Annotated in this window: 38 protein-coding genes and 8 pseudogenes; 7 read left to right on the top strand and 39 right to left on the bottom strand. The window is 45.6% G+C overall.

All coding sequences use genetic code 11. From position 1 onward, the window contains the following. Positions 1-117: 117 nt before the first annotated feature. The 19 genes and pseudogenes from UA76_RS14620 to pilM form a co-directional block, all read right to left on the bottom strand. Positions 118-1,338: an aspartate aminotransferase family protein gene (locus UA76_RS14620; protein ID WP_047047549.1), complete on the bottom strand. Its 1,221-nt coding sequence runs from the start codon at positions 1,336-1,338 to the stop codon at positions 118-120. Between the two features lie 640 nt (positions 1,339-1,978). Further along, positions 1,979-2,476: a response regulator gene (locus UA76_RS22560; RefSeq protein WP_052772061.1), complete on the bottom strand. Its 498-nt coding sequence runs from the start codon at positions 2,474-2,476 to the stop codon at positions 1,979-1,981. Beyond that, the gene (locus UA76_RS22555) at positions 2,467-4,140 is read right to left on the bottom strand and encodes a PAS domain-containing sensor histidine kinase (protein ID WP_157617647.1); all 1,674 of its coding nucleotides are present in this window, start codon (positions 4,138-4,140) and stop codon (positions 2,467-2,469) included. Before UA76_RS22555 ends, UA76_RS22560 begins: the two co-directional genes overlap by 10 nt. 8 nt (positions 4,141-4,148) lie before the next feature. Continuing rightward, entirely contained in the window at positions 4,149-4,400 is a 252-nt protein-coding gene (locus UA76_RS14610) for a hypothetical protein (protein WP_047047546.1), read from the bottom strand. A 5-nt stretch (positions 4,401-4,405) separates the two neighbouring features. Further along, positions 4,406-5,008, bottom strand: coding sequence for a type 1 periplasmic-binding domain-containing protein (locus tag UA76_RS24795; protein WP_238322314.1), 603 nt, complete (start codon positions 5,006-5,008; stop codon positions 4,406-4,408). 67 nt (positions 5,009-5,075) lie between these two features. Further along, complete coding sequence (locus UA76_RS24790; protein ID WP_238322313.1) at positions 5,076-5,627, bottom strand: ABC transporter substrate-binding protein; 552 nt, start codon at positions 5,625-5,627, stop codon at positions 5,076-5,078. A 134-nt stretch (positions 5,628-5,761) separates the two neighbouring features. Then, positions 5,762-6,340: an aminodeoxychorismate/anthranilate synthase component II gene (locus UA76_RS14600; RefSeq protein WP_047047542.1), complete on the bottom strand. Its 579-nt coding sequence runs from the start codon at positions 6,338-6,340 to the stop codon at positions 5,762-5,764. A gap of 192 nt (positions 6,341-6,532) precedes the next feature. Beyond that, the gene (gene trpS, locus UA76_RS14595) at positions 6,533-7,570 is read right to left on the bottom strand and encodes a tryptophan--tRNA ligase (RefSeq protein WP_047047560.1); all 1,038 of its coding nucleotides are present in this window, start codon (positions 7,568-7,570) and stop codon (positions 6,533-6,535) included. Between the two features lie 132 nt (positions 7,571-7,702). Then, positions 7,703-8,397 (bottom strand): annotated as a pseudogene (locus UA76_RS14590) (phosphoglycolate phosphatase). Between the two features lie 58 nt (positions 8,398-8,455). Further along, positions 8,456-9,127, bottom strand: coding sequence for a ribulose-phosphate 3-epimerase (gene rpe, locus UA76_RS14585; RefSeq protein ID WP_047047538.1), 672 nt, complete (start codon positions 9,125-9,127; stop codon positions 8,456-8,458). A 141-nt stretch (positions 9,128-9,268) separates the two neighbouring features. Then, a complete protein-coding gene (locus UA76_RS14580) occupies positions 9,269-10,093 on the bottom strand; it encodes a Dam family site-specific DNA-(adenine-N6)-methyltransferase (protein WP_047047535.1) in 825 nt (274 codons plus the stop codon). A gap of 89 nt (positions 10,094-10,182) precedes the next feature. Then, positions 10,183-11,715: an SPOR domain-containing protein gene (locus UA76_RS14575; RefSeq protein WP_047047531.1), complete on the bottom strand. Its 1,533-nt coding sequence runs from the start codon at positions 11,713-11,715 to the stop codon at positions 10,183-10,185. A gap of 53 nt (positions 11,716-11,768) precedes the next feature. Further along, positions 11,769-12,875 carry a 3-dehydroquinate synthase gene (gene aroB, locus UA76_RS14570; protein ID WP_047047529.1) on the bottom strand — a complete coding sequence of 369 codons (1,107 nt, stop codon included), beginning with the start codon at positions 12,873-12,875 and terminating at the stop codon, positions 11,769-11,771. Between the two features lie 26 nt (positions 12,876-12,901). Continuing rightward, positions 12,902-13,420, bottom strand: coding sequence for a shikimate kinase AroK (gene aroK, locus UA76_RS14565; RefSeq protein WP_047047526.1), 519 nt, complete (start codon positions 13,418-13,420; stop codon positions 12,902-12,904). Positions 13,421-13,711: 291 nt separating this feature from the next. Next, positions 13,712-15,382: pseudogene (locus tag UA76_RS22550) on the bottom strand (type IV pilus secretin PilQ). A gap of 77 nt (positions 15,383-15,459) precedes the next feature. Further along, positions 15,460-15,978, bottom strand: coding sequence for a pilus assembly protein PilP (locus tag UA76_RS14550; protein ID WP_047047523.1), 519 nt, complete (start codon positions 15,976-15,978; stop codon positions 15,460-15,462). After that, positions 15,965-16,573 (bottom strand): type IV pilus inner membrane component PilO, encoded by a 609-nt coding sequence (locus UA76_RS14545; RefSeq protein ID WP_047047520.1) that lies wholly within the window; start codon positions 16,571-16,573, stop codon positions 15,965-15,967. The genes UA76_RS14550 and UA76_RS14545 overlap by 14 nt, the downstream gene beginning before the upstream one ends. After that, a pseudogene (locus UA76_RS14540) lies at positions 16,566-17,145 on the bottom strand (PilN domain-containing protein). The gene UA76_RS14545 and the pseudogene UA76_RS14540 overlap by 8 nt, the downstream one beginning before the upstream one ends. Further along, the gene (pilM, locus tag UA76_RS14535; RefSeq protein ID WP_047047517.1) at positions 17,135-18,130 is read right to left on the bottom strand and encodes a type IV pilus assembly protein PilM; all 996 of its coding nucleotides are present in this window, start codon (positions 18,128-18,130) and stop codon (positions 17,135-17,137) included. The pseudogene UA76_RS14540 and the gene pilM overlap by 11 nt, the downstream one beginning before the upstream one ends. Positions 18,131-18,268: 138 nt before the next feature. Here pilM and UA76_RS14530 point away from each other — a divergent pair. Then, positions 18,269-20,834: pseudogene (locus UA76_RS14530) on the top strand (penicillin-binding protein 1A). A 63-nt stretch (positions 20,835-20,897) separates the two neighbouring features. On the opposite strand, the gene oxyR reads toward UA76_RS14530, so the two are convergent. After that, the gene (oxyR, locus tag UA76_RS14525) at positions 20,898-21,788 is read right to left on the bottom strand and encodes a DNA-binding transcriptional regulator OxyR (RefSeq protein WP_047047514.1); all 891 of its coding nucleotides are present in this window, start codon (positions 21,786-21,788) and stop codon (positions 20,898-20,900) included. A 194-nt stretch (positions 21,789-21,982) separates the two neighbouring features. Between oxyR and UA76_RS14520 the strand changes: the two genes are divergently transcribed. Both UA76_RS14520 and UA76_RS14515 read left to right on the top strand, forming a co-directional pair. Next, positions 21,983-22,717: a glutathione peroxidase gene (locus tag UA76_RS14520; RefSeq protein ID WP_047047511.1), complete on the top strand. Its 735-nt coding sequence runs from the start codon at positions 21,983-21,985 to the stop codon at positions 22,715-22,717. A gap of 214 nt (positions 22,718-22,931) precedes the next feature. Continuing rightward, positions 22,932-24,403, top strand: a pseudogene (locus tag UA76_RS14515) (dihydrolipoyl dehydrogenase). Positions 24,404-24,540: 137 nt separating this feature from the next. Here the strand turns inward: UA76_RS14515 and UA76_RS14510 are convergent. Beyond that, positions 24,541-24,888 carry a RidA family protein gene (locus UA76_RS14510; protein ID WP_047047508.1) on the bottom strand — a complete coding sequence of 116 codons (348 nt, stop codon included), beginning with the start codon at positions 24,886-24,888 and terminating at the stop codon, positions 24,541-24,543. A 65-nt stretch (positions 24,889-24,953) separates the two neighbouring features. Here UA76_RS14510 and UA76_RS14505 point away from each other — a divergent pair, with 65 nt between their 5' ends. Continuing rightward, complete coding sequence (locus UA76_RS14505; protein ID WP_047047507.1) at positions 24,954-25,202, top strand: DUF3624 domain-containing protein; 249 nt, start codon at positions 24,954-24,956, stop codon at positions 25,200-25,202. Positions 25,203-25,446: 244 nt separating this feature from the next. On the opposite strand, the gene argH is transcribed toward UA76_RS14505, so the two are convergent. The 4 genes from argH to argC form a co-directional block, all read right to left on the bottom strand. Then, positions 25,447-27,321, bottom strand: coding sequence for an argininosuccinate lyase (gene argH / locus UA76_RS14500; protein WP_047047505.1), 1,875 nt, complete (start codon positions 27,319-27,321; stop codon positions 25,447-25,449). A 319-nt stretch (positions 27,322-27,640) separates the two neighbouring features. Then, positions 27,641-28,870 carry an argininosuccinate synthase gene (locus tag UA76_RS14495; RefSeq protein ID WP_047047502.1) on the bottom strand — a complete coding sequence of 410 codons (1,230 nt, stop codon included), beginning with the start codon at positions 28,868-28,870 and terminating at the stop codon, positions 27,641-27,643. A 123-nt stretch (positions 28,871-28,993) separates the two neighbouring features. Further along, the gene (gene argB, locus UA76_RS14490) at positions 28,994-29,785 is read right to left on the bottom strand and encodes an acetylglutamate kinase (RefSeq protein ID WP_047047499.1); all 792 of its coding nucleotides are present in this window, start codon (positions 29,783-29,785) and stop codon (positions 28,994-28,996) included. A gap of 26 nt (positions 29,786-29,811) precedes the next feature. Then, positions 29,812-30,816 carry an N-acetyl-gamma-glutamyl-phosphate reductase gene (argC, locus tag UA76_RS14485; RefSeq protein ID WP_047047556.1) on the bottom strand — a complete coding sequence of 335 codons (1,005 nt, stop codon included), beginning with the start codon at positions 30,814-30,816 and terminating at the stop codon, positions 29,812-29,814. A 179-nt stretch (positions 30,817-30,995) separates the two neighbouring features. Between argC and argE the strand changes: the two genes are divergently transcribed. The 3 genes and pseudogenes from argE to UA76_RS14470 all read left to right on the top strand — a co-directional run bounded on the left by argE (position 30,996) and on the right by UA76_RS14470 (position 36,060). After that, positions 30,996-32,135, top strand: coding sequence for an acetylornithine deacetylase (gene argE / locus UA76_RS14480; protein ID WP_047047495.1), 1,140 nt, complete (start codon positions 30,996-30,998; stop codon positions 32,133-32,135). Between the two features lie 237 nt (positions 32,136-32,372). Continuing rightward, positions 32,373-35,005 (top strand): annotated as a pseudogene (ppc, locus tag UA76_RS14475) (phosphoenolpyruvate carboxylase). A gap of 488 nt (positions 35,006-35,493) precedes the next feature. Continuing rightward, complete coding sequence (locus UA76_RS14470) at positions 35,494-36,060, top strand: PadR family transcriptional regulator (protein ID WP_047047492.1); 567 nt, start codon at positions 35,494-35,496, stop codon at positions 36,058-36,060. 127 nt (positions 36,061-36,187) lie between these two features. On the opposite strand, the gene cysE is transcribed toward UA76_RS14470, so the two are convergent. The 14 genes and pseudogenes from cysE to UA76_RS14410 form a co-directional block, all read right to left on the bottom strand. Next, on the bottom strand, positions 36,188-37,009 hold the full coding sequence (gene cysE / locus UA76_RS14465) for a serine O-acetyltransferase (protein WP_047047491.1): 822 nt from the start codon (positions 37,007-37,009) through the stop codon (positions 36,188-36,190). 78 nt (positions 37,010-37,087) lie between these two features. Beyond that, on the bottom strand, positions 37,088-38,119 hold the full coding sequence (gene gpsA / locus UA76_RS14460) for an NAD(P)H-dependent glycerol-3-phosphate dehydrogenase (RefSeq protein ID WP_047047487.1): 1,032 nt from the start codon (positions 38,117-38,119) through the stop codon (positions 37,088-37,090). A 186-nt stretch (positions 38,120-38,305) separates the two neighbouring features. After that, entirely contained in the window at positions 38,306-38,776 is a 471-nt protein-coding gene (gene secB, locus UA76_RS14455) for a protein-export chaperone SecB (protein ID WP_047047484.1), read from the bottom strand. A gap of 157 nt (positions 38,777-38,933) precedes the next feature. Next, on the bottom strand, positions 38,934-39,368 hold the full coding sequence (locus UA76_RS14450; RefSeq protein WP_047047481.1) for a rhodanese-like domain-containing protein: 435 nt from the start codon (positions 39,366-39,368) through the stop codon (positions 38,934-38,936). A 170-nt stretch (positions 39,369-39,538) separates the two neighbouring features. After that, on the bottom strand, positions 39,539-39,904 hold the full coding sequence (locus UA76_RS23470) for a hypothetical protein (RefSeq protein ID WP_052772059.1): 366 nt from the start codon (positions 39,902-39,904) through the stop codon (positions 39,539-39,541). Further along, positions 39,892-40,272, bottom strand: a complete 381-nt coding sequence (locus UA76_RS23465) for a hypothetical protein (protein WP_052772058.1) — start codon at positions 40,270-40,272, stop codon at positions 39,892-39,894. The genes UA76_RS23470 and UA76_RS23465 overlap by 13 nt, the downstream gene beginning before the upstream one ends. Continuing rightward, complete coding sequence (locus UA76_RS24120; RefSeq protein WP_202906952.1) at positions 40,272-40,457, bottom strand: hypothetical protein; 186 nt, start codon at positions 40,455-40,457, stop codon at positions 40,272-40,274. The genes UA76_RS23465 and UA76_RS24120 overlap by 1 nt, the downstream gene beginning before the upstream one ends. A 27-nt stretch (positions 40,458-40,484) precedes the next feature. After that, positions 40,485-41,441, bottom strand: coding sequence for a BamA/TamA family outer membrane protein (locus UA76_RS14440; protein WP_202906951.1), 957 nt, complete (start codon positions 41,439-41,441; stop codon positions 40,485-40,487). Positions 41,442-41,523: 82 nt separating this feature from the next. After that, entirely contained in the window at positions 41,524-42,594 is a 1,071-nt protein-coding gene (gene wecA, locus UA76_RS14435; RefSeq protein WP_047047478.1) for a UDP-N-acetylglucosamine--undecaprenyl-phosphate N-acetylglucosaminephosphotransferase, read from the bottom strand. Positions 42,595-42,700: 106 nt separating this feature from the next. Next, positions 42,701-44,112: pseudogene (cysN, locus tag UA76_RS14430) on the bottom strand (sulfate adenylyltransferase subunit CysN). Positions 44,113-44,185: 73 nt separating this feature from the next. Beyond that, positions 44,186-45,146: pseudogene (locus UA76_RS14425) on the bottom strand (DHH family phosphoesterase). Next, positions 45,136-45,792 (bottom strand): adenylyl-sulfate kinase, encoded by a 657-nt coding sequence (gene cysC / locus UA76_RS14420; RefSeq protein WP_047047476.1) that lies wholly within the window; start codon positions 45,790-45,792, stop codon positions 45,136-45,138. Before cysC ends, UA76_RS14425 begins: the two are co-directional and overlap by 11 nt. Then, a complete protein-coding gene (gene cysD / locus UA76_RS14415; RefSeq protein ID WP_047047552.1) occupies positions 45,792-46,700 on the bottom strand; it encodes a sulfate adenylyltransferase subunit CysD in 909 nt (302 codons plus the stop codon). Before cysD ends, cysC begins: the two co-directional genes overlap by 1 nt. Positions 46,701-46,852: 152 nt before the next feature. Next, positions 46,853-48,585 (bottom strand): SLC13 family permease (locus UA76_RS14410; RefSeq protein ID WP_047047474.1); only part of this gene is annotated, 1,733 nt, incomplete at its 5' end.

Genomic DNA, 48,585 nt, shown 5'->3' with positions numbered 1-48,585 from the left:
GATTCATTTCTACTGCGTTATCGGCTTCTCATGTAGAATAACTACACATCAAAGCCTTTGCCTTGTAGAAATTTCCCACAAAGCGCTGCAAAAATCAGCTCGAAAGCTCAACAGACCCTAATCCTTAGAGACAAGGCCCTCTAGCGCTTTATCTAAACGAGCAAACCCTTGCTCAATTTCTTCTTCAGTTATTACGAGTGAAGGCGTAAAGCGAACCACGCTTGCACCCGCGACAAGGATCATTAATCCTTGCTCACCTGCCGCAACGAGTACGTCGCGAGCACGACCTTGCCACTCATCGTTAAGCGCAGCACCGAGCAGTAGCCCTTTACCACGGATCTCACTGAAGATTTGGTACTTATCATTAAGTTTAGTCAATGCCTGACGAAATAGCGTTTCACGGTGTTTAACGCCTTCCAAGGTTTCTTGACTGCTCACCACATCAATGACCGCTTCAGCAACCGCACATGCGAGTGGGTTACCACCGTATGTAGAGCCGTGAGTACCCACTTTCAGGTGTTGAGCTAATTCAGTCGTCGTTAGAATCGCACCAATTGGGAAACCGCCACCGAGTGATTTTGCTGTACTTAGAATGTCTGGCGTCACACCAAGACCTTGATAAGCGTAGAAATCACCAGTACGGCCGTTACCCGTTTGTACTTCATCAAAAATCAATAGAGCGTTGTGTTTGTCACACAGTTCACGTACCGTTTGTGCAAACTCATCCGTTGGAGAAACAATGCCGCCTTCGCCTTGCAGAGGCTCCATCATGATGGCGCAAGTGCGATCTGAGATGTGCGCTTTTAGCGCTTCGATATCATTGTACGGTAGGTGAGTGACATCGCCCGGTTTTGGACCAAAACCGTCGGAGTAAGCCGCTTGGCCGCCCACTGTCACCGTAAAGAAAGTACGACCATGGAAGCCTTGTTTGAACGCGATAATTTCTGACTTTTCAGGGCCATGTACATCGGCAGCCCAGCGGCGTGCCAATTTCAGTGCAGCTTCGTTCGCTTCTGCGCCCGAGTTGGCGAAAAACACTTTCTCACCAAAGCTTACTTCCGTTAGCTTTTTCGCCAAACGCAGTGCTGGCTCATTGGTCATCACGTTACTAAGGTGCCAAATTTTATTGCCTTGCTCGTTAAGCGCGTTAACCATTGCTGGGTGACAATGCCCCAAACAGCTAACCGCAATACCACCAGCAAAGTCGATGTATTCGTTATTATCTTGATCCCAAACGCGCGAACCTTCCCCTCTTACTGGGATCATTTCCATTGGGTTATAACAAGGTACCATCACCTCATTAAACAGTTCACGTTCTACTTTATTATCCATCGCCATAGCTCACTCCCTTTCCTACATCCTAGGGTCTGATAATCTTTCGCGGTTAATTTTTGTTCGAGATAGAATCGTTTTAGGCGCGGCAAGAAGTATGTAGCTTAGTAATTCTAAGCAAGTACTTCTTAACAAAGCATAAAACGATTCTAGACGACCCCTTCGGGCAGCCTTTGTGGTTCATTTCTACTGCGTTATCGGCTTTTTATGTAGCTGACTACACTTCAAAGCCTCTGCCTTGTATAAATTTTCCACAAAGGGCTGCAAAAATCATCTCGAAAGATAAACAGACCCTATATACAACGCTGCATGCAAGCAGAGAAACCAGAAAAATGACTGGCATATATTGTTTTGCATTTCAGTTGATGCAGCATTGTATTTACATTTAATTAACCAATTCAATAGTGAAATATTCTTTTCACATTAAAACCCAAGTGCTATTAATCGCACTGGATGACTATTTATGCACTAAGTCTCACCATTTATGAAGCAATTTATGCTTATAGCTTGGATAAGCCTAGGTTAACCATTTGGTGACAAGGCTTTAGTAAAAGAAAGTGAATTGTTGTGGGAATAGTTTTGCAGTGGGACTAATAACTAAAACTAATGAAACAAATGTTAAAAATAGTGATCAGTATCGGTTTATCTAAGACGCTTCTTCCGAAGTTCGAATGTGATTCACCTTCATCGCAAACTCATCTTTATCAATAGGTTTGTATACCACATCTTGTGCGCCTACCGACAAATACTCCTGACGCGTGTCTTTGCTCATATCTGCGGTATAGCCAAGAATCGGGGTACTAATCTTCAGCTCTTGGCGGATCTTCTGACATGTTTCAATGCCATCCATTCCCGGCATGTGCTTGTCCATTAAGATCAAATCGTAACTATGATTCTGAAGATCTTTTATCGCTTTAAAACCATCATTGACATAGGTTGACTGATAGCCTAGCTGTTTACACATCGACTGAGCCACAATTGCATTGAGTCGGTTATCATCAACGATGAGAACTTGAAAGTGCATCGGTGAGTCGTGCTCATTCTTTGATAAGTTCGGCAATGGCTCATGTAGCACTTCCGGTTCGGCTTCTACAGCCTCACTTTCAAGTGGGATGATAAGCTTAAATGTTGTCCCTATATCCACTGTGGACTCAACTGTGATTTCTCCCCCATTGCTTCCATGATTTGCCGTACAATCGCAAGCCCCAATCCACTACCACCAAAGTTACGCGTTGTGGAGATATCCTCCTGCTCAAAAGCGTTAAAGATGTAGTCAATTCGCTCTGGTTTAATTCCGACTCCAGAATCCATAACATGAATTTCAACGCCAACAACAACCTCAGATTCGACGTGCGGGCAGATAGTCACCTTTACCCAACCTTCATGCGTAAACTTAAGCGCATTACTGACAAGGTTGAGCATCACCTGCTTTAATTTGGCTGGGTCACCATAGAAATGCAGCCCTTCAACTTCTGACGTATCAACCTCTAACACAATTCCTTTTTCATCAGCCACCGACGAGTAGGTTTGTAGAATTACAAGCTTGATTTCATCAAGACTCAAGATGACCCGTTCAAGCTCAAGCTTGCCAGATTCATACTTAGAGTAATCGAGAATTTCATTGATAATGGTGAGCAAGTGCTGCCCTGAGTCGATGATCATCTTCACCATCTCTTTGTCATCATTTTCTAGCTTATGATGAAGCACTTGAGCTATCCCTAATACGCCGTTCATTGGAGTACGTATTTCATGACTCATTGTGGCAAGAAAAGCCGTTTTAGCCTCACTGGCGTATTCTGCTTGTTGCAAGGCCACTCTCAGTGACTCTTCCATCTTGCGTTCTTCTGAGATATCACGCTCAATAGCGATAAAACCCGCCACTTCACCCTGCTTATTTTTCACTGGCGAGATATTGATATCGATCCAGTACTCTCGCCCTGATTTTGAATAGTTGTAAAGTTGCTCTCGAGCCGTTCGTCCTTGCTTCACGTTCTCTCGTATACGGGCAATTGTTTCCTTGTCTGTTTTTGGGCCCTGCAGAAAACTGCCCGGGGTTTTACCCAACACTTCATCGAACTCATATTCGGTCATTTCAGTAAAAGGCTGATTAACCCAAGTGATCTTTCCTTCTACATTGGTGATCACTACGATGTCATGAGCATACTTAGCAACGGTTGCGAGCAATCGAGATTCTTGGGTTTTCTCTTCAAGCTGCTTACGCGACTCCAACAGCATTTGGTGAGGACGGACAATCACATACTGACCAATGATAAAAACAGCCACTAAGCTCACCAACAAACCTATGAGCAATGCGATCAGCATAGAGACTAAGAGTTTATTGCGCGCATCGTCAATTAGGCTTCTATCGACAATATATCGAAGGCCTAACCCGTATTGAGGAAACTGAGCGGTATAGATGATTTTTGTATCTGTTAATGTTTGAGCTTGATCCTCAGCTGACTGATACGGGAAGAACTGAAAAGTACTCAGATCATTACGACGATAAAGCGAGAAAAGATCGTTCTCATCAATTTCAAATGCAGCGACTAGCACACCTTCGACAGAACCTGCATACACAATTGGAAGATAGACATTCACCTGTTTGATGTTCTCGTACTCAACTACCTCGTACATAGGTGCTTTAGGCGACTCAAAGGCTGACTCGATATATCTCGTATTCGCAGGAACCACCCCTCGTCTATCAACATGAATGACCGGATCCATGAAGACATCTAACACTTGAAGTTGATTAACGAACTCAAGCATATTCAGTTCGGTAAGTTGATCTATCGCGGTTTGCCTAGACACTTCGTTACCTAAAGCAGCCCCAACGAACAAAGGAGCTCCGCTAACTGTTCGAAACTTCTGGTACGACTGTTGAAATACTCAAACACCAACTTTTCTGCAGTGATCAGCTCTTCTCTAGCAGAGTTATCGCTGACTTCCATCACCGACCGCTCACTTTGCACCCAGACCATACTGCCTAATACCGCCGCAAGAATTCCACCTGTCAGAAGCAGGAATAAGGAAAACAGTTGAACGGAAGACCAGTTTCGAATGCTTGTCACTGCGGCTACTCTCCTTGCTGCACAATTCGCATCACATTGCTTTGGTCATACTGACCAATGCAATAGTCATCAATCTCGAGTGCTTCATGAGCTCGCATGTTGTCTGAGGTAAATTCACTAAACGGTGATGAGTATGTCTTGATCAATCCTTCTACTGATGGCTCGAGACTCTCAAGTGCTAACTTCAGGTTCCTTCGGTTGTCGATGGAGCTATCGGTCAACCTAACTGACTCTGCCGCAGCCAAAAACAAACGCGACACGTCATAGCCATGCACAAACCCTGTCGGCGCTTTGATATCACTTGGCAACTTTATGTCTTCAGAAAAGAGCGTACTGGCGGTGGCAAATACTTGTCGGCTTAACTCGGTTTCGGAACCTGATACAAACGAGAAACACGTTTGCAGTATTTTAAGGTCTACACGCGCTCTCGTCGCAAAATCAACACGATTATGAAAACCACCACCGGTGACACCCCAGTGGCTGTATACCGACTTCTTGTTTTCGCCGGAAAGCTGTGCGACCGCATTAATCAACTGCTCTCCCTCGACCGCATTGGAAACTAATAAGAAACAGTCCAAAGAAGACAGTTCTAGCTGGTTAACCAACAAACGGGCTCCCTCTTCACTCAGCCCCCAGTCAAAACGCTAATGCCACTAGGAGTTAAATTTCGAGAGGTCAATGCCGCAAGCATATTGCTTTATTAGATTCGCCCCAAGGTGTGCGTTCGAGCAACAAGTGAGGTCGTTTGCACCCCTCTGATACCGCTTGCGAGATCAAAAACTCACCCGCTTGCGTATCGTCAATTGATAAACGAAAGACGTAATTCTCTGTGGATGGATAACGGGTGATTGGCCCACCAGCCGCCCAAGGTACGAGCGTTAATAACTGGTTTTCGTTGATGTATTCACGATATTTAATCAAAGGTGGTGAGTGTAGGCCGGCGATATAAACCAGAGCATTAGGGTCTTCTAAAAACTGCATCATGTGACGCTTGGCGCGTGCAGAATTGCCTCGATGGTCGAGAACAATAAACTCGACATCGCGACCTTGAAGGCGATTGCCGACCTCTTCAAAAGCAACCTTAACGCCTTTTTCTATCGAGTCAGCAGACTCAAAATGAACAGTACGGTCCGCATCTAGATAGACGTGAAAAGTACTCGCATAAGAGAGCGAGTAGAAACAGATTAAACCAACGGAACCAAGAATCTTAGCTAGCCAACCAGACACAGGGAGCCCTTACACTTTAGAGTTATATTAAAAGCGTAGGAGGATTTAACTCGAAGTCAAAATAGAGAGCTGTTATCGATTGGTATCGAGAGTGAGAATATAAAGAGTAACGATCAATCAATAGCGAGTAATGATCAGCGTTTCAAAAAGTTGGCCAATAGCTCATGGCCTTGCTCAGTTTTGATTGACTCTGGATGGAACTGAACAGCGTCAATGGGCAAGGTTCGGTGTTGGTAACCCATGATTTCATCCATTTCACCGTTGTCCAGCTCAGTCCACGCGGTCAGCTCGAACTGATCAGGCAAGGTGCCATTTTTAACTACTAAAGAGTGGTAGCGAGTCACGGTAAGAGGGTTATTCAGGCCGAGGAAGATGCTCTTGCCATTGTGCGTGATTGGTGAAGTTTTGCCATGCATCACTTGTCGCGCGCGTACCACTTCTCCACCAAAAACTTGGGCTATTGCTTGATGGCCCAAACACACACCCAGAATTGGCAACTTACCCGCAAAATGACGAATTGCATCCAAGGATATGCCCGCTTCATTTGGCGTACATGGCCCGGGTGAAATGACTAAATGAGTGGGATTGAGCGCCTCAATTTCGGCCAATGTAATCTCATCATTGCGCGCAACTTGCACCTCGGCCCCTAGCTCACAGAAATACTGATAGAGGTTATAGGTGAAAGAATCGTAGTTATCGATGATGAGTAACATGCTTGCATAAGGGCTAAATTCAAAAGACAGCGGTATTGTGCAGCAGCGCGAGAGAAAGGCAAGGATAAATTACTCAACAACAACCACCAGCAGCGACAAAAGCTCAAACGAGTAGTTAAAGGCCATAAATAAAAAGGCCAGCTTTCGCTGACCTTTCTAAAGCTAACCTTTTAAGAAAAGGCTTAAATCAATTTATGGGCGAGCCACAAAACCGACCGCTGCGTACGCTTTCTTCAGTGTTTCTGCTGCGCGCGCTGATGCTTTCTCTGCGCCCTGCTTCATCACTTCATCCATATACGCGCGATCTGCGCGGATGCGATGATATTCCGCTTGAATTGGTTCTAGCATGGCCACGATTGCTTGACCGACATCTTTCTTAAACGGACCATACATTTCAACGTCTTGGTATTGCGCTTCAATCTCTTCAAAGCTCTTGCCTGTCGCGGCAGAGTAAAGACCCATTAGGTTAGAAATACCCGCTTTGTTTTCCCAGTCGTGCGCAATACGTGGTGGCGTTTCAGCATCGGTTTGAGCTTTGTTGATCTTCTTGATGATCGACTTAGGCTCTTCAAGTAGCGTAATAACGTTCTTACGGTTGTCATCAGACTTAGACATCTTCTTCGTTGCATCTTGCAGGCTCATTACACGCGCATTCACGGTTGGAATGTAAGGCTCTGGTACTTGGAAGATCGGCTGCTCTGGCGAGTAAATGTTATTGAAACGGTTCGCGATATCACGCGCTAGCTCAAGGTGCTGCTTCTGATCGCTGCCTACTGGCACTTGATGCGCACCATAAAGCAAAATATCAGCCGCCATAAGCACTGGGTAGTCAAACAAACCAACGTTTACATCACCAAACTGGCTCGATGAATCTTTTGAGTAACGCGCAGACTTATCTTTAAACTGAGTCATGCGGCTCAACTCACCCATCTGGGTGTAACAGTTAAGAAGCCAACCAAGTTGAGCATGCTCTGGTACATGTGACTGAACAAATAGCGTGCTCTTCTTTGGATCAACGCCAACCGCCAAACAGATTGCTAATGCGTCTAGAGTCGCTTCGTGCAGGGCTTTAGGATCTTGACGAACCGTAATCGCATGAAGGTCTACAACACAGTATTGGCAATCGTAGTCGTCTTGCATCTGTTGCCATTGACGTAGAGCACCCAGGTAGTTACCGATACTTAGTTCACCAGATGGTTGAACACCACTCAATACAATGGGTTTGCTCATGGGAATAATTCCTTTGACTTCTTTATGAAATAGATAAATGAAAAAACCGTGCATTTGCGCCAACTGGCGAAATAACACGGTTTACTCAGTGTACTCATTAGCAAGTATATTGCTAGTAGCGAAAGTGAACTTTTACTCGGTTTCTGCGCCGACCTGCACAATATCAAGCAGTGCTGAGACATTATCGGCGACATGATCAGGGTTAGACGCTGAAATCGGCTCACCATGGTTGTAACCATAGGTGAGGCCAAACGACTGGCAACCTGCATTCTTCGCCGCCAAGATATCGTTCTTTGAGTCACCCACCATCATCATTTCACGGGGGTCACACTGATGCTTTTCCAGCAGCCAGTTTAGAGCCATTGGGTTAGGTTTCTTTTCAGCAAAGGTGTCACCACCAATCACGTCTGAGAAAAAGCCATCAATACCATGTTTTGCTAGAACATCGGGTACAAACTTAGAAGGCTTATTGGTAACCAATGCAAGGTAAAGCCCGCCGCATGTAACTCTTTTAAGGTCGAGTATACATTGTCATACAGGTGACTTAGCTTATGGCCCGTTAGCTCGTAGTTCTCATCGAACATCACTCGCGCTTTAGCACGTAGCTCTTCGCTTAGGTTGCTATCGATAGTTAGGCTTTGACTCAGTGAGCGACCAATTAGCACATCGGCACCATTGCCCACATAGTCACGGACTTGCTCTTCCGATACCGGTGGAAAGCCAAGCGCTTGAACGGTTCTGTCTGCCGCCAATGCCAAATCTGGCACGCTATCAAGCAAGGTTCCATCCAAATCAAAGGCAATCAGTTTAATCATGGTTACATCCATTCCCAAAAAAGATGACGAGCCTACAATGAGGCTCGTCATTTAAATCAATAAAGTAAAACTACTTGGTTTTCGCTAGCTCTGCACGCATTTCGTCAATCACCTGTTTGTAATCAGGTTGGTTGAAGATTGCCGAACCTGCAACGAACATATCCGCGCCCGCTTCTGCGATTTCGCGAATATTTTCCACCTTCACGCCGCCGTCAATCTCTAGGCGAATATCACGGCCAGACTCATCGATAAGCTTACGAACTGCACGCAGCTTATCTAAAGTGTGAGGGATGAAGGACTGGCCACCAAAACCAGGGTTTACCGACATCAGTAGAATCAAGTCCACTTTATCCATGATAAATTCAAGGCAAGAAAGCGGCGTCGCTGGGTTTAGTACCACACCCGCCTGACAGCCGTGCTCTTTGATCAGTTGCAGGGTACGATCCACGTGCTCAGACGCTTCAACGTGGAAGGTAATCATCGATGCACCCGCTTTAGCAAAGTCAGGGATGATGCGATCAACTGGCTTCACCATAAGGTGAACATCGATAGGCGCCGTAATGCCGTAATCACGCAGTGCTTTACACACAGGCGCACCAAAAGTCAGGTTTGGAACGTAATGGTTGTCCATTACATCGAAGTGAACCACATCCGCGCCCGCTGCGAGTACTTTCTCTACGTCTTCACCAAGACGCGCAAAATCTGCAGATAAAATGGATGGTGCGATTAGGAAATCTTTCATGCCTGACCTCTAAGTATTTGAATTGGGGTTTCTGCTCGAGAATTTGACTCGAAGTGAGCAGATTTCGCCCGCAATTCTACCTAATGGTCGAGAAAAGTCCTAGCCTTTCGCCATAAGTGAGTAGTGATTAATGAACAGTTATTAGGATTCTTTGGCGTTGAAAAGCGCCAACAGCTCATCGACTTTGTTGCGGCCAGCGCCATTTCGGCTGATGGTTCGCTTCACTTTGACCACGTTAAGGTCAGCGCCATGGTACAAACGGCGAGTCAGTGTGGTGTCGTGATTGGAGATGAGTACAGGAATACCGCGCTCTTGCGCTGTTTTCTCAGCCACATCGGCAAGCGCTGCTTGGTCATCGAGCGAGAAACCATTCCCCGCATAAGAGGTGAAATTGGCAGTGGTAGAAAGCGGCGCATACGGAGGGTCACAATACACCACACAGCCTTTGCGAGCGCGCTTGAACGTCTCTGTGTAGCCTTCACAAATAAACGTCGCTTTCTTGGCTTTTTCGGCAAAGAACTCCAACTCAGCTTCTGGGAAGTAAGGTTTTTTGTATGAGCCAAACGGCACATTGAAGCCGCCTTTCTTGTTATAACGACACAGGCCATTAAAGCCAAAGCGGTTCATGTACAAGAAGGCTTGAGAGCGATACATCACATCGTCGGTTTTATTGAACTGAGCGCGCACATCAAGGTAAACCTCTTTGCGATTGTACTCAGGCGTAAACCAACGCTTTGACTCTGCAATGTAGTTTTCAGGGCTCTCTTTGAGAAGATTGTAGAGGTTGATGAGATCAGGGTTGATATCAGCAAGAAGGTATTGGTCGTAGTCGGTATTTAAGAAAATAGACCCGGCTCCCACGAAGGGTTCCACCAACTTACGAGCAGCAGGCAGGTGACGCTGAATATCTTCGACTAGGCCATATTTTCCGCCAGCCCATTTAAGAAAGGCGCGCTGCTTTTTCATCTACTGCTCTGTCTATCAACCACAAATAAGGCTGCGGAATGTATCATATTTTCAAGCTTTACCCAAACGACCAATTTATCTTTAGCTCGTTAATTCGTTCGGTCGATTTCTCGGTGAACTTGACTCAAAGACTTCGCCCAAGGGTCCAATTGCTGCAGCTCTTGAGACAGCGTTGCAACTGCATCTCTTGCCACTTGAATGGTTGGGTAATTGCTGAACGTCACGATGTACCAATCCAAGTCGCCACGCACGGTAGGATAAACATAGACTTGACCATCAAGGTCATGCTCATCGATAAATCGCTGCACTTCTTCTAAAGTGTTCATCGCCGCTAGCTGCAAAGTGTAACTGCGCGGCGAGTAAGCTTTGAGCTCTTCACGGGCAAACGAGAATCGGATGATGGTTTCAGGGGCCTCTTCTACGATAGGCTCAACCGCTAACGCACTTTCTGGCTCGTTTGACGTTGTCGAATTCACTTGGGAAGGATCGCTCACTTCCGTTGTTACTGTTGCTTGTTCAACAACATCATCAATCACTTGAGTATCGGCTTCATCCGCTTTGCCTTCCATGATCGCATCAACAACATCAGAGGTGATCACCACACGTTGGTTTTCATCTTCTGCGCTGCCTACACTCGCGGCATCACCCACTAAATCTGGCGGTAAAGATAGGGAATCATCAACAGCACCATCAAAACTTGGATTTTGCATATCATCTGGCGTGCCATCGACATTTTCCATGTTTTGGTCAGCCATTTGGCTCTGTTCACCTGAGTTCAATTCAGGCAGTGTTGGAATAACGGTTTGTTCAAGGTTACTTGCAATCTGCTCGGCTCGCTCATCTGGCGAAGGCTGTGACATCATCCACCAGTATCCACCTCCCAACAACAGAAGTAGCACCACAACAATCAAAGCAATATTTATTGGAGAGCCCACTATTGAGCGGATAATGATCCGTTTTTCCACTTTCTGTTCGCCAATCGCCATAATTTCACCCGGTAAAAGTTTTACTTTTCGATACGCACTGCGTGCTCGACGTTCCATATCATCTTCGACATAGCGCATCACCAAATGTTCAAAGAATCTGTCCGCTTCTTCTTGATTTAATGGCTCTATTTCTAAATCGATCGGTTTATGTTCTTGACCATAACTCAAACGAGTTAATAAAGACTCCAAGCTATTCGATTGTGCGAACAGCACAACATTGACTGTCCATTTGGGGTTTGCTTGAGACTCAAGCACGAGCATCCAAAGCTCGGAGATCAATGACTCGTTAAGTAGGTGGGCATCGTCAATAACGATCACAACATCGCAAGACTCGCCATCAAGAATTGTCGCGAGGCTGTCAACTAAGCTGTCTTGGGGATTGTAATAAGGGTCAGAAACGATTTGATTGAGAATGGTAGAACGGCGCTGGTTGTCATCCTGGTTAGGATGACACATGAGTAGAGATTGGTTTTTATCTTCAGCCCAAGATTCCAAATAATGCTGGGCGAGCCAAGACTTACCTGAGCCTTGAGCTCCACCTACAGTGATCAGATTAGAACCAAAATTGGTGAGAAGTTGTAAGCGCTCCAAAAGCTCTAACTGGGACTCCAACTCCAACTCATGCGACAAACTCATTCAGCCGTCCTAGAGACAGATTTCTGTCTACCTTTATCGAAACTATACCTAAACTACAGTGTGCGACAAAAATCGATAGCTTGTTCGATCACCGACTCTGGCACACCTTTGACTACTTCTGCACTACCGATACTGGTTGGCAGAACTAAGCGAAGCTCACCAGAAAGTACTTTTTTGTCGCGCATCATGTGCTTCATAAAGTCGTCGAAAGACATACTCTCAGGGGTGTGAATTGGCAATTTCGCCTTCTTGAGTATAGAAATGATTCGTTCAACCTGCTGCTCAGAAATCAAACCTTGCAGCTGAGCCGTTTTGGCTGCCATTACCGTACCCGAAGAAACTGCTTCACCGTGTAGCCATTTACCATAACCGAGTTCAGCTTCAATAGCATGGCCAAAAGTATGACCTAGATTCAGCAATGCACGAATTCCAGACTCTTTTTCGTCTTGAGCAACCACTTCTGCTTTAATTTCACAACAACGTGCAATCGCGTAAGTTAATGCTTGCTGATCAAGAGCATAGAGTTTATCCATGTTCTCTTCTAGCCAAACGAAGAAATCTTGATCGTAGATGATGCCGTACTTGATCACCTCTGCCACACCTGCAGCAAACTCTCTTTCAGGCAAAGTAGATAAACAATCAGTATCAATCACCACCGCTTTCGGCTGGTAGAAAGCACCGATCATGTTCTTGCCAAGCGGATGGTTCACTGCGGTTTTACCGCCCACTGAAGAATCGACTTGTGAAAGCAAAGTGGTTGGAATTTGAATAAAGTCTACACCGCGCTGATAACACGCAGCAGAGAAACCAACGAGATCACCGATAACACCACCACCTAACGCAACCACAACCACATCGCGGCTGTAATTCCCTTCCAATAGGAAGTTCATCACTTGGTTAAAAGTTTCTAGTGACTTGTACTGTTCGCCATCTGGCAGAGTAAGAAGAGAGGCCTGACAACCTAATTGTTCAATCAGACTTAAAATTTTATCGGCATAAAGTGGCGCGACCGTAACGTTACTGATTACGACAACTTTTTGTTTGCCAGATAGCTTTTGTCTTTGAGATAAAGTAAAAAGGTGGGCCGGATCATTGAATAATCCGGCACCGATAGAGATTGGGTAGCTACGCTCACCGAGACTGACCGTAATCCGTTCCATGGTTTGCTCTCCGATTAAAGAAACGATTAACGTTCTTCTAGCATTTTTACGATCTGGTTGGCTACCACTTTTGCACTTTGATCGTCTGTACGTACGGTGTAATCCGCAACTTCTTCATACAGACCATTGCGTTCACCTGCTAAAGACTCCAACACATCACGTGGGTTGTCTGTTTGTAGCAGTGGACGCTTCTTGTCGCGATTAGTGCGAGCAAGCTGCTTTTCAATTGTCGTTTCTAGGTAAACAACCACACCACGCGCAGACAGGCGATTGCGGTTCTCTTTACTTAGAATAGAGCCACCACCCGTTGCAAGTACGATACCTTGCTCTTCGGTTAGGTCGTTAATAACTGACTCTTCGCGTTTGCGGAAGCCTTCTTCACCTTCTACGTCAAATACCCAAGCGATATCTGCGCCAGTACGCTCTTCGATCACAGTGTCTGAGTCAACAAACTCCATGTGAAGTGATTGAGCAAGGTGTCTACCAATTGTGCTTTTGCCGGCACCCATAGGGCCAACAAGGAAAATATTGCGTTTTTCAGCCATGTTAAGCAGTAATTTACAACGTTAATTCAATGACATCGCCACAAGAGAGACCAGTTACAGACTGGCTTTAGAGATGCTTGTGGCACCGATTCCTCACAGATAATTCGTGATAAGACCCGAAATTATCTAGATAAGGTGCCTGTAATGCAACTTTATTTTTTGCTATTTATTTTTGAGCATAGAAAAGGCTCTGAAAACTAGAGCCTTTTTAGTATTTGTGCTGATTTTTGCAGCAGCTTACTGCTTGGTTACGCGAATTTAGTCAATAACTTGCTAAATAATATTATCCATTTATTGAATAACGACCTTAGGCGTGACAAAAATGAGTAACTCACTTTTTCCAACCTGCTCATAGGTTCGACGGAACAGAGCCCCAAGCAAGGGTAAATCACCAAGTACTGGTACCTTATCTACGGAGTTAGTCAAACTGTGTTGATAAATGCCCCAAGAACCACAGTTTCACCATTATTGACCAATACTTGAGTGCCGATGCGTTGGGTATTGATAGCAACCGCTTCCCCTACGCCTGTTTTAACCACTTCGCCCGGCCTATCTTGGGTCACGCTCAAGTCGAGCACTAATCGATTATCAGGCGTGATTTGCGGTGTTACTTTTAAACTTAATACCGCCTTTTTAAACGAAACGGAAGTTGCACCGCTTGAAGACGATTCCAAGTAAGGGATTTCAGTACCCTGCTCAATGTAAGCAGGCTTTTTGTTGGTCGTAATCAACCTTGGGCTGGAAATGATTTCAGCTTTCGATTCGCGCTGTAGCGCCGAGAGTTCCAAATCAAGTAATAAGTCGCCAACTTTGAAAACCTGAAAAGCGATGGAAGAAGCTGCGGCATTGGTAGCCCTAAGTTAACATTCAATAAATTATCTAGAGGTATAGGCATTCCGTCGGTTGGTGCAAGGCCATCAATTAGGCCGATTTGATTACTCTCTATTGACCCACCAACGCTGACGTCACCATTGACTTTATTAAACCCCAACGAACCCCTAGTTCATCCAAATTGCCTTCATTAACTGTGACGATTCGAGCTTCAATTTGTACTTGTTTAACCGGAATATCCAGTGAAGCAATAATTTCTCGAATCACCTCAATATTGTCCGGCAACTCGCGAATCAACAATGAGTTAGTGCGTTCGTCTACTGTGATTGAACCGCGATCAGATAACATGTTTACCGCGCCCTCACCGCCAATCATTTCCGCAATATCGGAGGCTTTAGCGAACTTCACTTTAAGAATATCGGAGTGAAGATCACCGAGTTCCTCTTCTAATCGCGCTTTCTCAAGTTGCTGCTGCTCTCTAAGATCCAGCTCTTCTTTAGGAGCAATAAGGATGACATTGCCATCTACGCGCTTATCGAGGCCTTTTACCTTAAGAATTATATCCAGCACTTGCTGCCAAGGTACTCCATCTAATCGCAACGTTAGATTGCCTGAGACCGAATCAGACACCACAAGGTTGAAGCCATTATAATCTGCAATTAACTGCAGCACATTTCGCACCGAGATATCTTGAAAATTAATCGATATGAGTTTGCCTTCTTTATCTAGTAGGCTCTTTTCCTGTGCCTTAGGCTCAATTTTTGGTGCGCTTACCGTTACCTCTAAACGCTGACCTTTTAAGGTGTAATCAAATTCATAGTCTGCATTTGCTTCGGCCAACAACAAGACTGAACTCGATTGCCTGAATACCTCGATACTGTCGACCAAAGTGGCAAAGTCTGCCACATCCAACAGTTGCAGTTTGTCGTCGCCAACCTGCGTTTCCAGTAATTCAATACTCAGGCCCTCTTGCGCTTTTTTAATGTCAACAACCGTCGATGGAGACGCTAACTCCACCACTATCACTGCGCTTTTCTCCTTATTGACGCGAAAGTCGATCGACTCGAGACGATTCGCTGCCGTCGTATCTTCCTCAGCAAAAGCTGATGAAGTGATCAGGCAAACGAGCATCATTTGCGCCACAACCCATTTTAGTAAGCTTGTCAGAACTCCGTTACTACTCATTTTTATCTTCCAATTTATCTAAATTATTTCAGGGCCAATTTGACGTTACGTTTATTCCAACACCCCAATCCGTCAGGCAACGTTTCATTAATCAAAAGGTACTGGTTGGTGACTTTGACCACTCGACCATTGTTCACACCCATATACTGTCCCGGTTTCACATTCACTACGGTGCCTTTCGGCGTTTGAACAAGGGCGCTAACCGAACCACCGCTACCCATCACACCTTTCAACCTCAATTGGCTGAGAGAAAAACGCTCTAGCTTGCCGGATTTTCGTCTTGGTGCGGGTTGCCAACAGTTCTTCTTCGCAACAGGTTTCACCTGCTCTACAGCGGCTTGTGGCAAAGAGAATGGCCCTCTGGCTTCGTGCATGGCATAAGTGATGGGTTCAAAATCGGAAACCGGCTGCAAATCTGCGATTTCACGTCTCGCTCTTTGTTCGGCAGATTTAACAAAATCAGACAGAGACTCTTGATTGGCTCTGCACCCCAACATGGTGAGCACACACAACGACAAGCAAAAAACGTTACTTATCTTCATTGAGCACCTCCGGTTTAAACTGGTAAGTGTAAGCCCTCACACGAAAGTGTAAGGTGCTACTTTCAAGACTCACTCGCTGCCAATCCACGTCTTCAAAATTGATGATGCGTGGCAACTTGGCGATAGCCTCTGAAAACTCACCGATATTGTCGTAGCGCCCGGTTAACTCAATGTTGAGGGGTAAACGATAGAGAAATTCTTGATTCTGCTTCTCTCCCCAGTCGATTCGAGTAAAAGTCAGCGAGCTTGTCAGCCCTAAGTCATTCACTGAGGCAAGCATGCTTGCCAGCTCTTTTTGTGCTGGTAATTGGCGAAGCAAATAGTCGTAACGCTCCTGAAGCTCATCCAGTTGAGCTTGCAGCTTAGGTAAGGTCGCCGCTTTACTGGCTTTTATTTGTAGAGTTGACTTAAGAGTTTGCTCTTGGTTCTTTAACTGTTCCAGCTTCTCAACTTTTGGGGTGAGGTAGAACCAAGCACCTCCAGCCTGAATCAATAAGATAACCAGTAGAACGACAATCAGCTGCGCAAACAGCGGCCACTCCGCGACGTCTTCAAAATCGAGATCGCCAAAGTTGAGATCATTAGAATCAGCCATCTTGCGCCTCCGTTAAATCATCCCAAGGTGTATGACTGAAGTAGAAGGAAACATTGAATATCTGAAACTTCTCACCAAAGCGGGCTTTACCATGAACAATCGAGTGCATCTCGACCTCAACAAGGTTTGGTGAAGACTCCAGATTGTCTAACATAGTCGCCAAACGCGCCGTGCTATCACTGATTCCAGTTAACTCGACGTGATCACCACTGAGGCTGATCTTATCGACATAAACGCCCTCTGGGACCCATTGGGGATTAGGTTCATCAACTCAGTTGTCTTATTGCGGTCTTGTTGCAAATCTTCAACGACTTTTAGACGTGTTAGTAGAGCCTCATGCTCTCGCTCCGTCATTTTCAGCGCACTAATGCGCTTATCGAGCTGAGCTATGTACTGTTTTAGGTAGGTCAACCGAGAACTTTGATGGTTTTGCTCTTGCTGTAGATACCAACCAGCCCCCATTGAATACCAACGGCGATCAAAACACCTAAAATGACCAGTTGTACAAAGCGTTGGCGATATTGAGCTCTTTTCTCCTCTCGCCACGGCAGTAGGTTGACATCATGCAACATGTTCACGCTCCATCCAGTTAATACCTCTCAACGCTAGGCCAACAGCCGTTGTATAGTGCTCGTTTTCCATGCGGCGAGGCTGTTTTCGGAACCGCTTGTGTTCTAATAAAGAAAATGGGTTGAGCGTTTCACAATCAATCTGGAGGCGACGTTGGATTTCATCCACCAATATCGGAGTGTGAGCACCTCCACCCGTTAACCAGATACCCTTAATTGGGAAGTCACTATGAACAGAAGAGTACAACTGCATTTGACGCTGCAGACGGTCGATAAATAGAGAAATGAATTGGTCGGTCTTTTGAGGTAGCAGCTCAACATCCTCTGATTCACACATGCGAGTGCCAATGGGAAGCTCTTTAGAGAAAGGCGCAGCATTGGCAAAATCCATGCACATTGCCGATTGAGTGTACCCCACATCCACCAACAACCAGTTTCGACGAGACTGAGTACTGGCTGCCAGTTGCCACAGATTAACCAAGCTATGTACTTGGACATCCATCACTATCGGAGTGAACCCTGCCTTCTTCACCGCGTTCAAACGGCTCTCTACGACCTCTTTTTTTGTGGCGTAGACTTGGTAAGTAGAAGTAGCACCCGTGTTCGCACCTTTAGTCTCTACTTTCTGGTAGTCAATATTGAGCTCTTCGATCGGAAACGGAGATTGCTGAGAGAAGGCTTGAAGAATCGCGAACTCTTGTTCGCGGCTTTCTAGCGCCGCATCTATTTGTAAAATCTTACTAATCACCGCACCATCCGGTACGCAGATAGCAACTTTCCGACTAAATAAAGGCAGTCCCTTTCTTAGTTCTTTGAGTTTCTTTACAATTTCTTGATAATTGAACGTATGATTGTCAGAGAATATCTCCGTCTCAACTAACAGCTCTTTGTAGCCAGCGAGAACAAAAGTGCCACCAACTGCCTTCAAAACCACCGCTTTGATGCTATGGTGACCAATATCAATGCCAGTAATCAGTGGATTACCCATAGAGCTAACTCCGTTTTTTGCTCGCTCGACATATTTAACATTGATGGTTATTCAAACACTGTTAATATTTGAGCTATATTTTTAGCTTATAGTACAAAGAGTTGCATAAGGGCGACCTAACTAATCAGGAATTATCCAGTGAAGTTCATAAAGCGATTGTTCATTTTCTCATTAATTTGCATGATTCTTGGAGTCAGTGCGATTTTTGGTATGTATTTGTATGTAAAGAAAGACTTACCGAATGTTGATGAGTTGCGACATGTGGAACTGGAAACGCCAATGCAGGTGTTTAGTAGCGATGGAAAACTCATTGCCCAGTTTGGCGAAAAGAAGCGTATTCCGGTCAAGTATGAGGATATTCCTCAAGACCTTATCGACGCATTGATCGCAACGGAAGATAGCCGCTTCTACAGCATTATGGTGTCGACCCAATCGGTATTACACGTGCTGCGCTTGTTGTCGCCATGTCTGGTAGCGCCAAACAAGGTGCAAGTACCATCACCCAGCAGCTCGCAAGAAACTTCTTCCTATCAAACGAAAAGAAAATCATGCGTAAGATTCGCGAGATCTTCTTAGCGATCGAAATTGAGCGTATGTTGTCTAAAGAAGAGATCCTTGAGCTTTACGTCAACAAGATCTTCTTGGGCTATCGCTCATACGGTTTTGGTGCTGCAGCGCAAACCTACTTTGGCAACAACTTAGAAGATTTAACGCTCAGTGAGTTGGCTACATTAGCAGGCATGCCAAAAGCGCCTTCAACCATGAACCCAATCTACTCGCTAAACCGAGCAACTGGCCGACGTAACATTGTTTTGAGACGTATGCTTGAAGAAGGGTACATCTCTCAGCAGGAATTTGACGATGCTCGTGCAGAAGAGATCAAATCCAAATATCATGGCGCAGAGATCGAGCTCAGCGCGCCTTATGTGGCAGAAATTGCTCGCGCTTGGATGCTAGAGCGCTATGGCGAAGATGCCTACACGTCAGGGATGCGCGTCTACACGACTGTTGATTCAAAGCTGCAAGATGCAGCCAACAAAGCCGCAATCAATAATCTTTATGACTATGACGAACGTCATGGTTACCGCACACCACGTTTGTCTGCGTGGGAAGCGGGGGAAACGCCTCTTGAAAGCGATGAAATCAATCGCTTCCTACGCCCTCATCCAATTTATGGCAAGTTGCGTCCTGCTGTTGTCACTGGAATCGAAGGGCAATCTGCGACGGTTCACATCAAAGGTCGCGGCGAGAACAAAATAGTCTGGGATCAAATGAAATGGGCTCGTCCATTTATCAATGATGACCGTCAAGGTGCTGCGCCTAAGAAGGCAGCGGACATCATGAAGCTTGGACAACTTGTTTGGGTACGTGCGATTGACGACACTCCTGAAGTCGAAGTAGCAGAAGTGACTGAAAATGAAGAAAGCATCACTGAGACCAATACTGTATGGCGTTTAAGTCAGGTTCCAGAAGCCAACACGGCCTTTGTGGCAATGAACCCTGAAAATGGTCAAGTTCTATCACTCGTTGGGGGTTTAACTTCGTTCATAATAAGTTCAACCGTGCTACGCAATCTGTTCGTCAGGTCGGTTCAAGTATCAAACCATTCATCTACTCAGCAGCCATTGATGAAGGTATGACACTCGCATCGCTTATCAATGATGCGCCAATCAACCAATGGGACCGAAGCCAGGGCACGGCATGGCGACCGAAGAACTCACCTCCTACGTACGTTGGCCCAACTCGCCTACGCATTGGTTTGGCAACGTCAAAAAACGTAATGGCCGTACGCGTGCTACGTGCTGTGGGTTTGGATGACACACGTAATTACCTGACTCGCTTTGGTTTTGAGATTGATGAGCTTCCACGTTCAGAAACTATCGCTCTGGGTGCTGGTAGTTTAACGCCAGTGAAAATGGCGCAAGGCTTCTCAGTATTTGCTAACGGTGGCTACTATGTGGAACCTTTCTATATCAGCCGAGTAGAAGGCCCATTTGGTGATTTAGAGTTTGAAGCAACACCAATGGAAATCTGCCGCAATGACTGTGATCAACCGGCATTGGCTTCTCAATCGGATACTTTAGCCAACGAGTTTAATGAACAAGATCTTAGTCTCGAAGAGGAAACTGTCACCTACGCTCCACAAGTGATCAGTGAGCAAACGGCGTTTCTTGTACGTGAGATGCTTTACAGTAATGTTTGGGGTGGCGGTAACTGGCGACATGATACTGGCTGGAACGGTACAGGTTGGCGTGCTCAGACTCTGAAACGTCGTGACATCGGAGGTAAGACTGGTACCACCAACGATTCCAAAGACGCTTGGTATAACGGCTATGGCCCAGGTGTTCGTAGCAACCGCTTGGGTTGGATTTGATGATCACAACCGTAAGCTAGGCCGAACTAAACCAAATGAAAACCTAGGCAGTAATCAAAGCTCAGGTGCTGAAGCTGGCGCCCGTACAGCGCAGCAGCTTGGGTCGATTTTATGGAAGTGGCACTGGCTGGCGTTCCCGCCCAAACCAAACAAGTGCCTGAAAATATCGTCCGCACTCGTATCGACAGAGACACTGGCTTGCTGACTAATCAGTTCGACCACACCTCGATGTTTGAATACTTCTTGGAAGGCACTGAGCCTACGGAATTTGTCGCTGACCGTATTACAGAGGACATCTACAGCAATTCAGGTTCCGAAGAGCTGTTCTAAATTCAGCTTTACAAACCACAAAAAGGAGAGCCGTTGCTCTCCTTTTTCTTTATTCGATGTACGCTAATTTGCCGTTAAATGCTCGCGCACTGTCTCTGCTAACTGTTCAAAACGAGCCCGCAGCGGTGATCCAGGTCGATACGCCAAAACGATCTTACGCGATGGTTGTGGATCGATGCTACGGACATAACACACACCATCTTTGACCGATTCGTTTGGCACGGAAAGTTGTGGCAATAAGGTAATACCTGCCCCAGCTGCAACCATGTTGCGTAGAGTCTCTAAGCTCGTCGCTTTGAACCTTTCATCCTCTTTCGCACCTGCTGCAAAACAGTAACCCAACGCTTGATCTCTCAAACAGTGGCCATCGCCTAACATGAGTACTGTCTTACCATTAAGCTGCTCGGCCTCAAGGCATTCAATCCCAGCCCATTCGTGGGAACATGGCACGGCTAAACTCATTGGCTCGTCATACAAGTCAATTTCTTTAAATGGCGCGGTTTCAGCGACAGAAGCCAGAATCAAGCAGTCTAGTTTGCCATCTTGTAAGCTTCGCACCAGCTCATGAGTTTGAGCTTCATGTAGAAACAGCTCAAGATCGGGGTAAGCTTCTTTGAGCTGTGGAATTATCTTCGGCATTACATACGGGCCGACAGTAGGAATAAAGCCGATATGCATTGGCCCAACCATCTCACCACTTTGCCCGCTTGCCATGTCCTTAAACATTTTGACTTCCGACAGAATGCTTTTCGCTTGATCGACAAGCTGCAGCCCAGATTCGGTGAACAACACCTTACGGCTGTTGCGCTCAAGTAACGCCGTACCCAGCTCATCTTCAAGCTTTCGGATCTGGCCACTCAGTGTTGGCTGACTTACAAAGCACGCCTCTGCGGCTTTACGAAAATGATTGTGTTCGGCCAATGCGACCAAATACTCAAAGTCTCGAATATTCATTGCCTATCCTAATTTCTATGAGTCAATAGAACTTACCTATCGAAACGATAGCACCAAACGATTATCCCTATCAAAGGAAATCGCCAATAATAGCTTCATCAACACAGAGCAGCCCAAAATTAGTTACCTAGAATGGACAACAGGGCAAACAAGCTCAAGACTGAATAAGCAAATTAAAAACTGAGGACATCACAATGTTTACATCGAAAGAAGGTCAAGCAGTACCACAAGTTACTTTCCCAACTCGCCAAGGCGATGCATGGGTAAACGTGACGACTGACGAACTATTCAAAGACAAAACCGTTATCGTATTTAGCTTGCCGGGTGCATTTACACCGACATGTTCATCTAGCCACTTACCGCGCTACAACGAACTGTTCCCAGTATTCAAAGAGCACGGCGTTGACTCAATCCTATGTGTATCAGTAAACGATACGTTTGTAATGAACGCATGGAAAGACGACCAAGAAGCGGAAAACATCACTTTCATTCCAGATGGCAACACAGAATTTACTGACGGCATGGGCATGCTTGTTGATAAGAACGACCTAGGCTTTGGCAAGCGTTCATGGCGCTACAGCATGCTAGTGAAGAACGGCGTAGTTGAGAAAATGTTCATCGAGCCAAACGAGCCAGGCGACCCGTTCAAAGTTTCTGATGCAGACACTATGCTGAACTACATTGCACCTGACTACAAAACTCAAGAGTCAATCACAGTATTCACAAAACCTGGTTGCCCATTCTGTGCAAAAGCCAAGCAAACACTGATCGACCAAGGCCTACAGTACGAAGAAGTCGTACTAGGTAAAGATGCAACAACTGTGAGCCTACGTGCTGTAACAGGTCGCTCAACAGTGCCTCAAGTGTTCATCGGTGGTAAGCACATCGGTGGTAGCGAAGAATTAGACACTTACTTTGCTAACGCTTAATTAACTCCCCTTACGTTGCCCAGTGTTTCCAAGGGCGCTGTGCAACGTCCCTATATCTAAGTGACCTACTCCCCTTCAGGTAACGAATTGCGAAAGATATTCACCTTCCACGAGGTCACTTAAATATAGAGATTGAGCAGCCTTGCTAGCTCACCCAACCCATTCCTTTTTGAGCGCTTGTTTTGGTGCTCGTGGACGAACAAGAGAAATCGTTATGAAACAATTAAATGTTGATGTAGCCGTCATTGGTGGTGGTACCGCAGGTCTTGGTGCATACCGCGCCGCGAAAGCACAAGGTGCTAGTGTGGTAATGATTGAAGGTGGTCCTTACGGAACAACCTGTGCTCGCGTCGGATGTATGCCATCAAAACTTTTAATTGCAGCTGCGGAAAGCGTGCATCAAATTGAAAAGGCGCCCGCTTTCGGTGTTCACCCGCAAGGTGAAATCAAAATCAACGGCCGTGAAGTCATGGACCGTGTGAAACGTGAACGTGACCGCTTTGTTGGCTTTGTGCTTGAGGGTGTCGATGAAATCCCTGTCGAAGACAAAGTGTCGGGTTACGCGAAGTTCGTCGATAACAACACACTCGTTGTTGATGACCACACTCAAGTCAATGCTGCGCGTATTGTTATCGCAACGGGCTCTCGCCCAGCCTACCCAGCCGTCTGGAATGAGCTTGGCGATCGCTTAATCATCAATGACGATGTGTTTGATTGGGATGACTTACCAGAATCGGTTGCCGTATTTGGACCTGGCGTGATTGGTTTAGAGTTAGGTCAGTCGTTGCATCGCCTTGGGGTGGATGTAAAAGTCTTTGGTTTAGGTGGACAAGTCGGCCCAATTACTGACCCTGAAGTCATGGCATATGCGAACAAAGCGTTTCAAGAAGAGTTCTATCTTGATGCAGATGTAAAAGTGGAAACTATGCGTCGAATCGTGGATGACCAAGGCAACGAGACAGACAAAGTTGAAATTCAGTTCATTAACCACGATGGTGAGCTAGAAACCTTTATCGTCGACTATGTACTGGCTGCAACTGGCCGTCGTCCAAATGTAGACAAGCTAGCGATTGAGAACACTAGCCTTGAGCTTGATGAGCGCGGCGTACCAACAGCGGATTACTACACATTGCAGACATCGGTTGAGAGCATCTTTATCGCCGGTGATGCTAGTAACCAAATTCCACTGCTGCACGAAGCAGCAGATCAAGGCCGAATCGCAGGTGACAACGCAGGCCGCTTCCCAGATATTCGTGCGGGCTTCGCCGCTCACCAATCTCAGCGGTATTCTCAGATCCACAAATCGCGATGGTAGGTGAGACCTTCAAGCAACTGGAAACTCGATTAGGTAACTGTGGCTGTTTCGCCACGGGTGAAGTGTCCTTCGAAAACCAAGGTCGCTCTCGAGTGATGCTACGCAACAAGGGTATCCTGCATGTTTACGGTGAGCAAGGTACTGGTCGATTCCTAGGTGCTGAAATGATGGGTCCAAACGCTGAGCACTTAGCACACTTATTGGCTTGGGCGCACCAGAACAAGATGACAGTATCTGAGATGTTAGATATGCCGTTCTACCACCCTGTGATTGAAGAAGGGGTACGAACTGCACTGCGTGACCTCAATGCGAAACTGCACCTTGGTCCTGAGATGATTAAACACTGCCTCGACTGTGGCCCTGGCTGTTAATCAACCTATTCCTAGATAATCCAGAATAACGATAATAATTAGTCCAGTTCCCTAGGTTTCAAAATCTAGTTTTCCCCCAGCTTCCTTCTCAGAGCTGGGGATTTTTTATTTGTCGCTAGGGCGCGTTGGCCTAGAGACTATTTCTCAGCAGCAATAACCGAAATTTCTACCAACAGAGCTTCACGCGCCATATCCGCAGTCACACAAGCACGAGCGGGAGCGAAACCTTCAGGCACCCACGCGTCCCAAACCGCATTCATTTCTTGAAAGTCTTTCATGTCTTTCAAATAGATCGTTGCAGACAACATATGCTCCTTATCACTGCCTGCTTGTTCAAGAAGAGCCTCAACCTTGTCTAGCATCGTTTGAGTCTGCTCGGTAATGCCTTTGGTGGCATCTGCGCACACTTGACCACACAAATAGATAGTGCCGTTATGTTTAACAATGCGGCTCATACGTTGTTTGGTTTCTTGGCGTTCGATCATGGTGTTTTCTTCCTTCGATTTTGAGATATTCTATACGGACGTATCTTACCCAAAATGGTTCGCTCATGACATGTAAAGCCTGCGATAAACCCAACTGGTTTTGGAAAAAGATTGGAAGGTGCCAACGCTGTATGGATCAACTGACCGTTTTGTCGGTTCTATGTTGGGTAATTTGGTGGTTTGGCTTTCGAGACAACCCAAAGAGTATTGAATCCATTGCTTTGATCATGGCAGGTTTTGCGTTCAACGGTTTGTTGGCCCTACATTTGTGGATGCGCTTTATTGTTCTGCCACTTCGAACTAAGAAACGCTAAAAGCCACTTCAGCCATAAAAGATAACTCGCTGTTATCCGGCCTTCCCTTTACCTATAGCCCAAAAAAGAAAAAAGCCCCGGAACCAATGTCGGTTTCGGGGCCTTCTTAGATTCTTCTAAGAAAAAGCAGTGGTACTTTAATAGACCGAGCTTTTTCTCAATAGTTCCAAAATTTAATGATCTTTATTGATCTTTTTTTCAATAAAAATAAATCCACTATTTATCAGAAGGTTATATCAATAAATTAAGCAACATTTACCTTAGCAATCACTTGCTCTGCCAAGTTTACCTCTAAAGCCACTTCATCGCACGCATGTTGACGAGGGCATTGGTCACAGTCTTTCAATACTTTCTCAGGCAATAGCGTTTTCGATGTTGGGATGAAGGCATGCTTCATAAAGAACTCTGGTGTACGCGTTAATACAAACACCTTCTTGATCGCCATTTGGCGTGCTTTCTCGACCAGGTGCTGAACTATTGCCGATCCTTGACCTTGACCTTGCCAACCCGCTTCTATACCAAGAGAGCGAATTTCAGCCAAGCCTGAATCGTACACATACAGCGATGCACAACCCGTCACTTCACCGTGATGTTCCGCGACTGCGAATGAGCCAATATCACGAACGATTTCGTTACGCGAGCGAGGCAGGTTTTCACCCATGTTCGCCCAGTAAGTCACCATGCCTTCCAGAGCTTCAACATCGGTTAGTCGCGCGGCACGTACTTTCACAGTTGACGTATCACGTTGTGCAAGGCGTTGGTTTGCTTGCTCAACGGCGTAAGCAACCTGTTTAGGTGAAACGCCACCCAAAGCGCTACGCTTCTCAAGACAAGATTCAATCGTCAGGATGTCATAAACATCTTCTTCAATGGTATCGGAGAACTCTTTCAGCTCTGCAATCGACAGCTCTTCTAATGCACAGCCTTTTGCAATGGCACCTACAACCGCCACACCAACAATATGGTGAGCTTCACGGAATGGAATGCCTTTCGCCACTAGGTAGTCAGCAAGCTCAGTCGCATTTGCGTAACCTTGTTTCGCCGCTTCTAGTGTACGCTCACCGTTCACTTTAATGCCGTCGAAACATAGCGCCGCCATTTCCATACAGTCGTTCCACGTATCTAACGCATCAAACAAGCCTTCTTTGTCTTCTTGCATATCTTTGTTGTAAGCAAGTGGCAGGGCTTTCACTGTCATCATCATGCCAGCAAGCGAACCATATACACGGCCAGTCTTACCACGGATAAGCTCTAGCGCATCTGGGTTCTTCTTCTGAGGCATGAGAGAAGAGCCCGATGTCACGGTATCAGCAAGTTCGATAAAATTAGACTCGCCTGAGTTATAGAAGATCATATCTTCAGCCAAACGCGAAAGGTGCAGCATAGAGATAGAAGCAATCGACATCAGCTCCATCACATGATCGCGATCCGATACTGAATCCAGGGAGTTTCTTGTCGCTCTTCTGAAACCAAGGTTATGCGCAAGCTGCTCACGATCCATTGGGTAAGCCGTTCCAGCCAGAGCGCCTGAACCTAGCGGACAAGTATCTAAACGCTTAATCGCATCGCTTAAACGTGAGTAGTCACGTTCAAACATTTCAACATACGCCAAACACCAATGTGCGAACGTTACTGGCTGAGCACGTTGTAAGTGCGTGTAACCAGGAAGCACGGTACCTTGATGTTCTTTCGCCACAGACACCATTTGCGACTGGAGTCTGTCTAACGCAATCAAAAGTTGCTGGCCTTGCTGACGACACCAAAGTTTTAGGTCGGTTGCCACCTGATCGTTTCTCGAACGGCCAGTATGGAGCTTCTTACCTAAGTCACCCACTTTGCCGATCAGTTGCTGCTCTACCCATGAGTGAATGTCTTCAGCATCTGAACGTAGAATTTGATGAGGGTCTTCCATCACTTCAAGCTTTAGCTCATTCAGCGCTAACTCAAGTTTTTGCTGCTCTTCTTCCGTCAGCACATCCACCGACTGCAGTGCTTTCGACCAAGCAATTGAACCAACAATGTCTTGCTCAGCCAATCGGTAATCAAAGCGAAGCGAATCGTTGAAGTCTTTGAACCTAGTGTCTGCTGCTTGGGTAAATCTTCCGCCCCATAATGCCATTGCGTCTCTCCTAACTGCTCAGTGTTCACACTCTGTAACTTAGTGATTATTTTCACTTACATGATGCTTTAAGGTGTGATGAAATTGGATTAAATCCGTTGCCTCATTTTGTATGATCCAAACTTACGGCAAATTGAAGTAAAAATAAAGTATTAATTCAATTATTTTACATAAATATTCATTGTTAAGTTATTTGATATGATTTTTATGAAAAAAGCCAGAACACGAATGTTCTGGCTTTTACTATTTAGAGTGCGATAGTTTTGGACGAGTCGACCTAGGATAAAGTAAATAGCCTAGTCGATTGTCTCAATCGAAATTACTTCTCTTTTTTCATCTCGTTCAGTGCACGGATACGGCTTGATAGTGAGTAAAGGCGGATAAAGCCTTCAGCGTGGCTTTGGTCGTAAACTTCGTCTTCACCAAAGGTTGCAAACTCTTCGCTGTATAGGCTGTTGTCTGAACGCTTCTGCGTCACAATCGCGTGGCCTTTGTATAGTTTAACAACCACTTCACCGTTAACATCTTGTGCTAACTCTTCAGATGCCGCCAAGATAGACTTACAAAGTGGCGTGAACCAACGGCCATCGTATACAAGGTGAGATGCTTTCACGCCCAGCTCTTCACGGAATTCAAACGCTGTTTTATCTAGCACGAGTTGCTCTACTGCACGCAGCGCTTCCATCATGATTGTGCCACCCGGAGTTTCGTAACAGCCACGAGACTTCATACCTACAAGACGGTTCTCAACGATGTCGATACGACCTACACCGTGCTTCACGCCTTTCTCGTTTAGGTAAACGAGTGCGTTGTATGGCGTCATACTCTCGCCATCTACTGCCACTACCGCACCTTTTTCTACTTTAAGCGTGACGTATTCTGCTTCGTTTGGCGCTTGCTCTGGATCCACAGTCCAAGCCCAGCAATCGTCATTTGGCGCATTCCATGTGTCTTCTAGAACACCACCTTCTGTTGAGATGTGCCATGCGTTTGCATCACGAGAGTAGATCTTAGTCAGAGATGCAGTACAAGGGATGTTACGCTCCGCAAGGTAGTCGAGACACTCTTCACGGCTCACGAGATCCCACTCACGCCAAGGTGCGATAACGTGTAGATCTGGGGCAAGCGCTGCAAATGCGCCTTCGAAACGAACTTGGTCGTTACCTTTACCTGTACAGCCGTGACACAGCGCGTCCGCACCCACTTTACGTGCTACTTCTACTTGCGCTTTAGCAATAATAGGACGAGCCATTGACGTACCTAGCAGGTATTTGCCTTCATAGTAAGCGCCAGTTTTTAGTGTTGGGTAGATGTAGTCTGCAACCATCTCTTCTTTAAGGTCGGCAATGTAACACTCAGATGCACCTGATGCTTTCGCTTTCTCTTCGATGCCTTCTAGCTCTTCAGCGCCTTGACCTACATCGGCCACAAATGCCACAACTTCACAGTCGTAATTCTCTTTTAGCCACGGAATGATCACTGATGTATCCAGACCGCCAGAATATGCGACAACTACTTTACTTACTTGTTTAGCTTGAACTTTGCTCATTTTCTTTCTCCAAATTCCTTGCGCTGCGCTTGGCGGTCAGTGCTAAGGCTTCCTTTTAAAACAACTTAAAGATTTTTCTTACTATGCCTACCTGTCGGGTAAGCAAAAAATTCGTGTTAACCCTTACTTGGGTAGAAACTGTGTGCCGATGCTTTGGCCAGCAAACAGTGCTGTTAATTTTTCTGGGTAACGCCAAGTCGCCACTTCAATCGGGCGTCCTAAATCATTTGCCGCTTCAAGAGCTGCTTGAACTTTGACAATCATGCCGTCGGTAATCACTTTGGCTTCAATCAATTCGTTTGCTTTCGCTTCATCTAAGCTAGGAATCAAGTGGCCTTTGCCATCAAGAACGCCACTCACATCCGAAAGCAATACCAGTTCAGCATCTAGCGCACCTGCAACCGCGACCGCTGCTTGATCTGCGTTGACGTTCATCAATTGGCCTTCATTGGTTAAACCAATTGAACTGATGATTGGCAGTGCACCCGATTTTAGAATCGCTTGCAGTACAGCAGAGTTACCTGGAGTCGCGTTACCTACCGCGCCCAACTCTGGATCGAGTTCAGTAACATGACATAGACCGCCATCGGCTAGGCTAAGGCCAACTGCATTCAAGCCATCTTTAATCGCTTGGCCTTGTAGTAATTTGTTCGCCGTACCGGCCAATGCACCCGCAATAAAACCGATTTGGTCGTATGGGGTAACACGCAAACCGTTCTTCTTAACCGTCTCTAATTGCAACTTTGCCATCAACTCATCAACGAGGTAACCACCACCGTGAACAATTACGATTTCACGCTGCGCTTGCTGCTGATAGATCGCAATGGCATTAAAGAGTTGGCTCAGGGTATCAGTGCATGACAATGCTGCACCGCCTAACTTAACCACTAATGGAGTACTACTTTGTTCCGTCATAATGATTACTTCTCCGTTGTAGCTGGTTACAGCAAGCTAGCTAGCTCATCGAACCCGTAATGAATATTCAAACATTGCATCGCTTGACTGGATGCACCTTTTAATAGGTTATCGATCGCCGAGATAACAATGATGTGTTCACCTTGAACCTTCCATGCAATATCACAGAAAGGTGTGTATTCAACATTCTGAATTCTTGGTAGGTCATCACCAGTCAAACGAACCGCTGGCTTACTTAAGTACGCTTTTTCAAACGCTGCCTGGACTTGTTCTTCTGTTACACCTTCGACTAATTTCATTGTGGTCGTCGCCAAGATGCCACGTTTGAAATTACCAAGATGAGGCGTGAAGATAACGTCTTGGCTAAGATGTGAAACGATTTCTGGTTGATGACGATGGTTAAACACACCATAAGCTTGCAGGCTGACTTCGCAGAAGCTATTCACCATGCTTGCCTTGCGACCCGCACCGGACACACCGCTGGTTGCGTTGATGACAGGCCACTGACTGCCATCTAATAGCTTCTCTTCAATCAATGGTCTAATCGATAACTGAGCGGCCGTGGTATAACAACCTGCCACTGCTACGAGCTGCGCTTGCTTGATAGCTTCTGCGTTCCATTCTGCTAAGCCGTAAGCTGCTTGGTCTAGCCATCCTGAGTGTTGATGTTCGAACCCATAAAATTTTTGATAAAAGCCTTCACCTTTTACACGGAAAGCACCCGATAAATCAAACACCTGGCAATCATTTTCTAGAAAGATTGGGGCTAAATCATGGCTCACTTCATGGGCAGTCGCGAGGAAAATCACGTCGCTCTCTTGCGCAACTTTAGCCACATCCGTTAGAGGCTGAACTGGCATATCAATGACGCCTGCCAACTTACCATGTAGCTGGCCAATGCTCTTGCCTGCATCAACACTGTTCGCAGAAACGTATAAGCCTGACAGTGTTAATTTAGGGTGTTTCTGCACCATAAGAGCAAGCTCTGCGCCTGTGTAGCCGCTTGCGCCAATGATTGTTGTTTTTAGCATCTCAACGTTTGACATCGAATCCATCCAATAACTCGGTTCTAAAGGTAAAAATCACAAAGCCGATAATGACTATTAATTTTATTTTTTAACTATATTGTGATTTTTTATTCAATAAAAATGATTTAATATGTGTTTTACCCTCTTAATGGACCTCTGTCAATAGTGGAGAGAAAGATAATATGCATTTACCAAGTTTTACTGAGGTTTACCAAGGCCTCATTTCCACCTCTTCAATCAGCTCAACCGACCCTAATTGGGACGAAGGCAACGTAAAAGTGATAGAGAAGCTCGCGACATGGCTTAAAGACCTAGGCTTTGAGGTAGATGTTGTAGAAGTGGAAGAGGGAAAGCATAACCTGATTGCGAAGAAAGGCAGTGGAACCGGAGGACTTCTCCTAGCAGGCCACAGTGATACCGTGCCATTTGATGAAGGTCGCTGGAACTACAACCCACACGCCCTTACTGAAGATAACAATCGTTTTTATGGTTTAGGCACCGCCGATATGAAAGGCTTCTTTGCGTTTATTATCGAAGCAGTAAAAAAAGTCGATTGGTCGAAGCAAACTAAACCTCTCTATATATTAGCGACCTGCGATGAAGAGACGACGATGCTTGGTGCTCGCCATTTTACTGAAGATGCCCCAATCAAGCCGGACTACTGCATTATTGGAGAACCGACGAGTCTTGTGCCTGTTCGCGGCCATAAGGGCCATGTTGCAAATGCCGTGCGGGTGACGGGCAAATCTGGGCACTCATCCGATCCTGCTTTGGGTGTGAATGCTATCGAGATCATGCATGAAGTCCTGTTCGCGATCATGCAGCTCAGAGATAAGTTGATTAAAGAGTACCATCACCCTGGTTTCGCCATTCCAAGCCCCACGCTCAACTTAGGCCATATTCACGGCGGCGACAGCGCAAATAGAATCTGCGGCTGTTGTGAGTTGCACTACGACGTTAGGCCACTCCCAGGCATTAGTTTGGATGGTCTCGATAATATGTTAAGAGGCGCGCTTGCCGAAGTAGAAGCCAAATGGCCGGGAAGAATTGAAATCACACCACTGCATGAACCGATCCCCGGATATGAATGTCAACACGATCATCCTTTCATCGAGGGCATGGAGCATATTTGTCAAACTTCTTCTGAAACAGTAAATTACTGTACCGAAGCGCCGTTCCTACAACAGTTATGCCCAACCCTAGTCTTAGGGCCAGGCTCGATTGATCAGGCCCATCAACCCGATGAGTTTTTAGCATTTGAATTTATCGATCCGACAATAAACATTTTATCTAAATCCATTTATCAATATTGTTTTAGCTAATTACCAACGCCCACATAGCACTCAATTTACAAACTTGTTTATTGAGTGCTACTTACCACTCGTTTTGTAATTTAATTTCATCATTTATTAGTAATTTGATTGCATTTGAATTGAAACATTCACTTGCAAACTAAATGCAAACTTAGTGTGCTTTATTTGACTCAGGGCGACATTTTTGGTAGATTGTCTACTTCGCAAGGAACATTGGATGTAATTTTTTTACAAGGCAGGATGACAATGAACGAGAAATACGCTGCACTGAAAAGTAACGTTAGCATGCTAGGACGCTTGCTGGGCAACACCATTCAAGATGCCCACGGTGACGTTATTTTAGAAAAAGTGGAGACGATCCGTAAACTTTCCAAATCTGCCCGTGCGGGTAATCAAGCTGATCGCGAGAGCCTAATAGAAGAAATAAAAAACCTGCCAAACGAGCAGCTAACCCCAGTAGCACGAGCATTTAACCAATTTCTAAATCTGACCAACATGGCAGAGCAGTACCATACGATTTCACGCCACTGTGAAGAGCATGTCTGCGAACCTGATGCCATTAATTCTCTTTTCTCAAAGCTAAGCCAGAACAACATTAGCAAGCTTGACGCTGCACAAGCGGTTCGCGACCTAAACATTGAACTGGTACTGACTGCACACCCAACAGAAATCACTCGTCGCACCATGATCAACAAGCTTGTTAAGACTAATGAATGTCTGTCTAAATTGGAGCTGAGCGATCTTTCTTACAAAGAGCGTCACAAAACCGAGCGCCGTTTAGAGCAGTTGATTGCTCAAGGCTGGCACTCAGATGTGATTCGTCAGCAGCGTCCTACGCCTCTTGATGAAGCGAAATGGGGTTTTGCGGTTGTTGAAAACTCGCTTTGGGAAGCGGTTCCAGATTTCCTGCGCGAGCTTGACGAGCGTTTAGAAGGCTACCTAGGCGAAGGTCTACCAATCGATGCGCGACCAGTACACTTCTCATCTTGGATGGGTGGTGACCGCGATGGTAACCCGTTTGTTACGCATAAAATCACTCGTGAAGTACTGCTTCTGTCTCGCTGGAAAGCGGCAGATCTTTACCTAAACGACATTAACGAGCTAGTCAGCGAACTGTCGATGACGCAATGTAACGATGAAGTTCGTGCACTTGCGGGTGAAGGTGAGCACGAACCTTACCGTGCTGTATTGAAAGGGCTACGTAGCCTATTAAACGAAACGAAAGATATTCTCGATGCAAAAGTTCACGGTGAGAAGCTTGCAGTTAAAGCGCCTCTACAACGTGTAGAACAACTTTGGGATCCGCTATACGCTTGTTACCAGTCTCTGCATGAATGTGGCATGGGCATCATCGCTGATGGCTCATTACTGGATACGCTGCGCCGAATCAAAGCATTTGGTGTTCACCTTGTTCGTCTTGATATCCGCCAAGAAAGCACCCGTCACTCAGATGTCCTATCTGAGCTGACACGCTACCTCGGCATCGGTGACTACGATCAGTGGAGCGAGCAAGACAAAGTTGCTTTCCTGACCAACGAACTGGCTTCAAAGCGCCCTCTTCTTCCACGAGACTGGGAGCCATCGGAAGCCGTTAAAGAAGTTCTCGATACGTGTAAGATTGTTGCAGCTCAGCCACGTGAAGCTTTTGGTGCTTACGTGATTTCTATGGCTCGCACGGCATCTGACGTTCTCGCCGTACACCTACTTCTTCAAGAAGCAGGCTGTCCTTACCGCATGGATGTTTGCCCGTTGTTCGAAACACTAGACGATTTGAACAACGCAGAAGACGTGATCAAGCAGCTAATGGGCATTGACCTTTACCGTGGTTTCATCCAAAACCACCAGATGGTCATGATCGGTTACTCAGACTCAGCAAAAGATGCTGGCGTAATGGCGGCTGGTTGGGCGCAATACCGTGCAATGGAAGCGCTTGTGAAAGTAAGCGAAGACGAAGGTGTTGAACTGACTCTATTCCACGGCCGTGGCGGTACAGTAGGACGTGGTGGTGCTCCTGCACACGCAGCGCTTCTTTCTCAGCCACCACAAAGCCTGAAAGGCGGTCTACGTGTAACTGAACAAGGCGAAATGATTCGCTTTAAACTTGGGCTACCAGACGTCGCCGTAAACAGCTTCAACATGTACGCGAGTGCGATTCTAGAAGCCAACCTTCTACCGCCACCAGCACCTCAGCAAGAGTGGCGTGACCTAATGGATGTACTTTCAGAAGTATCGTGCGAAGCATACCGTAAGGTTGTTCGTGGTGAACCTGATTTCGTTCCATACTTCCGCCAAGCAACGCCTGAACTTGAGCTAGGCAAACTGCCGCTAGGCTCAAGACCTGCCAAGCGTAATCCTAATGGTGGAGTAGAAAGCTTGCGTGCGATTCCATGGATTTTCTCATGGAGCCAAAACCGCCTTGTTCTACCAGCATGGTTGGGTGCGGGTGAAGCGATTCAATACTCAGTAGATAAAGGTCATCAATCGCTGCTAGAAGAGATGTGTCGTGAATGGCCGTTCTTCTCAACTCGCTAGGTATGCTAGAGATGGTTTACTCGAAGTGTAATATCGAAATCTCTCGATACTACGATGAGCGCTTAGCCGATCCAGCGCTACTGCCTCTTGGCGATCGTCTACGCGAGCAGCTTCAGTCTGACATCAAAGCGGTGCTTAACGTCGAGAACAATGAAAACCTTATGCAAAGCGACCCTTGGGGCCTAGAGTCAATTCGTCTGCGTAATATCTACGTTGAGCCATTGAACATGCTCCAAGCTGAGCTTCTTTACCGTACTCGCCAATCAGAAACACCGCCAGTTGAACTTGAAGAAGCGCTGATGGTGACGATTGCCGGTATCGCAGCAGGTATGCGTAACACGGGCTAACCTCTGCATTAAGGTAGTGAAAACTGTTGAAAGGCCGCTTTAGCATGACTAAAGCGGCCTTTTTATTGCCTGTGAATCACGATGCTGAAAATGCATTCAACTATGTAACAAAACTCGAATTGCATCCTCATTGCAATAGATCTATCTAAAGTAAACCCAAAATGGCGCACCACAATAGAATTTCCCTCCCAAGAGTTACGCTATTGAGTTTTTTGTTAGTTTTTTGACAAAAAATTTCCAACTATTCTACTTTATGCTTATTATTTAGATATAATAACCGACCAAGCGAGAGCCACAACAACTATTATTCTCGCATCTTCGATTCCCTCAGAGTAATCGATCCTAGGTGATAAACGGCTTACATATGGAGACATTGCCAACGTAGTAATAAGTTGGTCCAGCTTAAACGAACTGATGATTAAGTGCCTCAAGAAGCACAACAGATGTTTAAGCAATTTTGAAGTTTATTGACCATTTGGATTGAAGACATGTCATTACCACACGTTATCCTTACCGTTCTTAGCACTCGCGATGCAACGGGCTATGATATTACAAAAGAATTTTCAGCGAGCATTGGTTACTTCTGGAAGGCGAGCCACCAGCAAGTTTACCGCGAACTCAACAAAATGGCTCAAAACGAGCTGGTTACTTGTGTGCTAGAGCCTCAAGAAGGCAAACCAGACCGTAAAGTTTACTCAATCACCGATGCAGGCCGCAGCGCTTTGGGCGAATGGTTCGATCAACCGACTGCTCACCCAACCGTTCGTGACGAGTTTTCTGCGAAGTTAATGGCTTGTGCCGTTCAGCCATCTGCCCCTTTCCGCATTCAATTATCAGAGTTGGTTGAAGAATCTCGCAAGCTTGTTCAACACTATCAAGAAATCGAATCTGCGTACTACTCAACACCTGCGACGCTAGACAAACAGCAACGTTTGGAGCGCCTGACTCTTCGCCGCAACATGCTTGTTCGCAACGCATGGATTGATTGGGCAGAAGAAGTTCTACTTGAGCTAGATGCGCTAGAAGCTAATCGCCCCTACCAAGACCTCACATAGCTGTAAAAACAAAAGAAGCTTGCTAGTACTCACTAGCAAGCTTCTTTTTTAGGATCTATTTTTAGGAACTGTTGAACACCGAGCTGAACATTATGGTGCTAATCGATGTATGGGTCTAACCCATCGACTAGATTCCGTCACCGCCGATAAAACTTTGAGAGCGACCATTAAACTGCTGATCCATATCCAGTGATGGCTTATCGGTTTTAGGCCTTCCAACCACCTTCGCTGGTACACCTGCCACTGTGGTGTGCGGAGGCACGGCTTGAAGGACCACAGAACAAGAACCAATTTTAGCGCCTTCACCGACTTCAATGTTACCCAGAATCTTAGCACCCGCACCAATCATCACACCCTCACGGATTTTCGGATGGCGATCACCGCCCTCTTTACCTGTACCACCTAAAGTGACATCCTGAAGAATTGAGACGTCATTTTCTACTACAGCAGTTTCACCAATAACGATACCTGTTGCGTGATCGAGCATGATGCCGTGACCGACTTTCGCTGCAGGGTGAATATCCACCTGACAAGCCACCGAAATTTGGTTTTGAAGATAGGTAGCCAGAGCGATTCGACCTTGTTTCCAAAGCCAGTTAGCAACACGATAGCCTTGCAGCGCATGGTAGCCTTTCAAGTAAAGAAGCGGCATGGAATACATAGAAACCGCGGGATCGCGATGCACCACTGCACAAATATCACAAGCCGCCGCGGACGTTATCGAAGGATCTGAACTGAAGGCTTCTTCAACGACTTCGCGCACCGCCATCGCTGGCATTGAGGCGGTATTGAGTTTATTCGCTAAGATAAAGCTCAATGCAGCTGCAAGGCTTTCATGCTTGATAATGGTGGCATGGTAGAAGCTGGCTAGCATCGGCTCTTGTTCCGATTGCTCGCGCGCTTCTCGCACTATTGCTTTCCATACGTTTTGTTTTTCACAATGCTTCATACGTATCCTTTGAAGCTCACTGGCCAGTTATCTTCGCTAATCAAACATAACGCTAGTGAGCGGTTTCCTTACTCTTTTCTATTGCTCTGCTTTCTTCTCTCGACCTAACAGATCTTGTCCTGCCAAGCGTGCATCCTTCCCTTGATACAATACTTGATAAATTTGGTCAACAATTGGCATCTCGACACCCAGACGATTCGCCAATAACCAAACCTCTTTGGTATTTCGGTAGCCTTCAACAACCTGACCAATCTCCTCTTGAGCTTGGTCTGCGTTTTTACCTTGGCCTAACGCTAAACCGAATCGACGGTTACGTGATTGGTTATCGGTACAAGTCAGTACTAAATCGCCCAGTCCAGACATGCCCATAAACGTATCAGGTTTTGCACCTAGAGCCACACCTAAACGAGTCATCTCAGCCAAACCACGCGTAATCAAAGCAGTACGCGCATTAGCACCAAAGCCCATACCATCGGACATACCTGCACCGATCGCTATCACGTTCTTAACCGCACCACCTAACTGCATGCCAGTAAAGTCATCATTGGCATACACACGGAAGGTTTTGCTACAGTGGATTTTATCTTGAAGGTCGGTAACAAACTCAGTATCGGAAGAAGCCACCGAAATAGCCGTTGGCATACCCATCGCAAGTTCTTTGGCAAAGGTAGGTCCCGATAGCACGGCAAGCGGATAATCTTTACCAATCACATCGTAAGCCACTTCTTTCAATAGACGGCCAGTCTCTGGCTCAAGCCCTTTCGTCGCCCAACACACACGATGCTCTGCGTTTAAGTATGGTTTGATGCTGTTTAGAACAATACCAAATACATGGCTTGGAACAACAACCAGTAAGTCTTTACTTGCTTGAACCGCCTTCTCTAGGTCCGATTCAACAATCAAAGACTCAGGGAAATCGATGCCAGGTAGAAATTCATGGTTAGCGCGATCGGCTTCAAGACGCTGCATGTGCTCAGCTTCATGCCCCCAGATCACCACATTAGCACCGTTTCGAGCCAATGAAATCGCCAGTGACGTTCCGTAAGAGCCTGCACCAATCACGGTCATTGCAATCTCTTTCCCATAGGCATTATCGATAGTTTTTTCCATTAATCCGCCTGTCGCTTGAATACTGTTGCCACTGCATAAGTGGCTAAATAAAGAAATGAGCTCTCCTTTAAAACAAGGAGGCGCTCAAATAAAAAATGCACAATGCATCTCATGACGCTTTGTGCATTCTATCTCTATGCTAAGCCTAGGTCATTAGCCTAAGCTCAGTAAACCTTAGCCGAAAAATTAAGCTTCTGCTTGACCTTCGCCTTGACCAGCTTGCTGCTGTAGGTAGTTCATGAACAGAGCATCGAAGTTCACTGGAGCTAGGTTCAGTTGTGGGAATGTACCTTTGATTACTAGGCTAGAGATTGTTTCACGTGCATATGGGAATAGGATGTTCGGGCAGAATGCACCTAGACAGTGTGCAAGCTGACCTGCTTCCATTTTCTCAGCAGTGAAAATACCACCTTGCTGAACTTCACATAGGAAAGCCGTCTCGTCTGCGTTCTTAACAGTCACTGTTAAACGTAGAACAACTTCGTATACACCTTCGCCTAGCTCACGGCTTTGAGTATCTAGATCAAGCTTCACATCTGGGTTCCACTCTTTTTGGAACATGCTTGGCGAGTTTGGTGCTTCAAAAGAGATATCTTTTAGGAAGATACGTTGGATAACGAAGTTTTGCGCTTCTTGTTGTGGTGCTGCTTCAGCCATGGTTTAAATCCTTAAATTCGGTTCGATATGTCTGTTTTGAGACTAACCGAGAGACTTTGTATTGACTAGGTTTAACCACGATTACGTGGAAAACATCACAACTCTCGGCGTCAACCGCTGCCTTTTTCGACAGGCAGCGTAAAAATCAATCTCAGGCTTACTTCTTACCACGAACTAATGGAAGATTTGCTTCACTCCAAGCAGTCAATCCATTTTTCAGTAAGTTCACGTTTTCGAAGCCTGCTTTAGCTAGTAGGTTAGCACTCTCTTGCGCCGTTTGACCCGTTTTGCATACTACGATGATTGGGTCTGATTTACGGTTTTCAAGGCTGCCGAAGTTACCCGCTTTAATGTCTGATGGCAAAATGTGAACTGAGTCCGTAATGTGACCCTTTTTGTACTCATCTTTCGAGCGGATATCGACCACTAAACCACTTTCGCGGTTCATTAGTGTAGTCGTTTGCGCTGCAGTGATTTCTTTGTAAGCCATAGTCGAAGACTTAACAATATTCATGATAAGAGCAGCCAATAGACCAACCCATACCAAAGACAAAATCATATTGTGTTGAAAAAACTCGATGTATTCTTGCATATCAGTGCTCTTGCAATAAGTGACGTTAAAAAACGTAGACGATAAATCAGTCGGTGAGTATAGCGAGGATAGTCAGGCTAAGCTAGATCGGATAGGAAGTTCATAATAAGGGGTTACTTACTTACGCCTTAGAATGCCAACGTCATCACGCTTAATGGTTTAATCGCAGCCTAGCCACAACTCGATGTATAATCCGTTAACTGGGCAGTGCCATTAAGCAGCACCCCATGATATGTTGCTTGAACCATTTGGTAATCTAACTCAGGCGCTAAGTAGTAGGTAATCTCATCGGCACCGGACTGACGAATAGGCAAAACATTTAAAGTTCCCCACTTTTTGGTCTCAATGGTTTTTTTATCTAACTGACGGTACTGATACTCTTCAACTTTATCCGTCGCCTGACGGGCAAGTTCAAACTCCTTCAACCCTTGAAACGTATATTGACGGATTTGAGCACCAATTGTATCGATGTCTCTTAGTGGCAACTCATCATGCTGATAGAACTTAATATCGCCATCTAAATTCACTTGCGACATATACGCGCCATTAGATTGAATACCAGTTGTACCTGCATATCTCGGTTTTTAAACCCAGACACCTGCTGATGAAAATGCTGAGTTAACCACTGATTTGATTCACTTTGAAAAACCATCTCTGATTTTTGCTCGTAGGTAGTGCCGATTCCTAAAATACTCGCGCGGCTACGGCTACTAATTTCTACTGTATTGCCTTGCCATAATTCACTGCGAGTCATGAAACCCGTTGGAATACCACTTAAAGAGAGGCGATAGTGGTAGCTCTTTTCGCAGCTAAGTTCTTGCTGTGGTGTAACTTGTGCCTGAGCAACTGGAACAAGTGCAATTAGCGATAGTAGACTGGAGAGTACTAAGGGCGATTTATTCACTAAAATACCTCATTCACATTGAGGTAAAAGTTAGTGTCGCCTTCTGCATAGCCCACATCAAAGCGTAAGTTAATGCGATCTTTTACTCGAAAGCGAAAGCCAGTGCCAACACTTGTCAGTAAATCATTAGTAAGAGCACTGACATCATCGGCCACACTGCCCGCTCCCCCCAAAAACCATGCCATAGCGCTGAAAAACAGGCAGTCGGTATTCTACTTGTGCCATGGCCATGTTCTCGGCACGATACTGGCCTTTATGAATACCACGCAGGGCACTAGAGCCCCCAAATCCGGCAGCATATTCCATGGGGTATCACCTTGAGAAAATTGCCCCTGCACTTGCCAGGCAATCAAGCCAGGTACTGGGGTTAAATTAATGTAATTGGCGAGTTCAACATCATAGCGTGAGAAACTCGACTCACTTTGGTCGTTGTAATAAAGCCCCGCATCAACTTGAAATAACCAGCCTTGACTGGCATTTAATCGGTAATCTCGCGAATCATAACTGCTGCTCACGACGACACCAGAACTTAGATTACTCGGCAGGTCATAAAATGCAGGGTAAGCCGTATCGCCTTCAATTCGTTCAAGGTCGTTAGCTTTTGCGTACGTCGCTTCGGCGCCAATGCCGACAAAATAGTTAGGCCTTAACTGAGTGAGCCACATCGGCTTAAAAGAGTAGAGAACTTCATCAAACTCATGCTTGTTAGCCTCGTTGTTACCATCGCTCACACCTTGCCCGTAATACACGGCTGCTTCATTATGCAGTTCAACTTCAAACAATAAGCGATTCTGATCGCCATTAAAGTAACTCATGTTCTCAAATGACACGCCGTAAGAGCCATTCATTGAAACAAATGAGTTCACAACCAATGAAGATGGCTGACTGTCGTTTTCCTCATCCAAATCATATAAACCGACCATTAGCAGACCGACACCAAATTTTTTCTCTGGTGTGTAATAGGCGGTAGGTAAATAGCTCATATCGATACTTTTTTGATCATCATAATCACCATCAGCGCCAAAGTAATCGAGAACATTATCCACCCAGGTGGGCTGCATATCAGCTGGAGTTTCAAAAAGCGGGGAGACTTGAGGATGGGCTTCAGCACGAAAAGACAAAGCGCCTATAGCCAGATAAAAAGCCAGATAAAACGGTTTAATAATCATTTAAAACAACTTTAGAAAAAGGCACCGAATCAGAAGCTAAGGTGCCAATACAACAGTAGATTTGAAATCAATGAGCGAAATCCTAAATAAGTTCCGGAGCTCGTTTTCTTGCTTTGCGCTCAATGGCAATATTCACGAGCAAGTAAACCACGAACATCTGCATAAAGGCGGCGAACATAAACGATTCATCTTCTTGCGTGAACTCACCGACAATACCAACGCCTGCTAAAGTCATCGCCAATACACTAATTGACGCTAGAGCTTGTTTAGCCGTTAACCCAGATGCGATGAGTACGTGGTGAATATGAGTTCGGTCTGCTTTCAAAGGTGAACGCTTTTTCATTGCGCGTTTAATCATAACGGTTGCCATGTCCATTAGAGGAATCGCAATAATCCACAAAGCCGTCACTGGTCTCATTGCCACTTGGCCATTTGGAAGCCCATCAAACTGCTGTGTTGCAAATACAAGAAGCCAAACAATGGTAAAACCAACTAAGAAGCTCCCAGAGTCACCCATAAAGACTTTGTACTTAGATTTCACTTTTAAACCGAGGTTTACTACCACATAGGGCAGCATTGCGGCGATAAAAAACAAACAGAATCGAGCCAGTTCAATACAACCCGAAGAATAGAACAGGATACCAAGGCTGCCTATCGTACAAGCAGCCAGCACTCCGAGCAGACCATCAATACCATCCACCATGTTAAAGGCAGTCACACAACCAATAATGGCCGCAGTAGTAAAGATGAGTGCTTCTCCACCTAGAGCAATGGAGCCATTTCCGAGTAAATTACCTAAATAAGAAAGAGATATCCCTTCAATCTTAACTAGCCAGATAGAAAGGAAGCTTAAAATAAGAAGGCGGTAGCTGGCGCGGATATCCAGTTTGTCATCGACAAGGCCAACAACCACTAGAATTGCACTGAAACAAAGATATTCAAGTTTGTATAGAAGAGGGCCAGAAGAAAACAAAATCACGACACACAGTCCGAGAAACGTAGCGAGCCCTCCCACTAAAGGAATATGGCCATTGTGTGACTTCCTTTCACACGGTACATCGACAAATTTAAAATCTACAGCCCATTTTCTCAGCCATAGCAGAGACATTGTCGACACCACCATTGCCAATAGCGCCAAAAAAAATGTTTGCATTAAGCTTCCTAGCCATTTGTACTTTGAAAAGTATTCGTATTATAAAAAGGGCAGCTTACGCTGCCCTTACTGTATATCGAAACTATTTAATTAACAGAAGAATCAATTAAATTTCGCTACAGCCCCATTCCGGGAAGTGCTTACGCACGTAGCATTCAGTTCTTTTTCTGCGTCAGAGTATATCCGAGTATTAGCCTGACTCGCATCATTATCAACAGCGTTTACCATCCCTGCGCCGACTGTCACATTTGTGTGACGATCAATGACAATAAATGAACCTGTTGCAGGAAGTTTGCTATACTCGTCAATTGCCACCTTGTCAGTTAATGAAAGGTTTGTAAGTGCAATTTCATTCAAACTTAATGTTTCACTACCTTCTGCATGCTTATCTAAGGTATTTACATCAACTTTATGCGCAATCGTAGAAATTTTACCCGTACAAGATTTAGTCGCAAACTTGAAGATATACTCTTTATGTGTGCGAAGCGGGTTCTCATCCATCCATACCACGTGCGCCTGAAGTTTATTCGCTACAGATGGCTCATGACCAGTGTGAACTAGCATATCCCCACGAGACACATCAATTTCATCTTCTAACGTAAGTGTAATAGCTTGACCCGGTTGAGCCGTTTTTAGCTCAGCATCATAGGTATAAATACTCTTCACACGAGATGATTTACCCGATGGAAGGGCTGTCACTTCATCACCAACTTGAACAACACCCGATGCTAGCGTGCCGCAGAAACCACGAAAATCTAGGTTAGGACGGTTCACGTATTGAATCGGGAAGCGCATATGCTCAAGATCTTTATCTTGATCGATCTTAACGGTTTCAAGCAGCTTCATCAGTGTTGCACCTGGGTACCAATCCATGTGCTCACTTGGCGTTACCACGTTGTCGCCTTTCAGTGCAGAGATTGGTACAAAGCGGATATCGTCAATGTTGAAGTTCTTCGCCATCTCACGGTAATCCGCTTTAATCTTCTGATAAACTTCTTGGCTGTACTCCATTAGGTCCATCTTGTTGATAGCAACAATGATGTGCTTAATGCCCAGCAAACTACAGATGTAGCTATGACGACGAGTTTGAGTTTGAATGCCATGACGGGCATCAACCATCACAATCGCAAGTTCACAAGTCGACGCACCTGTTACCATGTTGCGCGTGTACTGCTCGTGCCCTGGAGTATCGGCAATAATGAACTTACGCTTATCGGTTGAGAAGTAACGGTAAGCAACATCGATAGTAATGCCTTGCTCACGTTCAGATTGAAGACCATCCACCAGCAGCGCTAAGTCAAACGCTTCGTCTGTGGTATTGAACTTTTGCGAGTCTTTTTCAATCGCTGCCATTTGATCTTCGTAAATCAGCTTACTATCAAACAGTAGACGACCAATCAGAGTCGACTTACCGTCATCTACGTTGCCGCACGTTAGGAAACGCAACAAATCTTTGTTTTCATGTACTTTCAGATATGCTTCGATATCTTCTGCAATCAATTCTGATGAATGTGACATTTCTTTCTTCCCTATTGCTGGTCAAACACGCTATTCACCTTTGTGAATGCTGAACTGTGTTTAAGCCAAAAAATTAGTTGTAAAAATTATCAAGAGTCTCGAAAAAGCGTTGTTTCTCGTTGACTGGTAATTGGTTAATCCCTGCCGCCGCTTTGCGGCGCCACCCGTCGCAAACTGAGTACAAACCTCGTCTGCACCGGTTCGGTTGCTGAGTGGTGCTCGCACGCTGACGGTATAGTCACTTTGATTACCATTTAGCGTAATCACTGCATGTGCTTTATCTGGTGATTGGTTTGCCAACGCATTGCCAAACACACCACTGATTCGCCTTGCCCAAGCTTCACAAGGCAGTTCATAGACTTCCGCTGCACTGGTACTAAAACTTGGTGCTAATGCGCTAACGTGGGCATTATCTTCTTCATAGCCCGCTTTAAGCACAAAATATGGCGAGATAGGATCGTCGAGTAAATCAAATGGAGAGTTGTAACGGAATAGCTTTACAAACAGCGACTCTGGCTCAATATGAAGATCTTCCAAGGTTGCACCATAACCGTTGTAATTGATCAGCGTACCTAACTCTTTAAGGTATTCCCTTTGCTCCGCTGACAGGCCTTGCTTATCTGCTAGGCTTCTGCTGCAACAAACATGTTGTCACCGTATGCCCCAACAATTGCCCAGGTAGCAAATTGGCCACCCAGATAGTCATTGATAAGTAAGCTTGTACACGTGTTGGCATCAAGGTTGATCAAAGCGGTGAGATTGCTTGATTGAGGCACATCACCAGAGCGATGGTGATCACAATAGAAAATCGGTACGTCTCTATCAATCAGTGAGTAAAGCGCATCGATGTTCTTTTCCATCGAGATGTCTAGTACAGTGACGCCACTAACATCATTTCGAGCTTCGACTTGTTGCAGTAACTTAATGTCTCGTTTAACACCCGTCACCAGCGTAGAGGTTTTAGGCTCTGCTTTACGAAGTTGCAGCAGTGCAATGATGCCGTCTGCATCTCCGTTAAACACATCATAATGCACCATCATCTCCTCCTAAGCTCAAGTAACCTAGCTCGGAGAGCTGACTGACAACATCCAGCGCGCATTCTTCAATGCTTTTACCTGCGGTCAGTACGTGAACCTCCGGAGATATTGGAGCCTCGTAGGCAGAATCGATTCCAGTAAAGTGTTTGATTTCACCCGCTCTTGCTTTCTTGTAAAGGCCTTTTGGATCTCTGGCTTCACACACTTCAAGTGGCGTATCAACAAACACTTCTAAGAACTGTCCATCTTCAAACAAAGCTCTTGCTTGCTCTCTATCAGTAATAAATGGCGAAATAAAGGCAGTCAGAACAATCGTGCCCGAATCGACAAAGAGCTTAGCAACTTCGCCAATACGTCGGATGTTTTCAACTCTGTCTGAATCACTAAAGCCAAGATCTTTGTTCAAGCCATGGCGCACATTGTCGCCATCGAGTAAGTAGCTATGTTTACCAAGACTCAATAGCTTACTTTCAACGGCATTAGCAACCGTCGACTTACCCGAACCGCTAAGCCCAGTAAACCACAGCACCACTGGCTTCTGCTGCTTTAGCTGAACTCGATCTTGATGCGTAACAGTCGTGTTATGCCATACGACATCGTCGCTCACTGACTCATTCTGTTTACGCTCGTAAGGAGTGCCCATTAGAAGTAACCTTCGCGCTTTTTCTTCTCCATTGAACCAGCACTGTCGTGGTCAATGGCACGGCCTTGGCGCTCTGAAGTCGTCGTTAACAACATCTCTTGGATAACTTCCGTTAATGTTGTCGCTTCAGACTCAACAGCGCCTGTCAGTGGGTAACAGCCAAGAGTACGGAAACGCACCATTTTCTCTTCGACGACCTCACCTTCTTTAAGTTCCATACGCTCATCATCGACCATGATTAACATACCATCACGCTCAACAACTGGACGCTTTTCAGAAAGGTATAGGCCTGGGATTTCAATATCTTCTAGGTAGATGTACTGCCAAATATCCAACTCGGTCCAGTTTGAAAGCGGGAATACACGAATGCTTTCGCCTTTATTTACTTTACCGTTGTATGTGTTCCACAGTTCAGGGCGTTGGTTCTTTGGATCCCAACGGTGGTGCTCATCACGGAAAGAGTAAACACGCTCTTTCGCACGAGATTTCTCTTCATCACGACGCGCGCCACCAAATGCCGCATCAAAGCCATACTTATCTAGAGCTTGCTTTAGGCCCTGAGTTTTCATTACGTCTGTATGGTACGAACTACCATGAGTGAAAGGGCTGATGTTCATTGCCAAACCTTCAGGGTTTTGATGAACAAGGAGCTTCATACCCAGTTTATCTGCCATGTAGTCACGGAACTGGATCATCTCTTTGAATTTCCATGTTGTATCTACGTGCATAAGTGGGAAAGGAGGCACACCTGGCGCAAATGCTTTGCGAGCAAGGTGAAGCATAACTGAAGAGTCCTTGCCTACCGAGTAAAGCATTACTGGGTTATCAAACTCTGCCGCGACTTCGCGCATGATATGAATGGACTCTGCTTCAAGTTGCTTCAAGTGAGTCATACGTTCTGGAGAAATCTTCATCTCAATTGTTCCATGTTTATTTGGCAGCTAAATCCCTTATTTCTCAACTCAATAACGTTGAAAAATACATAGCTATAAAGCTTCACCAATTAGTAGTTCATTATCCATTTACGAGAATAAGGATACCCTCGTTTAGACACAAATAGTTATAACGAATATAGATAAGATAAACCGACTAGCGTCACAGCACTGTAGACTAAGCTAACTGGCAACCCTACCTTAATAAAATCAATCAGTTGATATTGGCCAGCATTAAAGACCATTAAATTTGTCTGGTAACCGTAAGGGCTAATAAAGCTCGCACTGGCGCCAAACGCCACTGCCATAATGTAGGCAGAAGGCTCTACACCTAGAGAAGACGCTAACCCCATAGCAATTGGAAACATTAGCGCCGCCGCCGCATTGTTTGTGACCAGTTCGGTTAGCCACCAAGTGGCTAGATAGATCACGCACAAGGCAATAAATGGAGTGAGATAATCTTGATTGGACATGACCCATTCATCCAATAAAACGGGCACACCAGCGTTAGTCAAAGCATGAGAAAGTAACAGAGCCGAAGAGATAATCAGCCAAATAGAGGTTGGTAAACGTTGTAAGATTTCATTCGCTGTGAGTGAGCGAGTAAAAAGCAGCGCACTGAGCAGTAAAAGCATGCTTTGAAATAAAGGTACGAATCCTAGCGCCGACATTGCAATCGCGAGCCCAAAGCCCCCTACTGCAAACCACTCTTTATTCGTAGACAGCGTTTGCTCGGTTTCAACACCGCTCAGAAGATAAAAGTTTTTACTGATATTGTGTCGATGTTTAAAGTCTTCACCTACCGCGAGTACTAGGAAATCACCGGGTTTAAGCACCACATCACCCAGCTTGCCAGAAATATGTTCACCATCGCGCTTAATCGCGACCACTGCTGCATCAAACAACGCACGAAAACCCGTTCGCTTCAGCGTTTTTCCCACCAGCACACTTTCCGGCCTAACAATCACCTCGGATAAGTTATCTAAAGGCAAGCCATTTTTATTGGCAAATGAGGCTAAACCAGAAAACTGCTCGAGCAAGGTTACCTTTTTGATATCACCACTAAAAAGAAGACGGTCGCCCTCTTGAATCACTTCACTCGGAGTAACTGGAGATATCAGCTGCCCGGCTCGTTGAATCTCAACCAAAAACAAAGACTCAAGATTACGTAGCCCATTTGCTTCAACCGTTCGGCCGACTAAACCAGAGCCTTGCATCACTTTAGTATCAATAAAGTAATCGGAAATCACTTTCTGCCTATCGACTCGATTCGGCAACCAGCGGCTTGCAAAAAACAGCGTGATACCACAAGTCACAACCAGCGCACTGCCAATCAATGTGAAATCAAAAAAGCCGAGAGCTGGGTAACCTGCTTCCACCACCATGGAGTTCACAATCAAGTTAGTGGAGGTACCCACTAACGTCAATGTGCCGCCGAGAATCGCAGCGTAAGAGAGTGGTATTAATAAGCGACTTGCCGGGTGATGTGGGTTATTACGAATCGGCGCCAGCATGGTGGAAACTACGGCCGTGTTATTCAACACAGAAGAAGAGAGCGCACTAAATGTAAACAGGTTCAACCAAGAACGTCGATAGTTTGCCTTGATGACATAATTAGCAACAAGACGTAACAATCGCGTTTTTTCCAATGCCAACGAGCAGACCATGAGCAAGATAAGAGTAAGCACCCCTTGATTGGCAAAACTCGTTACCACTTGTTCTGTAGAAACCAAATTCAACACATACAAGGTCAACAATAGCACGCCAAATACGCGTTCAGGCTTAGATTGAAAGCGGATTAATGCGGCGATAGTGGTAATGAACAAGCCTAGAACAAGGTAGGCATTAAAAAAGTCGGGCA

The organism is Vibrio mexicanus (genome assembly GCF_001012815.1).
GTDB classification, from domain to species: domain Bacteria; phylum Pseudomonadota; class Gammaproteobacteria; order Enterobacterales; family Vibrionaceae; genus Vibrio; species Vibrio mexicanus.
The sequence above is the reverse complement of the archived record's forward strand: the minus strand, read 5'-3'. Positions and strand labels throughout refer to the sequence as shown.

Coding starts and splice junctions, on each gene's coding strand:
- UA76_RS14620 (WP_047047549.1), bottom strand. CDS start 1,338: ATGGCGATGGATAATAAAGTAGAACGTGAACTGTTTAATGAGGTGATG.
- UA76_RS14600 (WP_047047542.1), bottom strand. CDS start 6,340: ATGTTACTCATCATCGATAACTACGATTCTTTCACCTATAACCTCTAT.
- trpS (WP_047047560.1), bottom strand. CDS start 7,570: ATGAGCAAACCCATTGTATTGAGTGGTGTTCAACCATCTGGTGAACTA.
- rpe (WP_047047538.1), bottom strand. CDS start 9,127: ATGAAAGATTTCCTAATCGCACCATCCATTTTATCTGCAGATTTTGCG.
- UA76_RS14580 (WP_047047535.1), bottom strand. CDS start 10,093: ATGAAAAAGCAGCGCGCCTTTCTTAAATGGGCTGGCGGAAAATATGGC.
- UA76_RS14575 (WP_047047531.1), bottom strand. CDS start 11,715: ATGAGTTTGTCGCATGAGTTGGAGTTGGAGTCCCAGTTAGAGCTTTTG.
- aroB (WP_047047529.1), bottom strand. CDS start 12,875: ATGGAACGGATTACGGTCAGTCTCGGTGAGCGTAGCTACCCAATCTCT.
- aroK (WP_047047526.1), bottom strand. CDS start 13,420: ATGGCTGAAAAACGCAATATTTTCCTTGTTGGCCCTATGGGTGCCGGC.
- UA76_RS14550 (WP_047047523.1), bottom strand. CDS start 15,978: ATGAAGATAAGTAACGTTTTTTGCTTGTCGTTGTGTGTGCTCACCATG.
- UA76_RS14545 (WP_047047520.1), bottom strand. CDS start 16,573: ATGGCTGATTCTAATGATCTCAACTTTGGCGATCTCGATTTTGAAGAC.
- pilM (WP_047047517.1), bottom strand. CDS start 18,130: ATGGGTAATCCACTGATTACTGGCATTGATATTGGTCACCATAGCATC.
- oxyR (WP_047047514.1), bottom strand. CDS start 21,788: ATGAATATTCGAGACTTTGAGTATTTGGTCGCATTGGCCGAACACAAT.
- UA76_RS14520 (WP_047047511.1), top strand. CDS start 21,983: ATGTTTACATCGAAAGAAGGTCAAGCAGTACCACAAGTTACTTTCCCA.
- UA76_RS14510 (WP_047047508.1), bottom strand. CDS start 24,888: ATGATCGAACGCCAAGAAACCAAACAACGTATGAGCCGCATTGTTAAA.
- UA76_RS14505 (WP_047047507.1), top strand. CDS start 24,954: ATGACATGTAAAGCCTGCGATAAACCCAACTGGTTTTGGAAAAAGATT.
- argH (WP_047047505.1), bottom strand. CDS start 27,321: ATGGCATTATGGGGCGGAAGATTTACCCAAGCAGCAGACACTAGGTTC.
- UA76_RS14495 (WP_047047502.1), bottom strand. CDS start 28,870: ATGAGCAAAGTTCAAGCTAAACAAGTAAGTAAAGTAGTTGTCGCATAT.
- argB (WP_047047499.1), bottom strand. CDS start 29,785: ATGACGGAACAAAGTAGTACTCCATTAGTGGTTAAGTTAGGCGGTGCA.
- argC (WP_047047556.1), bottom strand. CDS start 30,816: ATGCTAAAAACAACAATCATTGGCGCAAGCGGCTACACAGGCGCAGAG.
- argE (WP_047047495.1), top strand. CDS start 30,996: ATGCATTTACCAAGTTTTACTGAGGTTTACCAAGGCCTCATTTCCACC.
- UA76_RS14470 (WP_047047492.1), top strand. CDS start 35,494: ATGTCATTACCACACGTTATCCTTACCGTTCTTAGCACTCGCGATGCA.
- cysE (WP_047047491.1), bottom strand. CDS start 37,009: ATGAAGCATTGTGAAAAACAAAACGTATGGAAAGCAATAGTGCGAGAA.
- gpsA (WP_047047487.1), bottom strand. CDS start 38,119: ATGGAAAAAACTATCGATAATGCCTATGGGAAAGAGATTGCAATGACC.
- secB (WP_047047484.1), bottom strand. CDS start 38,776: ATGGCTGAAGCAGCACCACAACAAGAAGCGCAAAACTTCGTTATCCAA.
- UA76_RS14450 (WP_047047481.1), bottom strand. CDS start 39,368: ATGCAAGAATACATCGAGTTTTTTCAACACAATATGATTTTGTCTTTG.
- UA76_RS23470 (WP_052772059.1), bottom strand. CDS start 39,904: ATGTCGCAAGTGAATTTAGATGGCGATATTAAGTTCTATCAGCATGAT.
- UA76_RS24120 (WP_202906952.1), bottom strand. CDS start 40,457: ATGGCATGGTTTTTGGGGGGAGCGGGCAGTGTGGCCGATGATGTCAGT.
- UA76_RS14440 (WP_202906951.1), bottom strand. CDS start 41,441: ATGATTATTAAACCGTTTTATCTGGCTTTTTATCTGGCTATAGGCGCT.
- wecA (WP_047047478.1), bottom strand. CDS start 42,594: ATGCAAACATTTTTTTTGGCGCTATTGGCAATGGTGGTGTCGACAATG.
- cysC (WP_047047476.1), bottom strand. CDS start 45,792: ATGGGCACTCCTTACGAGCGTAAACAGAATGAGTCAGTGAGCGACGAT.